At 48.0% G+C, this 57,671-nt stretch carries 46 protein-coding genes and 3 pseudogenes (2 of these 49 only partly in view); 40 read left to right on the top strand and 9 right to left on the bottom strand.

Annotated features, from left to right (window positions below; translation table 11 throughout):
* The 20 genes and pseudogenes from MKX76_RS18260 to MKX76_RS18170 all read left to right on the top strand — a co-directional run.
* Positions 1 to 638 carry the 3' portion of a copper amine oxidase N-terminal domain-containing protein gene (locus MKX76_RS18260; protein WP_283927145.1) on the top strand. The gene continues 469 nt to the left of window position 1, outside the view, so 638 of the gene's 1,107 nt are visible here — the last part of the coding sequence; its start codon lies off the left edge, out of view; it ends in the stop codon at positions 636 to 638.
* Between the two features lie 3 nt (positions 639 to 641).
* Positions 642 to 4,154: a DUF5704 domain-containing protein gene (locus MKX76_RS18255; RefSeq protein WP_341034379.1), complete on the top strand. Its 3,513-nt coding sequence runs from the start codon at positions 642 to 644 to the stop codon at positions 4,152 to 4,154.
* A 62-nt stretch (positions 4,155 to 4,216) separates the two neighbouring features.
* Positions 4,217 to 4,699, top strand: coding sequence for a hypothetical protein (locus MKX76_RS18250; protein ID WP_293654452.1), 483 nt, complete (start codon positions 4,217 to 4,219; stop codon positions 4,697 to 4,699).
* On the top strand, positions 4,696 to 4,884 hold the full coding sequence (locus MKX76_RS18245; protein ID WP_293654451.1) for a hypothetical protein: 189 nt from the start codon (positions 4,696 to 4,698) through the stop codon (positions 4,882 to 4,884). Before MKX76_RS18250 ends, MKX76_RS18245 begins: the two co-directional genes overlap by 4 nt.
* 89 nt (positions 4,885 to 4,973) lie before the next feature.
* On the top strand, positions 4,974 to 12,257 hold the full coding sequence (locus tag MKX76_RS18240; protein ID WP_341034378.1) for a DEAD/DEAH box helicase family protein: 7,284 nt from the start codon (positions 4,974 to 4,976) through the stop codon (positions 12,255 to 12,257).
* Positions 12,258 to 12,438: 181 nt separating this feature from the next.
* Positions 12,439 to 12,723 (top strand): hypothetical protein, encoded by a 285-nt coding sequence (locus tag MKX76_RS18235; protein ID WP_007130982.1) that lies wholly within the window; start codon positions 12,439 to 12,441, stop codon positions 12,721 to 12,723.
* A 49-nt stretch (positions 12,724 to 12,772) separates the two neighbouring features.
* Positions 12,773 to 13,723, top strand: coding sequence for a DUF3991 domain-containing protein (locus MKX76_RS18230; RefSeq protein WP_007130981.1), 951 nt, complete (start codon positions 12,773 to 12,775; stop codon positions 13,721 to 13,723).
* Positions 13,724 to 13,887: 164 nt separating this feature from the next.
* Positions 13,888 to 14,178 carry a type II toxin-antitoxin system Phd/YefM family antitoxin gene (locus tag MKX76_RS18225; protein WP_007130980.1) on the top strand — a complete coding sequence of 97 codons (291 nt, stop codon included), beginning with the start codon at positions 13,888 to 13,890 and terminating at the stop codon, positions 14,176 to 14,178.
* Complete coding sequence (locus tag MKX76_RS18220) at positions 14,156 to 14,473, top strand: type II toxin-antitoxin system RelE/ParE family toxin (RefSeq protein WP_007130979.1); 318 nt, start codon at positions 14,156 to 14,158, stop codon at positions 14,471 to 14,473. Before MKX76_RS18225 ends, MKX76_RS18220 begins: the two co-directional genes overlap by 23 nt.
* A gap of 268 nt (positions 14,474 to 14,741) precedes the next feature.
* Positions 14,742 to 15,098 (top strand): plasmid mobilization protein, encoded by a 357-nt coding sequence (locus MKX76_RS18215; RefSeq protein WP_040739004.1) that lies wholly within the window; start codon positions 14,742 to 14,744, stop codon positions 15,096 to 15,098.
* 14 nt (positions 15,099 to 15,112) lie between these two features.
* The gene (locus tag MKX76_RS18210) at positions 15,113 to 16,522 is read left to right on the top strand and encodes a relaxase/mobilization nuclease domain-containing protein (RefSeq protein ID WP_007130977.1); all 1,410 of its coding nucleotides are present in this window, start codon (positions 15,113 to 15,115) and stop codon (positions 16,520 to 16,522) included.
* Positions 16,431 to 17,306, top strand: coding sequence for a PcfB family protein (locus MKX76_RS18205; protein ID WP_040739002.1), 876 nt, complete (start codon positions 16,431 to 16,433; stop codon positions 17,304 to 17,306). Before MKX76_RS18210 ends, MKX76_RS18205 begins: the two co-directional genes overlap by 92 nt.
* On the top strand, positions 17,303 to 18,208 hold the full coding sequence (locus MKX76_RS18200; RefSeq protein ID WP_007130975.1) for a hypothetical protein: 906 nt from the start codon (positions 17,303 to 17,305) through the stop codon (positions 18,206 to 18,208). The genes MKX76_RS18205 and MKX76_RS18200 overlap by 4 nt, the downstream gene beginning before the upstream one ends.
* 21 nt (positions 18,209 to 18,229) lie before the next feature.
* The gene (locus tag MKX76_RS18195; protein ID WP_007130974.1) at positions 18,230 to 18,421 is read left to right on the top strand and encodes a hypothetical protein; all 192 of its coding nucleotides are present in this window, start codon (positions 18,230 to 18,232) and stop codon (positions 18,419 to 18,421) included.
* Between the two features lie 100 nt (positions 18,422 to 18,521).
* The gene (locus MKX76_RS18190) at positions 18,522 to 19,223 is read left to right on the top strand and encodes a type IV secretory system conjugative DNA transfer family protein (protein ID WP_244152735.1); all 702 of its coding nucleotides are present in this window, start codon (positions 18,522 to 18,524) and stop codon (positions 19,221 to 19,223) included.
* 98 nt (positions 19,224 to 19,321) lie between these two features.
* Entirely contained in the window at positions 19,322 to 20,089 is a 768-nt protein-coding gene (locus tag MKX76_RS18185) for an ABC transporter ATP-binding protein (protein WP_007130972.1), read from the top strand.
* A 158-nt stretch (positions 20,090 to 20,247) separates the two neighbouring features.
* Positions 20,248 to 23,268 (top strand): FtsX-like permease family protein, encoded by a 3,021-nt coding sequence (locus MKX76_RS18180; RefSeq protein ID WP_341034377.1) that lies wholly within the window; start codon positions 20,248 to 20,250, stop codon positions 23,266 to 23,268.
* Between the two features lie 314 nt (positions 23,269 to 23,582).
* Positions 23,583 to 23,871 (top strand): annotated as a pseudogene (locus tag MKX76_RS29775) (transposase); the annotation flags it as partial.
* 534 nt (positions 23,872 to 24,405) lie between these two features.
* Positions 24,406 to 25,344, top strand: a complete 939-nt coding sequence (locus MKX76_RS18175; protein ID WP_095397594.1) for a VanZ family protein — start codon at positions 24,406 to 24,408, stop codon at positions 25,342 to 25,344.
* 131 nt (positions 25,345 to 25,475) lie between these two features.
* Positions 25,476 to 25,958: a hypothetical protein gene (locus MKX76_RS18170; protein WP_341034376.1), complete on the top strand. Its 483-nt coding sequence runs from the start codon at positions 25,476 to 25,478 to the stop codon at positions 25,956 to 25,958.
* Between the two features lie 132 nt (positions 25,959 to 26,090).
* Here MKX76_RS18170 and MKX76_RS18165 read toward each other — a convergent pair whose 3' ends face one another.
* Positions 26,091 to 26,456 carry a helix-turn-helix domain-containing protein gene (locus MKX76_RS18165; protein ID WP_055109574.1) on the bottom strand — a complete coding sequence of 122 codons (366 nt, stop codon included), beginning with the start codon at positions 26,454 to 26,456 and terminating at the stop codon, positions 26,091 to 26,093.
* 77 nt (positions 26,457 to 26,533) lie between these two features.
* Here MKX76_RS18165 and MKX76_RS18160 point away from each other — a divergent pair, with 77 nt between their 5' ends.
* The 10 genes from MKX76_RS18160 (at position 26,534) to MKX76_RS18115 (ending at position 39,101) form a co-directional block, all read left to right on the top strand.
* Positions 26,534 to 26,986 (top strand): site-specific integrase, encoded by a 453-nt coding sequence (locus MKX76_RS18160; RefSeq protein WP_074048690.1) that lies wholly within the window; start codon positions 26,534 to 26,536, stop codon positions 26,984 to 26,986.
* Between the two features lie 120 nt (positions 26,987 to 27,106).
* The gene (locus MKX76_RS18155) at positions 27,107 to 28,222 is read left to right on the top strand and encodes an ABC transporter substrate-binding protein (RefSeq protein ID WP_341034374.1); all 1,116 of its coding nucleotides are present in this window, start codon (positions 27,107 to 27,109) and stop codon (positions 28,220 to 28,222) included.
* Positions 28,212 to 29,213, top strand: coding sequence for a FecCD family ABC transporter permease (locus MKX76_RS18150; RefSeq protein ID WP_341034373.1), 1,002 nt, complete (start codon positions 28,212 to 28,214; stop codon positions 29,211 to 29,213). The genes MKX76_RS18155 and MKX76_RS18150 overlap by 11 nt, the downstream gene beginning before the upstream one ends.
* Positions 29,210 to 30,037 (top strand): ABC transporter ATP-binding protein, encoded by an 828-nt coding sequence (locus MKX76_RS18145; RefSeq protein WP_055109566.1) that lies wholly within the window; start codon positions 29,210 to 29,212, stop codon positions 30,035 to 30,037. Before MKX76_RS18150 ends, MKX76_RS18145 begins: the two co-directional genes overlap by 4 nt.
* A 36-nt stretch (positions 30,038 to 30,073) precedes the next feature.
* Positions 30,074 to 31,012 (top strand): ATP-binding protein, encoded by a 939-nt coding sequence (locus tag MKX76_RS18140; RefSeq protein WP_055109564.1) that lies wholly within the window; start codon positions 30,074 to 30,076, stop codon positions 31,010 to 31,012.
* Positions 30,948 to 32,999, top strand: coding sequence for a VWA domain-containing protein (locus MKX76_RS18135; RefSeq protein ID WP_083832636.1), 2,052 nt, complete (start codon positions 30,948 to 30,950; stop codon positions 32,997 to 32,999). Before MKX76_RS18140 ends, MKX76_RS18135 begins: the two co-directional genes overlap by 65 nt.
* 39 nt (positions 33,000 to 33,038) lie before the next feature.
* Complete coding sequence (bchH, locus tag MKX76_RS18130; protein ID WP_007130963.1) at positions 33,039 to 36,737, top strand: magnesium chelatase subunit H; 3,699 nt, start codon at positions 33,039 to 33,041, stop codon at positions 36,735 to 36,737.
* A 59-nt stretch (positions 36,738 to 36,796) separates the two neighbouring features.
* Positions 36,797 to 37,690 (top strand): class I SAM-dependent methyltransferase, encoded by an 894-nt coding sequence (locus tag MKX76_RS18125; RefSeq protein ID WP_230192069.1) that lies wholly within the window; start codon positions 36,797 to 36,799, stop codon positions 37,688 to 37,690.
* 175 nt (positions 37,691 to 37,865) lie between these two features.
* Entirely contained in the window at positions 37,866 to 38,057 is a 192-nt protein-coding gene (locus MKX76_RS18120) for a metal ABC transporter permease (protein ID WP_306437000.1), read from the top strand.
* Positions 38,058 to 38,186: 129 nt separating this feature from the next.
* On the top strand, positions 38,187 to 39,101 hold the full coding sequence (locus MKX76_RS18115) for an NAD(P)/FAD-dependent oxidoreductase (RefSeq protein ID WP_283927164.1): 915 nt from the start codon (positions 38,187 to 38,189) through the stop codon (positions 39,099 to 39,101).
* A 106-nt stretch (positions 39,102 to 39,207) separates the two neighbouring features.
* Here MKX76_RS18115 and MKX76_RS18110 read toward each other — a convergent pair whose 3' ends face one another.
* Positions 39,208 to 39,420: a hypothetical protein gene (locus MKX76_RS18110; RefSeq protein WP_054819294.1), complete on the bottom strand. Its 213-nt coding sequence runs from the start codon at positions 39,418 to 39,420 to the stop codon at positions 39,208 to 39,210.
* Positions 39,421 to 39,451: 31 nt separating this feature from the next.
* On the bottom strand, positions 39,452 to 40,162 hold the full coding sequence (locus MKX76_RS18105) for a GAP family protein (protein ID WP_341034370.1): 711 nt from the start codon (positions 40,160 to 40,162) through the stop codon (positions 39,452 to 39,454).
* 88 nt (positions 40,163 to 40,250) lie between these two features.
* Here MKX76_RS18105 and MKX76_RS18100 point away from each other — a divergent pair, with 88 nt between their 5' ends.
* From MKX76_RS18100 to MKX76_RS29765, 7 genes and pseudogenes are all read left to right on the top strand, one after another.
* Positions 40,251 to 40,844: a TetR/AcrR family transcriptional regulator gene (locus tag MKX76_RS18100; protein ID WP_341034369.1), complete on the top strand. Its 594-nt coding sequence runs from the start codon at positions 40,251 to 40,253 to the stop codon at positions 40,842 to 40,844.
* Positions 40,845 to 41,241: 397 nt separating this feature from the next.
* Positions 41,242 to 41,373, top strand: a complete 132-nt coding sequence (locus tag MKX76_RS29770) for a GrpB family protein (protein ID WP_373872046.1) — start codon at positions 41,242 to 41,244, stop codon at positions 41,371 to 41,373.
* An 814-nt stretch (positions 41,374 to 42,187) separates the two neighbouring features.
* Positions 42,188 to 42,784: a TetR/AcrR family transcriptional regulator gene (locus MKX76_RS18090; RefSeq protein ID WP_283927166.1), complete on the top strand. Its 597-nt coding sequence runs from the start codon at positions 42,188 to 42,190 to the stop codon at positions 42,782 to 42,784.
* A gap of 192 nt (positions 42,785 to 42,976) precedes the next feature.
* On the top strand, positions 42,977 to 45,082 hold the full coding sequence (locus MKX76_RS18085) for an MMPL family transporter (RefSeq protein WP_341034367.1): 2,106 nt from the start codon (positions 42,977 to 42,979) through the stop codon (positions 45,080 to 45,082).
* A gap of 243 nt (positions 45,083 to 45,325) precedes the next feature.
* Positions 45,326 to 46,681 (top strand): annotated as a pseudogene (locus tag MKX76_RS18080) (ISNCY family transposase).
* Between the two features lie 220 nt (positions 46,682 to 46,901).
* A pseudogene (locus tag MKX76_RS18075) lies at positions 46,902 to 47,761 on the top strand (transposase); the annotation flags it as partial.
* The gene (locus MKX76_RS29765; protein WP_356710800.1) at positions 47,750 to 48,169 is read left to right on the top strand and encodes a VanZ family protein; all 420 of its coding nucleotides are present in this window, start codon (positions 47,750 to 47,752) and stop codon (positions 48,167 to 48,169) included. The pseudogene MKX76_RS18075 and the gene MKX76_RS29765, both read left to right, overlap by 12 nt.
* Before the next feature lie 351 nt (positions 48,170 to 48,520).
* Here the strand turns inward: MKX76_RS29765 and MKX76_RS18070 are convergent, their stop codons facing one another.
* From MKX76_RS18070 to MKX76_RS18045, 6 genes are all read right to left on the bottom strand, one after another.
* Complete coding sequence (locus MKX76_RS18070) at positions 48,521 to 48,769, bottom strand: hypothetical protein (protein ID WP_210095482.1); 249 nt, start codon at positions 48,767 to 48,769, stop codon at positions 48,521 to 48,523.
* A gap of 23 nt (positions 48,770 to 48,792) precedes the next feature.
* Complete coding sequence (locus MKX76_RS18065; protein WP_210095483.1) at positions 48,793 to 49,548, bottom strand: DUF6431 domain-containing protein; 756 nt, start codon at positions 49,546 to 49,548, stop codon at positions 48,793 to 48,795.
* Between the two features lie 1,089 nt (positions 49,549 to 50,637).
* Positions 50,638 to 50,856 (bottom strand): hypothetical protein, encoded by a 219-nt coding sequence (locus MKX76_RS18060; RefSeq protein WP_007130946.1) that lies wholly within the window; start codon positions 50,854 to 50,856, stop codon positions 50,638 to 50,640.
* Positions 50,857 to 50,863: 7 nt separating this feature from the next.
* The gene (locus MKX76_RS18055) at positions 50,864 to 51,955 is read right to left on the bottom strand and encodes a GerAB/ArcD/ProY family transporter (RefSeq protein WP_055109516.1); all 1,092 of its coding nucleotides are present in this window, start codon (positions 51,953 to 51,955) and stop codon (positions 50,864 to 50,866) included.
* On the bottom strand, positions 51,952 to 53,136 hold the full coding sequence (locus MKX76_RS18050; protein WP_341034365.1) for a Ger(x)C family spore germination protein: 1,185 nt from the start codon (positions 53,134 to 53,136) through the stop codon (positions 51,952 to 51,954). Before MKX76_RS18050 ends, MKX76_RS18055 begins: the two co-directional genes overlap by 4 nt.
* On the bottom strand, positions 53,133 to 54,617 hold the full coding sequence (locus MKX76_RS18045; RefSeq protein ID WP_341034364.1) for a spore germination protein: 1,485 nt from the start codon (positions 54,615 to 54,617) through the stop codon (positions 53,133 to 53,135). Before MKX76_RS18045 ends, MKX76_RS18050 begins: the two co-directional genes overlap by 4 nt.
* Positions 54,618 to 55,567: 950 nt before the next feature.
* Here MKX76_RS18045 and MKX76_RS18040 point away from each other — a divergent pair.
* The 3 genes in view from MKX76_RS18040 to MKX76_RS18030 are tightly spaced (at most 49 nt apart) and all read left to right on the top strand, a layout consistent with a single transcriptional unit that may run on beyond the window.
* The gene (locus MKX76_RS18040) at positions 55,568 to 56,179 is read left to right on the top strand and encodes a hypothetical protein (RefSeq protein WP_341034363.1); all 612 of its coding nucleotides are present in this window, start codon (positions 55,568 to 55,570) and stop codon (positions 56,177 to 56,179) included.
* A 49-nt stretch (positions 56,180 to 56,228) separates the two neighbouring features.
* The gene (locus MKX76_RS18035; protein ID WP_283927172.1) at positions 56,229 to 56,918 is read left to right on the top strand and encodes a response regulator transcription factor; all 690 of its coding nucleotides are present in this window, start codon (positions 56,229 to 56,231) and stop codon (positions 56,916 to 56,918) included.
* Positions 56,915 to 57,671, top strand: partial view of a sensor histidine kinase gene (locus MKX76_RS18030; RefSeq protein WP_283927173.1) — the 5' portion only. The gene runs 413 nt beyond the window's last position; the window shows 757 of its 1,170 coding nt (coding positions 1-757); the start codon lies at positions 56,915 to 56,917; the stop codon falls past the right edge of the window. Before MKX76_RS18035 ends, MKX76_RS18030 begins: the two co-directional genes overlap by 4 nt.

Here is a 57,671-nt window from a genome sequence, read left to right as displayed (position 1 = left end):
GGGGGCGCTTGCTCCGCACGACGGATCTTCCGAAAAATGCGGCGGACTATCCCTACATTTTGGCCGATGTTCCCAATGAGATGTACGAGATGGCGTACCCCCACTCCCGTCCTTCAGAAAGCAAAGTGTCTTCCGAACTGTACGCGTCCATCCCCGAATACAACAAGCAGAACGTGGACATCTGGATGGGACACTTAAAAACGTTTGGCGCTTTGTTGTTAAATGTAGATTACCGCACGATTGATGATACGTGGGCGCAGGCCATGTTTGCAACGAAGATGCAAAACTCCAATGCGGAATTGAGATACATTCGTGAATATGTGGATTGGGTGAAAGAAAATCAAATTCATATTATGGGCTACCTGGAACCGGAGCCATCCATGATTTTTTATGACGGGTTTGGAGCGGATTATATTCGCGTCAAGTTTCGGGTTCAATTCCTCTCGTTTAAACATCATGAACGGTTGATTTATGATAACTGGTTTCCGCAGGAAGCAGATTTTGAGAAGAATGTGTGGTATGAAGGGTACGCCGACATCAAAATGGTCACCAATGTCGGCGGCAATTGGGGAAGCACGTTGAAAGTCTCGCCAACGGCCAGCTTGTTTTTCAACCACACGATTTCAAAGGTGGAATGATCGGTGGACAATAGAAAACTTTATCAACGAGTACTGTGCATGCTGCTGGCATGCACTTTTTTTATGCCGTTTTTCGTCGTTCAACAAGCGGCGGCAGCTCTCCCGCAAGTGATTATCCGTGACGGCAAGATTCAATTCGAAATCACCAGCACGGCGGCGAGCACTTCGATTCGCTATCGGACGGTGGGCTGGGTGGTGACCCGGGAGCAAGTTTGCAGCACAACATCACCCAAACAATGCGCTGACCCACGCAGCAGGCCGCATGCGCTATTTATGAATCAGGAAGTACGACAAATCGGGCAGCATCCCGATCCTCCTATCCCGGGGCAACCGTTGACATCATACTACGAAATCCCCGAAGAAATCGTGACGCAGCGTCTCTGGCAAGCAGGGATGGAGGGCATTCAGAACAATGACGATCTTTACTTTTATGCTGTGATGGTATCGGTCAATGCGGACGGCTCGGTGCGGAAAGGTCCGTTTTATACGTTGTCCGGCATCAAGCAAGCGGAAGGCTGGAGATTTCCGGAAGATCTGGATGATTACTTTGGTTTGCATATTCCTTACCGCAGTGCGGAATTCCCGGTGGACGTTATCGCTAAGACAGTAGACGGACGGGTGATTGACCAACCGGATGTGACATTTGAAAAAGGAAAGTATGAGATCGGGGAGACGATCAATCATGAATTTCCGGCGGTGATCGAAGACAATGGAAAAACGTATACCATCGTTCGCTCCTATATATCACCGAAGCAAGACCCTTCGCGAAAATCTTGGGTGCAGGAAAACCCGGCAACGAACGAAAAAGTGCGCATTCGCAGCTTTACCGTCGCGCTGGGCGGAACGAATCTGATCGCCGAATACCATGAGGAAAATACGGTGAAGGCGATTTATATGACAGAAGGCGGCCAAGTCCTGAAAGAGGTGGATAAAGGCGAACATGCGACCGGAGATGAAGTGAATCACACGTTTGAAGCCACGCTCACCAAAGACGGGCAGACGTATGAAATCATCCGGTCTTATATCACGAACAACAACAAACCCGACGAGAAATTATTTATTCAGGAAAAAGGAGATAGCAAGTTGCTGGATCGGTCCATCTTTGTCGGTTCTGGAGGCTCCAATTTTATCGGGGTATACAAAGGGGGAAATGGCGATACGGATGACGAAACAGAGCCTGGAGCTGTCAAGGAAAACGAAGTGATGAATCCCGATGCTTCGGCTGTGATCCGGGCGGATACTCGCGGTGCGGAACGCTTCGACGTGCTTCAAGGCATCCCAACATCGGAGAGTCTCTATGTTCAAGCGAATGCCAAAGCATATCTGTACCGAAACAAATTTACGGAAATCAAAGGGACGAAGACGTACCCGATTACCGTTAGTCGAACGTACACGCTGCGCTGGACGGAATACGTTTCCGGTCCCCCGGACAGCGAAGGCAATCCGACCAGAGTGCCTGTTTCACGCTCGGATACGCAAACCGTAACGAAAAGCTATACCGTGGAGCGCAAGTACAGCTACTGGCTCATTGATCGTCTGGAGGTATACGGCTTACAAAAAGCAGAGGTTTCCAACTACGCGTTACCCAGCGGGCAAGTTACCTTGCAGCCGAACGGCTACGCGCAGCCGAGGGTCTCGGTTTCTCACGACACTTCCCGTGAGGCCCACATCACCGATCCTGTCTATCAAAATGTATCGTTGCCTGGGCAGACAATTCAAGGAGGTTTCAGTCGCCCGTCCGTTCCTAATGAGGATTGGACCAACGAAGCGGAACAGGCTGTCGGAAAAATCAAAGTGAAAAATGACTCACTGATCTTTAACGGGCAAACGATTATGGACAACCGGATCACGGAAGAAACCGCCCCGACCCCAAGGGAGATACCGACTCCGCCCGAGATCGGACAAAAAGTTCTGTATAGCAGCGGTTTGATGATCGATGCCAGCAAACCCAACAAGGCCGATCAACCAAGCTCCGGCACGATCTTCTTTACGCTCATCGAAGGAATTGGGGGCGGTCAGAACCAAAGCTATCCCATTGATGGCATTAATCCGGTGACGGTGCATACGCCGGTCGTCAATCAGGCTTCTGTATCTGACGATCAGGCGCATAATCAAAAAACGCAGCCGACCGCAGGGAGAGCCGCGCTTATTCTGGATCGTCCATTTACGGTCGCCATCCCAACCAGTGGAGCGCATCGGGATATAAAGGGTTACGGCAATCGCGACTATGGCAAGTATATGCGCGACAAGCAAGTATGGTTTCCGTTTGACGTGTACAAAGCGGATCGGAAAACGCTGATCCCGAAAGAAACATGGACGTCGATCCCGGTCGGTCAGGTGCAGACAACGTTTTATTTACCTGTTTGGGTGGACGAGGGCAATTACGATGTACTATTCCGAACCATTGCTGAAAACAGTCCTCCCTCCTTTACGTCACAAATGAACGCCAACTTAGACTTGACGCACCATGTGGCCACACAGGTTGTGCCGGTTGAAGTGATCGGCCGTGTCTATGATTTCCGCATCACAGACATTGCCGACTTTAATTGGGAGACCGTATTTCGCAGAGAACGAGGAAGTGCAACGCCGACTGGCAACGCTTATTGGGTGGGTACGAAGGGCATCGACGGCGCAGCACGGGGTAATCAGCCTCCTTACGTGTTGCCGATTCGACCGGGGAGCCATCCGGATGCCGGTAAGAAAAACGTGGCTGTCAAAACGGGCTACCATATTAAATTTGAATTGAAGAGTATGGGCAATATGTTTGGTTCGGGCGACGGGATCAAGATTACGCCAACCTTCTATTTTGTCGACAGCAAGGGCAAGAACCGGCAAGAGGTGGACTTGTACTATCATTCGGGGAATAAACGGTTTATTCGTATTGGCTCCAGTGCAGATGTGGAGCGACGTCATGTGACGCTGGACACCCGCTTGCGCAATATGTCCCAGCAGGAACTGACGAACACGGCATCTTCCCTTTGGTCGCTGAACGGTGCGTCTGGCAACCAGCAAACGTTTATTCAGCAGTTTTTGAAAGATGCACAACAGCCCGTTTACGTGGGCGGATATGATGTCATGTTGCTCCCACCACGGCTTCGGACATTTATCGGCAGTATGGAAGTTCCTTCCGGCATCGACGTTTCGCGTGCTCATGCGTCAGTGCAGCGCTGGGTCGGCGAATACAGTCTACCTGCCGCACCGTATGTCGTCCCCAAAGGATTCAACTTGGCCGAGTACGGACGCACCAATCGGCTGGACGATAAGTCGCCTATTTTTTTGCGGGACGGGTACATCATTGTCAATTTCAACATCGAAACGATTCGCAATCAGAATGTGAATCAACCGCATTTGCAGTATATCCACGCGCCGCTCAGCAATCAATGGCGACGGGAAGGGTTTCAGCATCGCTTTGTCGATCCGTATGGAGCCACGTTTAGATTACAGGACGGTGATGTGGTCTTTTATCATGCCAACCTGTCTTCTTATGATGACTTTGGAACAGGAGGTACCCATTAAATTCACCAGCCGGGAGGAAGAAAAAACGGAACAGCAACGTTAGCGGAAACGGAGGTTCGGGGATGTTTGGCGAACTTCAACCGATAGCACCGGAAGAGACAGCTTACTTCTATTATTCAGTAACCGCGACTCAAAGCAAGGAACTCAGCTATATCGGTCATTTGCGAGGAGATTTCGGCACTGATGACGATCAGTTTTGGATGTCATGGTCGGATCATGCCGGGGAACGGAGGACGCTTGCCTTTCGCCAGGAACTGGCGGCACTTGTGCAGCATTTGCAATGGCAAGGACTTTTGCTCAATTTGAATGAGATGCGAGCCTATTGCAGGCGGCACCCGGAAGCACGTATCCCCGGCGCATGGCATTCCGATGTTTGTGGTTTCTGTTTACAAACCACTCACTATCGCTATTATATTCGCTGCTTCCCCCATCTTGGCGATTACAACTTCTATATCTACTGCTATCGCAAGAATCACTTGCTTGGCCGATCTGTTCAGCAAAACCAGAACGGCGCGGTAAACCTTGTGAAGGAGGACGTACAATGAATGATCTAGCACGCTACAAGCTGATCGCGGGAGCAGCCGTCCCGCCAGCTGCAAAGCTGTTGTACGGCTATTGCTGGATAGGGCGGGCGACACAAGTCGGTCTACCTGTCCAGTACAAAAATGGCAATCGATGTAGGTTTTTCTCCTTCGACGGTATGTCGAAACTTGCACCGTTTGCAGAGTAAGGGCTTGATTCGGATCATGACCCGCTATTCGGAGGAGGGGATTCAACTGGCCAATCAGATTACGATCTTATGAAAGGAGAAAGGTACCGTTGACCTCGAAAATACAGCATATCGTTGATTTGTCCGTTCATGCCGCCCGCACGGTTGTGGAACATCCCGACCGTTGGGCGGATTTTTTATCGACAGCGGCGTGGAACTACAAGTATCCGTTTCAAGATCAGTTATTAATCTATGCACAGCGGCCCGATGCTACAGCTTGCGCATCCATCGACGTCTGGAACAAGCGGCTCAACCGTTGGGTCAAACGCGGGGCGAAAGGTATCGCACTTATCGAAGACCGGGGCAACCATTTTGGGTTACGGCATGTGTTTGATATCTCGGACACGCAAAGCCGAGATCCTCGACCGGTCTCGCTTTGGCGCATGGAGCCGGGCGATATAGCGGTCGTTACGGAAACGTTGAACAATGCGTTTGGCGAGCAGGAACCGGATGCGGCATGGCCGAATGCGCTGCTGAGCGCAGCCCGGAACGCGGTGGATGACAACAGTTCGGATTATGTGGATTTGCTTGTTCGAGAGCTTGAGGGCAGTCTGCTTGAAGAACTGGAACGCCAACCTGTGGAAGTGCTATTCCGTCAGATTGCGTATCATTCCGTTGCCTATATGGCACTAACCCGCTGTGGTATGAACGCCTCTCACTATATTGGACGGGAGGATCTTTCAGGCATCGGGAATTTCAATACACTGCCCGCTCTTTCGCAGCTTGGAGCAGCGATCAGCGATATCGCGGAGATGATGCTGCGGGAAATCGAATCGACGATACGGGTGCAGCGGCGTGTAGAACGTCAGACTTCACAGGCTAGAGACGTTCGCACCGTTGCAAGAGAAACGGCCTTGACACAAAATGAAGCTAAACGATTGCCAGAAAGGACGGATGAACATGGAAGTGACTTACACCCGTCATGGGGACTATCTGCTGCCCGACCTGACACTGACCGAGGATCATCAACTGATCGGCAAGTATGGGATGTTGCGCAAAAACTACCTGAAAACCGAGAAGAAAGGCACATACGCCAGCCTGCTGCTCTCGGGCGAACTGCACCAGCATCTGACGGAAATCGATCGGTCGGCGCGGACGCAGCTCGAACAGTCGATGAACGAACTGCTCCGTCTGCACCCGGCCCCGGACAAAGCGAGCGATCCGCTGGGCTGGACGGGTTACATGAACAGCCTGAAGCAACAGGTGGAGGAGACCATTCTGACGGAACTGATTTACAACTAAAATGGTATGATCGAAAAACGGAAGATCGGAGTCTTCCGTTTTATCATGACCATCATGCCATCAACGATCTACTGCGCACCGCTCCTTTACTGAAAAGCAAGTCGGAAATCGAGGCTTTCTTCGCCGCACATGAAAATGAAGGGGAGCGGGCGTTGTATGTGCGTAGCCTGTTTGCGCCGGGTCAGTCCGAGCTTACGCTGGACGAAGACCTTCTCATCGGGTATGAACCGTATCGCAATGTGCTCCATCTTTGGACGGGTCCGGCAACCGAACCAACCGCACAAAGTTTTTATGATTGGGAAGTGATCGTCGGCCATATCAACAGTATGATAGTACTTAACGAATTTGACCCGGCACGAAAGACGGAGCCATCGGTTCAGCAGCAAACCTTATTTATGGAACAGGCGGAGGCGGATACAGCCTCCGCTTTTGTCTGGCCGCAGGCGGTGATCGATGCGATTCTCCAACAAGGAAGCGGCTTTGCCAACAGTAAATATCGCATTGCTCTCCATTTTCAGCAATCGTTATCGGAGAAAGAAAACGCCGAATTTTTGAAACGGGAATATGGCACGGGCTGGCGCGCCCCTGTACTGATCGGCACGGATATTTATGAGCACCATGATAGCAAAGGCATCACGTTGACCCGACGTTCAATGACGGATCAAGAGCAAAAGCTAGTGTTGCCTTGGATGAAGGTACAGAAGCGGATCGGCGAGTTGCTGGCGGCGGGACGTTATCTGAATCGTTTGGAAACGGAACGACTTCCTGCATTTGCCGAGCAACAGGAGGAGCGCCGCAGGCAGATGGCCGAAGAAGCGTCTGCTCGCGAACGGTTGGAACAAGAACAGCCGTCCTCCTCACAGCAGTCGGAGACGATGGAGCGGAAGCAGGCGCGTTATGCCTATTCGCCCGGCGATACGGTCTTTTTTGGCGCGGACGAATATGAGATTTTGCTGGTGGAAAACGGTATCGTGATGTTGCGGGATGTTCATTTTCCGCTTTTTACCAAGGAACTGGAACGCCGAGATTTTGAACGCATCCTGCGTGAAAATCCGCTTAATGATCATCTGCTAACTGATGAACAAGGAGTGGAAACCGAAGCGGAGGAACATGCCGGAAAAGAAATAGAGCCGGAGCTTTCGGATGGAGATGAGCCGAAGTCTGCCTCGGCATCCCTTCAGTTAACCGAACAAGTATCGGATGAGACGCATAATGAGGAAGCACCCTCTGCTCCTTCCGCTGTCGAGGATGTACGGTCTGTTGCACCGCAAACGACTGCGGTGAATTACCGTATCACCGATGACCAGTTAGGGCATGGCGGAGCCAAGGTTAAGTATGGTTTTAATGTAGCCGCGATTCGCTTGCTCAAACAATTGGAGCTAGAAGGCCGCCAGGCAACTGCGGATGAACAGGTCGTTCTCGCCCGCTATGTCGGATGGGGCGGAATCCCACAAGTATTTGACGAAGCGAACGCGCAATGGACGGCCGAATATGCCGAACTGCAATCGTTGCTGGAACCGGATGAGTATGCGTCCGCTCGCGCATCAACGCTGAACGCTCACTATACGTCTCCAGTTGTCATTAAAGCAATCTATGGTTGTCTGGAAAGGATGGGCTTTCGCAACGGCAATATTTTAGAGCCTTCCTGCGGGATCGGCAATTTCTTCGGGTTAGTTCCGGAGTCGTTTCAAGACTCGCAGCTATTTGGTGTAGAACTGGACAGCATCACAGGTCGCATCGCCAAGCAGATTTACCCGCAGGCGACGATTGCGATCAGCGGGTATGAGGAAACCGCTTTGCCGGACAGTTTTTTTGATTTGGCCATAGGGAATGTTCCTTTCGGAGGGTATGGTGTGGCGGATACACGCTATGACAAGCACAAGTTTCTCATTCACGATTATTTCTTTGCGAAAACATTGGACAAAGTGCGTCCGGGCGGCATTATTGCCTTTATTACGTCCAAAGGAACGATGGATAAACAGAACCCGGCTGTCCGCAAGTATATTGCGGAACGGGCAGAATTGCTGGGCGCGGTTCGTTTGCCGAACAACGCTTTTCAGTCCAACGCCGGAACGGAAGTGACGGCGGATATTTTGTTTCTGCAGAAGCGCGACCGAATGGTGACTGTCACCGAACAAAGTGTGGAATGGATTGGCTTGGCAGAGACAGCCGAAGGCGTGCCGATCAATGCGTACTTTGCTGCGCATCCTGACATGGTGCTTGGGACGATGGCGTTTGATGACCGGATGTATGGCAATAGACAGGAGACGACTTGCAACCCGTACCCGGATGCTAATTTAAGCGAACTGCTGGGAGAAGCACTGACCAATATCCATGCCGATTGGGTGGAGTTTGAGAGGGAAGTAATGCCGGATGAAGAAGACACGTCCCTCCCGGCCGATCCGACCGTGCGCAATTTCAGTTATACCCTTGTGGACGGCCAACTGTATTACCGCGAAAACAGCCGGATGCACCGAGTGGACACGTCGGCCACGGCCGCCGGGCGAATCAAAGGTATGATCCGATTGCGGGATACGGTGCGCGAACTGATCGAATACCAGACGGAAGATTATAGCGACGAAGAGATCCGGGAACAGCAGCGGAAATTGAATGCGCAGTATGATCGTTTTACCGCCCAATACGGTCTGATCAACAGCCGCGCCAACAGCCTGGCATTCGCCGACGATAGCGCCTATTTTTTACTTTGTTCATTGGAAGTGCTCGACGAGGAAGGGAAGCTGCTACGCAAAGCCGATATGTTCACGAAGCGTACGATTCGGCAGCGCACGACCGTTCGGCATGTGGAAACGGCAGAGGAAGCGCTGGGCGTCTCCATTGGAGAAAAAGCACGTGTCGATCTCCCCTATATGCAAGAATTGACCGGCATGACAACGGAACAGCTTGTTCAGGAGTTGCGCGGCGTGATCTTCCCCAACCCGGAAAGACTGGATGAGAAAGGACAGCCGGTTTTTGAAACGGCGGACGCTTATTTGTCTGGCAACGTTCGTGACAAACTTCTGATTGCACGGCGTGCCGCCGAAATGGATGCAGAGCGGTACGGCGAAAATGTCAAAGCATTAGAAGCGGTGCAGCCGAAAGATTTGGATGCTTCCGAGATTGATGTGCGGTTAGGAGCGACGTGGCTTCCTCCGGAAGTGATCCGGGAGTTTATATTCGAACTGGTGGACACGCCATACATGTTCCGGCAGTCTATCGACGTCTTGTATTCCGAATATACAGCTGCCTGGAATGTCCGAGGGAAAAGCAATGACCGCAGCAACAACATTAAAGCCAACGTGACCTTCGGAACGAATCGTGTGAATGCGTATAAGATTTTGGAAGATACCTTAAATTTGCGAGATGTGCGCATTTTCGATACCGTGCTGGAGAATGGCGTGGAAAAGCGCGTTTTGAACAAGCAAGAGACCGCAATTGCCCAACAAAAGCAGGAGATGCTGAAAGAAGCGTTCCGCGATTGGATTTGGAAAGACCCGCAGAGGCGGGAACGATTAACGCGTTTGTATAATGATCGTTTCAATGCGATCCGCCCGCGCGAGTACGATGGCAGTCATATTCGGTTTACGGGAATGAATCCGGAAATCCGGCTGCGCCAACATCAAGTCAATGCGGTTGCCCGGGCGCTGTATGGAGGCAATTCCCTTTTTGCTCATTGTGTAGGCGCAGGCAAAACGTTTGCCATGACCGCTGCGGCCATGGAAAGCAAGCATCTTGGCTTATGCAGCAAAAGCATGTTCGTTGTTCCTAATCATTTGACGGAGCAGTGGGCAGCGGAGTTTTTGCAGCTATATCCATCGGCGAATATTCTGGTGGCGACCAAGAAGGACTTTGAAACGAAAAACCGCAAAACGTTTTGCGCGCGGATTGCCACCGGCGACTATGACGCGATCATCATCGGACATTCGCAGTTTGAGAAAATTCCCATATCGATGGAGCGCCAACGTCAACAACTGGAGGAACAAATTTACGAGATCACAAGCGGCATTCGCGAGCTGAAGGAGGCCAAGGGCGAACGGTACGCGATCAAGCAACTGGAGAAGACGAGGAAGACGCTGCAAGCCAAGCTGGCAAAGCTGAACGATACCAGCCGCAAGGATGATGTGGTCACCTTCGAGGAGCTGGGCGTAGATCGGCTATTCGTGGACGAGGCCGATTCGTACAAAAACCTGTTTCTTTACACGAAAATGCGCAATGTGGCCGGACTGTCGCAAACCGAAGCGCAGAAGTCGTCGGACATGTTTGCCAAATGCCGCTATCTGGACGAACTGACCGGAGGCCGGGGTATCATCTTTGCGACGGGTACGCCGATCTCCAATTCCATTACGGAAATGTATACGATGCAGCGCTACTTGCAATATGAGCGGCTGCGAAAGCAAGGATTGCAACATTTTGATTCCTGGGCTTCGACGTTTGGCGAGACGGTCACGGCGATTGAACTGGCACCGGAAGGAACGGGCTATCGGGCGAAAACCCGGTTTGCCCGTTTTTACAATTTGCCGGAACTGATGAATATGTTCAAGGAAGTGGCTGACATCCAGACGGCGGACATGCTCCAGCTTCCCGTACCGAAATCCCATTTCCACAATGTTGCCGTGCCGCCAAGCGACTTCCAGCGGGAAATGGTCGCGGATCTCGCCCACCGTGCTGAGCGGGTGCGAGCCAAGGAAGTAGAGCCGCACGAAGACAATATGCTCAAGATTACGAATGATGGGCGTAAGCTGGCACTGGATCAACGGCTGGCCAATCCGATGTTGCCCGATGACGAAGGCAGTAAAGTGAGCGTTTGTGCGGACAATGTGTTTCGGCTATGGAAGGAACACGAGGAAAAGCGGCTAGCCCAACTGGTGTTTTGCGATCTATCCATCCCAAAGCAAGACGGAACGTTCAATGTGTATGACGAACTGCGACGCAAGCTGACAGAGAAAGGGGTGCCTACCGAGGAGATTGCGTACATTCACGATGCCAACACCGAGGTGAAGAAAAAGGAACTGTTCGCCAAGGTGCGGACTGGCCAGATTCGTATACTGCTCGGATCGACATTTAAAATGGGGGCGGGCACCAATGTGCAAACGAAGCTGATTGCGCTTCATGATCTCGATTGCCCTTGGCGCCCGCGCGACCTGGAGCAGCGAAGCGGACGCATTATCCGGCAAGGCAATGAGAATAGCGAGGTACACATTTTTCGGTATGTGACGGAGAACACGTTCGACGCTTATTTGTATCAGACGCTGGAGAATAAACAGCGCTTTATCTCGCAAATCATGACCAGTAAATCGCCGGTACGTTCTGCCGAGGATATCGATGAAGCAGCCCTTTCTTATGCCGAAGTCAAGGCGCTGGCAACCGGTAATCCGTATATCAAAGAGAAGATGGACCTGGATATCCAGGTTTCCAAGCTTAAGCTGCTCAAGGCTAATCACTTGAGCCAACGCTACGCATTGGAGGATCGGTTGCTGAAAGTATTGCCGCAACAAGTCAAATCTACAGAAGATCGAATTGCCGGATATGAACAGGATGTCGCTCTATATCTGCGTTCCAAATCGGCTGTGCCGGAGGGAACGGATGAATCCAAGTTCCCAGGTATGGTCATTAAGGATTTTACCTACACGGAGAGAGCGGCAGCAGGCGCGGCCTTGCTGGAGGCGTGCAAGGGAATGACTTCATCCGAGCCGCAGGAGGCGGGCAGTTATCTCGGTTTTTCCCTATGGTTATCCTTTGACAGCTTCCATAAAGAATACAAGGCGACCCTGCGCGGCGCATTGGACCATACCATCTCGCTAGGGATGGATGCAGGCGGCAACATCACCCGGTTGAACAATATGTTGGCGGATTTGCCAGCCAAACTGGAACATAGCCGCCAGCAACTCTCCACGCTGCTCCAGCAGATGGAAACAGCGAAGGAACAAGTCGAAGCTCCTTTCGAGAAAGAACAGGAGCTGCTAACGAAATCGGCGCGACTCGCGGAACTGAATGCCCTGCTTAATATGGATAAGCGGGAGAATGAAGCCGTGGACAGCGTTCCGGACGAAGAACCGGAAGCGCCCGAACGGCGAGTGGTGGGCCGTGGGCGATAACGGCCTGACACCGTCGTTCCTCCCCCTGAAAGGGAACTTCATGCTGACCATTACGGAGAAGAACATGGTATCGGTGCGAGCATTTCACAGGTCGAAGATCGCTCACTTGTTAAAATTATCAATTTCATGACGAATGGGACTCCGGTTTTGGGGTCCTTTTCTCGTTTCCGGAGGAATGAACATGTTGTATGCCAGCCCAAGCGGCGGATGCTTTTGTCCGATTTTGCCGCCTTTTGGTTACGGAACCAGCTTGATCAAGGAGGGAGAAACCGTGCCATCGTTGGAGTTGATATCCAAAGAGAAAAACGGATTTGGCGACACGTATTATTACATCCGCGACTCAAACGGGGTGACCAGTCAAGTTCATGAAGGCGATTTAGACGCATTCATGAACAAGAAAGGCGTTACGAAGTTGAAGGAAGGCAGAGCTTATACGTACCCCAAAAAGAGGGGTAAGGCACGATGAACCATAACCCCATCGGACGCTGCCTGGATTTCCAAAAGGAGCTGCGGCAATGAGCTATGTAAACAAGGAACAGATCGAACGTGCCAAAAGACTGGACCTGCTCACATATTTGCAAATGTACGAGCCGGCAGAACTGGTCCGATGCTCCCGCAATGTCTACACCACCCGGACACACGACAGCTTGAAAATTTCCAACGGTAAATGGTACTGGTGGTCAAGGGGGATCGGCGGGCGCTCGGCGCTGGACTATTTGATCAAAGTGCGGGGCATGTCTTTTCCCGATGCGGTGCTGCAAATGGAAGGCGTTCATCCAGGCAGCGCACCTGCATTTTCGCAATCTTTGCAACAACGCTCATCTCCAGCGCGGTTTGAACTTCCTGAACCGAATCGTACATCGCATCGCGTCATGGCCTATCTCAGCAAACGTGGTATCCATCGCACGTTGATCGACTACTGTCTCGAAACGGGGCGTTTGTATGAAAGCCGCCGCTATCACAACGCGGTATTCGTCGGTTTCGACCAGCAAGGAACGCCGCGCTATGCGGCGATACGCGGTACGACAAGCACTCGTTATATGGGGGAAGCCGCTGGCAGCGACAAGCGGTATTCGTTTTCCATTCCGGCCTCGGGAAACTGTACGGAACTGCATCTGTTTGAGAGCGCTATTGATCTCTTATCCTACTGTACGCTGGAACATCTCGCTGGCCGGGATTGGCGGCAGGCGCATAAGCTGTCGCTGGCCGGAATATACAGGCCCAGGACAAATGGGGAGGACTCTACTCCCCCGTCTGCCCTAACGCATTACTTGCAGTGCTTTCCCCAGGTGAATCGACTTGTCCTGCACCTGGACAATGATGAGCCGGGGCGATTGGCGGCAGCCACGATACAGAGGCTCCTCTCCCCCGCCCTTCTCATATCCGATGAGCCGCCTAAGTTCGGAAAGGATGTAAACAACGATTTGATGGAATTCCGAAGAAGACGCGGTGAACCATCCCGATAGCGGTAGACGCTGAACGGTTGGCGTCTTTTCTTTCTGGGCTACGGAAAATTTTCACATCATGTGGATAAGATGTGAATATATGGGGATAAGTGCAGCCGCATTGATTGTATAGCATGTAATAGGTATAATAAAATCAATATACAGCTATGCAAGGAGTGACCAAGATGATTATCAAACCTTCCGCCAGTATCCGGCAAAACTATAATGAAATCGCCGATCTATGCAAAACATCCGGGGAACCGGTTTATCTGACCAAGAACGGTGAAGGCGATCTTGTCGTAATGGACATTGATACGTTTTCCCGTCGCGAGAAGATGTTAAAGCTGCGTGAAGAACTGCTCGCTGTGCAAGAAGATCGTTTGGCGGGCCGTGTTGGCGTGACGCCGGATGAACTGGACGCTTACCTGGAGGGCATTATTGACGAGGTGCAGCATGGAAAAGATGCCCCGTTATAAGATCATCGTCTCCGATCGCGCCCGCCAAATGCTGGCGACTCATGTGCGATTTCTTGCGGAGAAAAGTCCGGATGCCGCGCGAAAAACGAAAAACGAATTACTGCAAGCGATACGTTCCTTGGCGCGAATGCCGGAGCGCTATCCTTTTCTGGAAGCGGAATTTATCCCGTCAAACAAGTATCACAAGATGTTCGTGGAAAAATGGTATCTGGTGTTATATCAAATTCAGGATGAAATCGTGTATGTCGATTACATTGTAGACTGCCGTCAGGATTATCGCTGGTTGGTGAGATAACAAAAAAGTTCGAAGGAAGGCGCTGAGCGGATCGGCGTCTTTTTTGTGTTTTTTGGGTCCCTCTCTTTTTCCCGGCAGGTGCCTTGAAGGCAACGCGAGACGACTGTCTCGTGTTGTAGCAAGCACTGAATTTGGATATCCAAATTCGCTTGTTAGGGGCATAGCCCCTAAGACCCCGTTCGCACGATGCTATTGCCTCGATGCTCGAATTGTCCCGCGGCGATGAGATTTTCTGTCGGTAGCTCATTTTCGGAAAGGGGTGATGCTAATGAGGAAACGACCAATCTCTTTTCTGGTTCGCTTAAATGAAAGCGAGCATGCTCGCCTTATGAGAGAAGTGAAAAAAACGGGACTTTCTCGGGAAGCGTACATTCGGGCACTGATCAATGGGTATACTCCCAAACCGCTACCGCCCCTGGATTATTTCGCGATGATGCGTGAACTAAACGCTATTGGGAATAACCTGAATCAACTCACTGTGAAGGCCCATACGACTGGACATCTAGAACGGGCTGCATTTCAGGTGGAAGCCGACCGCTTGCGCCGCGCAGTCCAGCAGATTCAACAGTCTGTAACCGAACCGGAACGAAGACCACCAGTGAATCCAAATGTGCATCCGCCGTAAGGGGGGAATTTCGCGTGGCAACGACCGCAATCTGGGGTGTGACCGACAGGCTTAAGCGGGTGCTGGATTACGCCGCAAATCCTGACAAGACAGCAGAACGTAGCGAAGGCGGAGGTTTGGAGCAGGTACTCGTATATACACAGGCGGATGCCAAGACGGAGAAGCAACTATATGTCAGCGGTGTCAACTGCGATCCGTCAACGGCTTATGAGCAGATGCAGCGGACGAAGCGGCAGTTTTTTAAGACGGACGGCATATTGGCCTTTCACGCCTATCAAGCGTTTGCGCCGGGTGAGACAACGCCGCAAATCGCCCATACCATCGGTGTTAAACTGGCACAGGAGTTGTGGGGGGAGCGCTTTGAAGTCGTCATATCGACCCATTTGGATAAACAGCATGTGCACAATCACTTTGTGTTAAACTCGGTTTCCTTTGTGGATGGGAAACGGTATTACGACAACAAAGCTTCCTATGCCCTGCTGAGACAGACATCCGACCGGCTTTGCCAGGAACATCACTTGTCGGTGATCGAGCATCCCGAATCGGGCAAAGCCAAGCATTATGGAGAATGGAAAGCGGAACGTGAGCGAAAGCCAACATGGAGAGGGCTAATCCGGCAGGACATCGATCAGGCTATTGCATCTTCCATGACGATGACACAGTTTTTTGCCCATTTACAAAAGCAAGGTTATGAGCTAAAAACGGCGGTTAAACATATGGCGATACGGCCGCCTGGAAAGACACGCTTTGTCCGTTTGCGCAGTCTAGGCGATGGCTATACCGAGGAAGCGATCAAGCAGCGAATATTGCGAAACCGAATACCTGAACGGGAAAGGCCATCCCATGTCCGCAGACGACGTGCCATGTGTAAGAGCCATGTTCGGTCTGGTCGCAAATTGCGCGGCTTGCAAGCTTTATATATCCGCTACTTGTTTGAAATGGGTGTGCTTCCTAGAAAACGAAAGCCTGTCAAAAAGCCATCCTTTAGACTTCGGGAGGATTTGAGACACTTGTCGGTATTGATGGAGCAAACCAAGCTGCTATGCAAGTATCGCCTCACCCATCAAGAGGAGCTTCTCGCTTTCCGTGACAGGTTGGAGGAACAGATCCAATCCCTGCACCTGAAGCGCAAGTCGTTGTACAACCGAATTCGCCGCTGCAAGGATGCTGGCCAGCGAGAACAATACAAAACGCAAATTGCTGTTTGTTCTAAACGGCTTGCCTCGCTTCGAAAGGAGGTGAAGCTGGTTCAAGGCATTTTGGAGCGATCAGGAGAATTACGAGAGACGTTAAACAGAAGTGGCGCACAGGATCGAAAGGAGGAAATTTTCGATGAGTACCGAAACGGAAGCCGCCAATCAGGTTGTCAACATGAGCTTGAAAAGCATCGAAGTCATGGCCAAGATTTCCGGCGAAGGCGCTAAGCATTTGGCGGTATATTTGTTTGCGGCCTTGCAAGGACAAAAACGAACAAAGGGCAGCATCCGGTTGGAGAGTTTGCTGCGCAGTGGGAAAGAATTAAAGGTATTTGCGGTCAAGAACGAAGACCTGGCAACCTTCTGCAAGGAAGCCAAGCGGTATGGCGTGTTGTACTGTGCTTTGCGCGACAAAAAGAACGTGGACGGGATGTGCGATGTGATGGTCCGGGCGGAGGATGCGTCCAAAATCAATCGGATCGTGGAGCGTTTCCACTTGGCCACTGTGGATACCGCCAAAATTAAGAGTGAAATTGAAAAATCCAATGGAATGTCCGAAGCTCCTGCTGTGGAACAAGGACATGAACCAGGTCACGAGCAAGTTCAGGAACAAGAGCTGTCGAAGGAAATCGCAGAAGAAAGGAATACGGACGACTTGTTGGATGAATTGATGGGAAAGTCCGAACTGCCGGAGCCGACTCCATCGGAGGACGACCATTCAACAGCGGAGAAGGAACCGGCGGAAACGTCCCATCCGTCCGAGAATACCTTCGAGCGCAACGAGGTTACCGCAAGGGATACTGATCCACCTTCTCGTCAAGAGCCGGAGCGAGTGTCCGTCCGTCAATTATTGCGGGAAATACGCGAAGAGAACCGGCAGCAAAGGATATGGGAGAAAGACAGACAGCCGCGGGAACAAGCGGAACCGTTGCCGTCTCGAAAGGAGCGGATAGCCGCCGATAAACAACAAGCCAACAAAGCAAAAGGACGAAAGCGAGGGAAAGCCAAATGAGCGAACTGGATGATTTATTCCGACAGGATGCTGCGGCTTCCTCTTCTTTCCGTACAACCGAACCATCCTTCGATAAAGAAGCATGGGTGCAAAAGAAACAGGAGCTGCGGCAATGGACATATGATACGATTGATGCCACCACCTTGTCGGTGATGCAGAACGGTGAGGCGTTCCAGCAATATTTGGATGTCCAGAGCCGCTTTGACCGCTATAGCGTGGCCAATGCGTTGCTGATTCTGGCGCAGCGGCCAAACGCGACTCGCATTGCCGATTTTGACACATGGAAGGAACAAGGGGTATTCATTCGTCGAAAGGAAACAGGGTTTTACATTCTGGAACCGGGCGAAACCTATCAAAAGCAGGATGGCAGCACCGGTATCAGCTACAATCCGAAAAAGATGTTTGATATTGCGCAAACGACCGCCGCGTTGAAACGGGAAGAACCGGCATTCCCGGATGATCGCGCCCGTATTAAAGCGTTAATTGACCTCGCCCCTGTTCCGATTGGCATTGGTGATGCGTTGCCATCGGTAAAGCACGCGTTCTATCAGCCAGATACAAAAAACATTACCATTCGTCGCGGGCTTGAGGCCGGCGATATTTTTCGAGCGCTTGCCCAAGAACTGACACATGCTGAACTGGATCGTGGCGATGGACGGTACAACCGCTCAGATAACGAGTTTGTTGCCTACTCCGCTTCTTATATGTTGTGCAGGCAATTTGGTGTTGCAACCGACACCTTCCGCTTTGATCGAGCGCCGGAGAAGTGGAACGGGTTGGAACCGCAGCAAGTTCGTGCCGAGTTGACGCTCATGAAGGAAGCTTTTCAACAAACATCCCAGAGAATGAACCGGAACCTGTCACAACAGCGCCAGCCTAAACGATACGATCCGGTTCGCTAAGTTTTGTCTGGAGGGAGTGCTATGAAAAAACAGGAACGAATCTTGTCTTTGAATCATTATGAGCACGGGATAGTCGTCCATGCGCTGAATGCGTTACGAAATGACTTAATCGGTGAGAAACGACCGACGGATGCCGTGGATGATTTATTGTTAAAAATGATTGATGCCCCACTTCTAAATAAAAAGCGCTGGAGGCATTATGAAACGCGATGAAGCCGCAAGGAGTAATTTGATACTCTTTGCGGCTTTTTTTATTCCCGTCATCTGGTTGGCACTGTTGGTTGCTCCCGCATGGTCAGAAGGATTGCCGAGTATGTTGGTCCATCTCAGCACGGCGATGCGCCAGCCGCTTAACATAGAGTGGGTGGACGATACGCCCCGCTGCTTGTTGATTTTTGCGCTGATCTATGGGCTTTGCGCTGGGGTTTATTTGGCGACACCACGGAATTATCGTCGGCGGGAAGAGCACGGCAGCGCCCGCTGGGGCCGAGCGAAAACCGTCAATGCCAAGTATCGAGACAGACGGACGGAACAAAACAAAATTTTGACGCAGCGGGTCAAAATCGGTCTGGATGGCCGCAAGCATCGCCGGAACCTGAACGTGTTGGTTGTCGGCGGCTCCGGCGCGGGCAAAACACGGTTCTATGCTAAGCCGAATGTGATGCAAGCCTCGACCTCTTATGTCGTTCTGGACCCAAAGGGGGAAATATTGCGGGACACCGGTCATCTGCTTAAAGCCAAAGGCTATGACATCAAAGTGCTGGACCTGATTCACCCGCATCGTTCGCATGGCTATAACCCGTTTGTCTATTTGCAGGACGACAAGGATGTCTTGAAATTGGTCACGGATTCGTATCCCCACTTCCCGACGGTCTCGCCGATTAACCCCCGAATAGTCGGGTCGTCTTCTACGATCATTATCTTCATCTTCATTCCATACGCCTCCATATCCTTAATCCTATTATATCTTAATTCGGCTAACACTACTGCAACTAGTACCGTGACAAAAATGTAAGCTCGCCAGTAGAAAAACGTAAGTTCAGCGTAAGGATAACTAGTCACCGGCATGGTACGATGGAAATTGAAAAAGGGAAAGCAGGGAGGAAAGATACAGTGGAAACGGTTATTGAAATAAAAGCGTTAACGAAAAGTTATGGGAATAAAGGGAACGTCGTGCCGGTGCTTCACGGGATCGATATGTGCATAGGCGAAGGAGAATTTGTCGGCATTATGGGGCCATCGGGCTCCGGGAAGACAACACTGCTTCATATGGCCGCCACCATCGATGAACCGACCTCCGGCAGCATCGTGATCGACGGGGAAAACGTTCTTCAAATGAACGAGGCGCAGTTATCGGCTTTTCGGCGATCCAAGCTAGGATTCATTTTTCAAGACTATAATTTGCTGGATACGTTGACGGTCAAGGAAAACATTCTGCTCCCCCTCGCGTTGTCCGGTATATCGGTCGACGAATTGGAGAACAGAGTGTCTGCCATTGCGGAACGATTTAACATCAAGCATATTCTAGAAAAATACCCTTACCAAATCTCCGGAGGTCAGAAACAGCGAACTGCTGCCTGCCGTGCCATTGTGACGCGTCCGCGACTGATTCTGGCCGACGAACCGACGGGAGCGCTGGATTCTAAAGCTGCGGCCAGCCTGCTAGAGGCGCTAAATGAACTGAACGAACAAGAGCATGCGACCATTCTGATGGTGACTCATGATGCATTAGCGGCAAGCTACTGCAGTCGAGTTCTCTTTCTAAAAGACGGTGTCATTTTTGCCGAGATCGTCAAAGGAACGACACCGCGACAAGCATTCTTTAAAAAGATACTGGATGTGTTGACGGTGCTTGGAGGGCGTACGGATGACGTTATTTGAGTTGGCCAAGAAAAATAAAAGGTAATCTTCGCAACTATTTCATATATTTATTTTCCATGTTCGCAAGCGTCGCCATATTTTATGTCTTTGCTTCACTACAATATAGTACGCAGGTAGTCGAGGCTGTCGAATCTTCAGATAGCATGCAATCTGTGTTCATGGTTGGATCAATCATCCTGGTATTGTTTGTATCCGTCTTTATGATGTACTCTGGCCAATTTTTTACCCACAAACGAAAAAAAGAAGTCGGGCTATATGCTTTATTAGGTTTTCCAAAAAAAACAATCGGCCGGATGCTGTTCTATGAAAATATGACAATTGGAGCCGGCGTCCTGGTTCTCGGCATTGTGGCCGGTACGCTATTGTCGAAGCTGTTTGCCATGATTTTAATGCGCTTATTGGGAGTAGCTGTCGATGTCGGAATCACGTTCTCCCTTCCTGCGGTGCTTACCACTGTGGTTATATTTCTTATACTAATTACAATAACTTCTATACAAGCTTATCGATTGGTCTATCGATTCAAGCTTATCGAATTGTTCCGCGCAGAGCAGGAAGGGGAGCAGGAACCGAGGGCGTCGATCGTTCCCGCTGCCGCCGCGGTCGCGTTGCTCATCGTCGGCTACGGATTTGGACTTCGGAATTTTGAAAATAATGAACAGATCTTTACGAACCTGGGCGTCATGACCGTCGGCATCATCGCAGGAACTTTCTTGCTTTTTTCATCGCTCGTTATTTACCTGCTGAAATACGCCAAGAGGCGGAAGTCCCATTATTACAAGGGCATGAACCTAATCATGATTTCCAACCTGGTGTACCGAATGAAAGGGAATGCACGTACACTAAGCGTCATTTCCATCTTGTCCGCTATCGCATTATGCGCCTTCAGTTTCGGTTTCAGCACTTACTACGCTTACGAGCACACGGCACGTGTAACGGCACCTTTCAGTTACATGCATATAGCGCAGGATGACGAAGTCGATCAAAAGATCGAGGAGATCATACGTGGCGACAATGCACATCCCGTGAAAGCCAAGATGTCGATTCCGGTCATCCATCTGAGCGGCGAAGCGTCAAGTGACGAAATCTTGTCTGATCGTGAGCGCAAGGCAGCCGAGCATCCGGTGAAAGTGATATCGGCCAGCGAATATAATCGCGTAGCGGAGGCACTGAGTCTTGACCGGTTAACGCTGAACGAATCAGATCAAGTGATCGCGATTCGCCCCATGTATACCGATTACGAATGGGCGGATTATGCAGGAGAAACCATCACCCTGGATTTGCCTAATGGGAACGTTAATTTAGCATTTGCAGGCATGACGATTGAACGTGTTCTCAATTGGCATTATCCGGATATTATGGTCGTCGTTGCGGACGATACATTTCGCATGCTGGAAGCGCAAGTTCCTACCGAGCAATATGTTGGTTACATCGTTCAGGACCAGAAGAATACGAAGGCGACCGCTGATGCGCTTGCAGCTATACAGACATCAGAAATGAAGCTGTCGACCTATTATTCCGTGTATCGCCTCGGCATCGAGAATGCAGCTTTCAATGTTTTCATTCTAGGGTTTTTGGGTGTGATGTTCCTTCTCGCAACGGGCAGTATCCTATACTTTAAACAGTTGACGGAGGCGACGAACGATCGTTCTCGCTATGAGATATTGAAAAAAATCGGCGTGAGCCACAAGGAAATCGCCGCTACGATCCTGAAACAGAACGCACTGATCTTCTTGTTGCCGCTGTTGGTCGGCCTCGGTCATTATTTGATTATCTTTAACTGGCTGCGGAAGCTCTTCGGAGGAATGGGTGGTATAAATCTCCTGCTTCCAATATTGGTTTGCGTTGGATTGTTTATGGTGATCTATATGACATATTACATGATCACAGTAAATTCTATCATAAAGTTTATCAACGGGGAGTCTGCTCGTAAGGTTAGGTTCGCCATGTTCGCCTCAGCAGCCGTAATGGTTGCGGCCGTTAGCCTGTTCATCTTGGCGGAACCGCCAGTACAATACGACGAACCGCATACCGGTGAACGGATTCACATCACGTTACCTGAGCCGACTGGCGAGATGCCAGTGGGCGTGACGGAGCTCCACTTGACAGATATCGACCGAGCCGATCCTTGGGTAAAGGATCGAAAGCGGGAGCTTATGATCAGTATCTGGTACCCGGCCACCCGGGAGGTTGGCCAGAAAGCCAAATATATACCGCCAAACGCAGCTGCATTTTACGACGAAACCGTCATGCCGACAATCGGAGTAGAGCCCGGCCGAATCGATCTATCCAACATCGGCGTTCATGCTTCGCTGAACGCACCCGCAGAGCACGGAGAGAAGGGCTGGCCTGTCATCATATATTCTCCGGGCGGATCTGTTCCGAGAAGTCTAGGTACGATTAACGTTCAGGAATTGGCCAGTAATGGCTATGTCGTTGTGACCATTGACCACACATATGAGACAACGGTCGTCGAGTTTCCCGAAGGGAGAATAGAGACCGAGCAATTGCCTGATTTCGGGGCGGATACGGTACTGAAAATGATGAGCGTCAGGGTTGATGATGTCCGGTTTGTACTGGATCGACTGGAGGCGCTCAAGGAAGGGAACAATCCGGATCATGCGAAACGTGAGCTGCCTGAAGGGTTGGACCTTGCACTGGACTTATCTAGAATCGGCATTTTTGGTCATTCTGCTGGCGGCGCAACGGCTGCCCAGGCGATGTATGAAGATGAGCGAATCGGCGCCGGTATCGATATGGATGGCTCGATGGGCTATTTACCCAACCACCTGCTTCCGGTTGCTCAGCATGGACTTGACCGCCCGTTTTTACTAATGAATGCTGGTTTTACCGACGAGGGAGAGGTGGATTCCCATCTCACGGCGGAGGATAGGGCATCGTTCTGGAACGAGTCGAGCGGGTGGAAACTAGATGTAGCGATACCGAACGGGGCGCATTATACGTTCACCGATCAACAATATCTGCTGCCGCAAATAAGCAGTAAGCTGAGCCTTTCTCCTCAAGTCGTCCAGGGGAGTGTTGGAATCGTCGAGCCGGAACAGGCGCTTGCGGCACAACGCGATTACATTACCGCGTTTTTCGACATGCATCTGAAAGGGGTGTCGCAGCCCCTGTTAGAGTCATCAAAATCTCCTTATGCGAATGTGGAGGTGTTGGAATAACGGTCATAACTGAACCATCTAGAGGAAAAGTTGTAAAATCAAGCACTACGGGTTACTACTCTAATTTTAAGGGGCTGTCTCAAAGTCATAAATGACTAGGGACAGATCCCTCTTTTATAATCTTGCAGTTGTCGGGAGGGGGAACGAGTTCTGGTCGCTCTTGAACGTCGTGTTCTTGGAAAAGGTTAGAAGAGTACAACACGACGTTCAAAGGGCGGACGTAAACTCCTTCACCCATACCCACTCCCTCGCCCTTTTGTAACCTGAATGAGCCGCCTGCAGTCATTAAGCCCATGCGCGCTTCACTTCTGCGCGAGAGCATACAAAAAAATGAAAGCGTGTATGAAGTACAAATGCGTTACTACCGATGTGCAGACTTGAAGGTTGCCCACTTAAGGAGCGTTGCAGCAAAGCGCAAGGGAATCGCGAGATTAAAGTGAGAAATGACTTATCTTGGCTAAAAGGCAAAAGCACGTGAAGAACTTCAGAGCGAGGAAGGTCGTGAACTTTCCGTCCGGCGCATGATCGAGGTGGAAAGTGTAATTCGGTGAAATGAAGAACAACCGGGGATTCCGGCGTTTCTTGCTTCAAAATTTGCGGAAGTAAGCCAAGAGGTCGGATCAGACTTACCAAGAATACTAGAAGTTAATGGCCGCCCTGCTGGATGAAGCAAAAGCGAATAACACAATAAATCTGGAACATGATTTGCGAAGACCGACCGATCACATTCATGACTCGCCAAATACTTCAGAAACTAATCGCTGGGTGAAGATATTGCCTTGAATTCTACATGCCTTGCGATGCTTAGCTCTTGTGTGTAATGCGGACGTCTATAAGTCGGATCACCGGTTCAAACCCTGCATCAAGTAAGCATGAGCGGCGTGTATCATGCAGGGGAGCGGAAGTTTCCATTGTTCCGACCGATTGTTCCAATGATTTTGTTGTGATAAACGTATGAGACATATCATGTTCTCCTCTGCGTGGAGTGGTTGGTCAGAGAGTCAAGGGTGTCTCTTTTTACATTTCATAGAACTGAATTTGGGCAAGTAAAGTTAATCAAGCTAAGGGGTGGGGGTTTCATGAAACAGGCAAGTAGGTTATAGTGACAAGTGGAAAAATAGAGTGGAGGAGTTAAGCATGGTCAAACAACGCAAAATTTTACTAACCGCAACTATTGTCTATACCATTATTGTACTTTATTTTATGTTCTTCGCTTTCGGCAGAGGAGAGGCTTCGGAGCAAATTTCCAGCTACACCTTTATTTTCATGCCGGAGAACTTTATTAGTTTGCCGTCTCCAGCTGATCTCCTGCATCCCAACCTAATGAGTATGGTGGCTTTCGGGAACACTATTGCGTTTATTCCTTTCGGTATATTGATTCCATGGCTATACCGGGTCAGCTTTGTCCGGTTCATCATCTTATTCTTCATCGCGATTCTTGTGCTGGAAACGATCCAGGCCCTTACATTCCTGGGCAGCTTCGATATCAACGACGCTCTTCAGAATTCGATTGGAGCAGCCCTCGGTTTTGGGGCGTACAAGCTTGGTTTCCGTTACCGGAGCCTCGGGCGCAATCTGGTGGCAACGGCTATATCGGGTATGGTTCTTTTTATAGCTTTATGGGGATTAGGGGCGGCGGTAGACAAAATAACAACTAAAGTAGAGGGTCCGTTTGTGGCGATCACTGAATGGACGGACAACTCGGGCAATTCATCCACCGGAGACAAACCGGACAGTATTCAAATCAACGGACAGAAGATACCGCTCCGCTATAACCTATATGGCGCTGAAGGCGGAGATTCCAGAACGTTCACGTACAAGTCTGAGGGACAGACGATTTTCTCCTTCGATTACGGATGCCCCGAACCAACGGATTATTCCGGTAGTATCAGTGTTACTCGGGATGACAGGGAGATCATGAGCAATTCTGGAGAACTTCAGCGTACTCATCCTGATCTGTTCCCTTCGCTATTCAAGATTCCGCTTGAGCCGGGGGATGAGCTGAAGATCACGATTAAGGGCGACATGAAAGCATGGGATGTCGGGTATACGCGGATGCAGTATTTCTGGAACTAAGTGCTTAAAGGGATTTCGCCGCCATTTTATCATGAATAACACCTAGCGTTTGGGTTTTCAAGCGCTTTTTTTACTTTTGAGATCGGGATTTTCAGAAACCTGGTTATAACCTAGGCTGGTTGGTTGTCCAATTGGGTATTTTAAAGGAGCTGAAGGTCTGGAGAACGATCGGCTCCTCCGCTTACCGAGTATATCGCTATGAAGGGAAGCTCAATCTCTTGGAAAATGCCGCCCTGCTCCTATGTTGGAAAGAGGGAGATGGCTTTGAATCTAAGCTGATGAAGGCCTTTCTGAGCACGGATATTTCACTGAGCAATGAAGAGATTCTATGCTATTACAGCAAACGTTGGGACATTGAAACGTATTTTCGAACTGCGAAAGTACAACCGGCCATGGATCGTTACCAGGTTCGATCTACTCAGGCGATTGATCGTTACTTGACCCTGCTCATGTTTTCTACGTTATATTACCAGTATGACAGCCAAGGAAGTTTAAACGATGGGTTACATCACTACCGTATCCAGAAAAAGCACGACATGATTGAATATATTTACAACCAAGCCAAAAGTGAGGCAACATTAGACCAAATTAAAACAAGGCTAAGCGTTGCATAGGGATACTGTCAGCTCTTAAAACTTACAAATTATTGAAGCGATTATTGGCAGGTACAGTTAAAGAAAATACAAGAGCGAAATCCCGTGTAAAAAAGAAAACGCTCTTTTTGTGTTAATGGCGATAAAAAATGGCTATTCAGACCTCGCTGCGGCATCTATTGATTTGAAAATCTCCGTTGTTACCTTATGGATCATCTTTACATCTTCGCTCTTCTTCCCTAATAGAAATTGATAGTGGACCTCAAGGACAGTTCTGGTCTCAAATTCCTGAGAATCTGGATCGATTTCTCGAAAATCTAAAAGATTTCCTGGCTTTATGTTAAGAGCGTCCATGATTTTTTCCAATGAATCAATGGATAGATTTCTTTTTCCAAGTTCAACTTCGGTTAAATATGAGGTTTGTTGCCCTGTTATTTGGCTTAATTGAAGTAAGGTCAGATTTTTTTTATTACGTATGCTACGAATTTTTTCACCGATCAGTTTTTTTAAATCAGACATCGATTTACAACCTCCCTGCTTATCCTAAGGGTAAGTGTTTCAATCGAAAAAATACATAACATTATAAGTTAAATATATTGACTCAATTGGGACTGCGTATTAGTGAGTTGATCACTATTTATAGCGCCTCAATCAAGCAAGTAGGCGGCGATACGATGCTAATTTATTCAACTGGAAAGTTGAGTCCCGAACCAGTAGAGGTTTCAAAGCCAGCGAATCAACTAGTAGTATACGCATTGGATAAAATCAAAGAATATGCAGTGCCGTTACAAAAGGAATCAGGGCTTCCATATTTGTTCCTGTCAAGAAATAGAAGCAAAAAAGGCTACCCGGTTGGATTGGCTTCGCATTCAAATTGGAATAAGAATCATTTGCGACCATGGATTAAACAGCATAATATCCGAGATAAGAACAACGAATTAATTGATTTTACTAGCCATACATTCCGTCATGTATTTGCAAGCTACGCATTAAAGGGTGGGGCATCGATAGAGGTGGCGTTACAGCATATTTGCCATCCTCCCACCTAAACCTTGTGGAACCTTTGTAACCGTCAAGTCCTTTTGATTTTCAAAAAATTAATAGTAAACATTACGAAGTGGTTGACATATAAAAGTAGTCGCTGTTACAATATGCATGAGTTAATCGTAATGATTACGATTAACATCATTTTGAGTGAAGTGTTGTATGAATCAAAAGACAGGAGGTTCAAAGTGATGCATGCATACAAGCGGCAAAATTTACTTCGCCAATGGAGCGGAGGACTGCTAGCAGGAGTTATGTTCGTATCCGGTTGTGCAGCGCCGTCCAATCCTGCGAGCGACAATAATCGTGATGCATTGGAGTTATCGCCGTCAGCGGAGTCTAGACCTGTATCTGTTCATGATGCGGAGGAAAGGGAGTCGTTTCTCACGTTCGAAGACGACACTGGAAGGGAGATTCGGCTGCCTGAGCAACCACAGCGCATCATCGTCCTATCGCCGCAGCTATTGGATTTGCTTTATTCGGTTGACGGTCACGCCATTGCCCACGCCACATCACCGGGTGGAACGGTGCCGGATGAGGCGGAGCGAATCGAAGAAGTCGGGGGAATGACGACCGTCAATACGGAGAAGCTACTTGCTTTAAAGCCTGATCTCGTGATCGGCTCTGTGGTGTTTCACCGTGAGTTAACGGCGATTTTGGATGCGAGTAACGTGCCGTTCGCCCTGTTCAATCTGAGTACATATGCAGATTTGCAACAAAAAGCGGTGTTGTTCGGTCAGCTCTCTGGGACGGAAAACAAAGCTAGGGAAGCACTTGCCGATTTGGATCAGGAAATTCGTGAATGGACTGCCCGGGTACCGGCCAGTGATGCACCAACTTTCATCATGCTGAACGTGACCCCTAACAGCCTTTCTGTGCAGCGGCAAGATACCGTCGGAATCGAGGTCGCAACTATGCTGCATATGAACAATTTGGCGGAAACATGGGAAGCAGCAAGCGACAGTCCGTCGACTGCACCATTTAGTCTGGAAAAAATCGTCGAGCTAAATCCGGATTATGTTTTTATTCTGATCCACGGGGCGCGAGAAGATGGGGAGAAGAAAATTCAATCCGATCTGGCCAGCCAACCTGCATGGACATCGCTGCGTGCTGTGAAGGAAAACCGTATGGTCATCTTGCCGTCTGATCGGTTTCTCTCAAACCCGGGATTTCGATTAAGTGAATCAGTCGAATATTTGGCTAAGCTTGTTTATCCGGATACATATGAGAATGGTCATTAATGCTTTCCGTATTCCGATGTCCAAAGGCATTCTTGTCATTGTCGCTTTGACGGCTGCGGCAATCCTCGCTACTGGATTCAGCATCGGTACCGGAGCAGTCCGCATTTCGTTGTCAGAGATTTGGTTATATGTCTTTCACGGTTATGACGGTCCAATGAAGGAAATTGTGTGGAACATTCGGCTGCCTCGAACGTTAGTGGGCATGCTCGTTGGAGCTAATCTGGCACTGTCCGGTGCGCTCTTGCAAGGCGTGATGCGGAACTCGCTGGCAGATCCGCACATCATCGGCGTGTCATCTGGAGCAGGATTATTCGGCATCATCGTTCTCATTTTATTTCCTCATCTATGGTCGATGCTGACACCAATCGCTTTTCTTGGCGCTTCCGGAGCTGCTGCCATCATTTATTTGCTTGCCTGGAAGGACGGTGTACAGCCGGTGCGCCTCATACTTGCAGGCGTGGCCGTGTCCGCCTTTCTCGGCTCCGGCATCTCCGCATTGTTAATTTTCTTCAGCGATCGGGTGAACGGTGCCCTCGTGTTTATGGTTGGCGGCTTGTCCGCCAAAAGCTGGCCAGAGCTTGAAATCATTCTGCCTTATTCGCTCATTGGCATGAGCCTGGCGTTCATTGGCAGTTCACATTTGAATATACTTGCCCTTGGTGATTCCAATGCACGCGGCCTCGGCTTGTCGGTGGAAGCAGCTCGCTTCTTCCTGACGGCGCTCGCTACCTTGCTTGCCGCAAGCGCGGTCAGCGTCGTCGGCCTGCTCGGCTTCGTCGGTCTGATCGTTCCGCATTCAGCCCGCTTGCTGATCGGCAGTGATTATCGGTTCTTACTTCCTGCATCCGTGCTGCTTGGAGCGGCCGTTGTGACATTTTGCGATACACTCGCCCGCTTGATGTTTGCTCCTTTGGAGCTGCCGGTCGGCATTATGATGGGAGCTTTGGGGGCGCCGTTCTTTCTATATTTGCTAAGGAGGGAAGCGCGATGACGTTGTTACGCTTGGAAGACGTGTCCGTGAGGCTTCACAACCGTACGGTGCTGGATTCGCTGAATTGGCAGGTGGAGGTCGGAAAAATTTACAGCATTATCGGTCCGAATGGCAGCGGCAAAAGCACCTTGCTCAAAACTTGCGCCGGTCAATTAAAGCCTGCGCAAGGAAAGGTGCTCTTGCAAGGCAGACTGCTCGACAGCTATCCCCGTCGGCAGTTGGCACGGCATATGGCAATGCTTCAGCAAAGTCAGGCATCTCTGCCGGACGTGTCCGTGCGTTCGCTGGTCAGTTACGGACGTTTTCCTCATCAGCCTGTATGGGGCGCAAAGCGCAAGGAAGACGAGAAGATTGTCGAATGGGCCATGGCTCAGACCGGAACGCTACCCTTCGCGGAGCGAAAGCTGTCTAACTTATCCGGCGGAGAACGGCAACGCGTATGGATTGCCATGACCTTGGCACAGCAATCGGGGCTCATCTTATTAGATGAACCGACGACCTATCTCGATGTCAATCACCAGTGGGAGGTTATGGAGCTAGTCCATAACTTAAATCGCAAATATGGCATCACGATCGTCATGGTCCTGCATGACCTCAACCATGCTGCAGCTTGCTCCGATGAATTGTTGGTGATGCGTGCAGGCGGAATGTATGCCAGCGGGTCGCCGGAGCAAGTCATCACCGATCGCATGTTGCGCGATGTATTTGGTGTAAGAGCGAGCGTGGGAAGGGATGATCGAAGCGGTCGCATGCATTGCCATATCGAAGGGCTGCTTGAAGCGGTGGATTTCTCAGCTCAACCCGCAATCGCGGCAGTCAAATAACGAATGTCTAATACATTTACAAAGGAGAGGATCAACATGGAGGGGAAAGCAGACGTATATCCATTCGCGGCAATCGTCGGACAGAACTTGATGCGCAAAGGGCTGCTGCTTAATCTTGTCAATCGGAAGCTCGGCGGCATCTTGATCCGCGGGGAGAAAGGCACAGCCAAATCGACGGCCGTACGCGCAATCGCGGACTTAATGCCGGAGCTGAGCGTCGTGAATTTGCCCGTACATGCTACGGAGGATCGCGTCGTCGGCACATTGGATATCGAGCATGCGATTCGAGAAGGAGAGAAAAAGTTCGAGCCGGGACTGTTAGCGAAGGCGCATGGACATATTTTGTACGTGGATGAAATCAATCTACTCGATGATGCGATCGTCGATGCGCTGCTCGACGCAGCAGCCATGGGGGTGAACACCGTTGAGCGAGAAGGCGTCTCCTACTCGCATCCGAGCCGCTTTATCTTGATCGGTACGATGAACCCGGAGGAAGGGGAGCTGCGGCCGCAGCTGCTGGATCGCTTCGCGCTTTCAGTAGAGGTGAATGGGGAACGAGATGTGGAGAGCCGAATGGAGGTCATTCGCCGGCGCCTAGCATTCGAAGCAGATCCAGACGAATTCCGAAGACGTTATGAGCCGCAACAACTAGAGCTTCGGGAACGGATAGAACGAGCGCGTCAGCTGCTCGAGCAGATCAAACCGTCCGAGGAGTTACTGAAATGGACCGCCGCAGTCGGCATTCGGCTGAAGGTAGACGGACATCGTGCGGATATCATGTTAATGAAAACCGCCATGGCGATGGCTGCATTCCAGGGAAGAACGCAGATCGTGGCAGACGATATGGTAGAAGCGGCGATGATGGTGATGCCGCATCGCATGCGCAAGCGGCCGTTCGAAGAGGGAGCATATGACCACGAGACGATACGCGAGCTGCTCGGCGACCTTCTGTCCGAGGTCACCCATGCAAGTTAAGCCTCACTTGTATCCGTTCTGTGCTGTAGTCGGTCAAGAACGTGCGCAAAAGGCGCTGCTGCTTCATGCTGTAAATCCGGGATTAAAGGGGGTGCTGCTGGCAGGCCCACCAGGAACGGCGAAGTCCACGCTCATCCATGGTGTTACAGAGCTTCTGCCGGAACTTAACGTCATTAACATTCCTTTGAACGTGGATGAGGAACGGCTTTGGGGCGACTGGGATATGGCAGCTGCTGTCCGCAGCGGCAAACGAACGTTTGTACCCGGCTTGCTTGCAGCTGCGGATGGGCACATCGTCACGGTAGACAATGCACATATCATGCCCGAAAGGTTAATGAAAGCGGTCCTGACTGCTGGCGACAATGTGGCGGGCGAGCCCGCGCATGGGCATGTCCGCAAGAGCTCTGAGCGAAGAAGTGGCCTTGACAGTGCAGCATTCTGCTTGTTCGCAGCTATGAGTCCGGACGATAGGAAGCCGCTGCCGGCGATGTTTGATCGCTGCGGGCTATATGTGCGACTGGAAACCTCGGCGGACCTTGCGGAGCGAACGGAAATCGCAAGCCGCTTGCTCGCCTTCGAACAAGATCCTGAGTCGTTTCGCCTAGCTTATGAATCGGAAACGAAGGAATTGAGAGCACGTATCGCAGCGGCTAGGACTCGGCTGCCTGCTGTACATATTGATGGAGAGCTGCTACGTTTGGCTGCCGAAATCGCTGAGGAAGCTGGCTGTCTGGGACACCGCGCGGACATCCTGCTGATCGAAGCGGTCCGTACGATCACAGCTTGGGAGGGTCTTAGCGAGACGACACAGGAACATCTGCAAGAAGCGGCGGGCTTTGTGCTGCCGCACCGGATGCGTGCAGCATCTCAACCGGAAGTGTCGCGAGGGAAGTCGCCTGGAGACTTGCCGGATCAAGAGCAAACGAAGCATGATTCGAATGGCGATCATCCATCACCAGGATCGCATCGCGATAAGGAAAGCCAAAGAGAAAGCCAAGCGGAAGGAGAGAATAATGCGACAAACGGCGAGCAAGTTGACCGGTCACAATTCGCTTCGCCTGCACAACTTGGGGGCGACCACAACGGCGAAGCCGATAGTAGACAATCTCTTTCCTCAGAGGCGCGGGCTGTAGTGGAAGCCGTTGGACGGGAAATCGCTGTGCAGCCATTCGTCTTTACCTCGCCGCATCCAATGAAACAAGCGCAAACTGGGAAACGAAATCAAGCGTCAGTAGGAACGGTAAACGGTCGATATGTGCGGGCTGCGATGCCACGCGGCCCTCTAAGAGACATTGCGTTTGATGCCACGCTTCGTATGGCGGCTCCCTTTCAGCGGATACGTAAGCAACAATCAAGTTCATATAACACGAACTTAAAGCTATGGATTGAGCCGAGTGATGTGCGTGTGAAGGTTAGGGAAAACAAGACAGGAACTGCTTTGCTATTCGTCGTCGATGCCAGCGGTTCGATGAATGCAAATAAGAGAATGAAGGCTGTCAAAGGTGCGGTATTGTCTTTACTTCGTGATGCGTACCGGCAGCGTGACCATGTGGGCTTGATTGCCTTTCGCGATCAACAAGCTGAATTGCTGCTCGGGTTGACACGCAGTGTAGAGCTCGCGGAACGCAAATTGAGGACGCTGCCAGCTGGCGGGAAAACTCCGCTAGGTATTGGACTGGAAAAGGGACTTATGGCGATCCGCCCTTTGTTAAATAGAAGAAGTGGACTCATCCCCGCGATGATCGTCATGACCGATGGAAAGGCGAACGTCAGCGCAGAAGCGGCAGGTGATCCATGGCAGGAAAGCCTGCAAGCTGCACAACGCATCGCAGCGGCTGGCATACGCACACTTGTGATCGATACGGAGGATGGTGTAGTACGATTCGGCTATGCCCGCAAGCTGGCGGAAGCGATGCAAGCGCGGTATTACCGGTTAGAACAATTGGAGGCTGGGAGTATCGAACGAGCTGTACGGACGTTGATCTAAAAATAATGATTTATGGATTACGGAAAGGAGGATGGCGCGTTGAAGCTATCCATACTCACAAACGGGGAAACGACGTTGTCGCATTTGTCTGAAGCATATCAATTGCTTGATCAAAATCAGAAAAATCAGCTGCATCTGACCATCATCGATTTAGGGAATCGGAAGATCGACGAGCTTGAGGACGTGGAAGCCACGCTTGTTGGAGCTGACCTTGTCATCTTCGATGCACATGGCGTCCGCCAGGACGTTGTCGAATGGTTGAGTAGCCTGCTAAGCAAAGGGACGGCTCATATCGTTCCGCTTGGCGGCAACTCCGCTGAGATCGCTTCGCTGCTCAGGCTAGGCAGTCTGACCTTTGCAAATTTGCCTAGACAAGAAGGGCATACACATGCGGCAACGTCCTTGCCGCTAGAAGGAATGGATGAGGGTAAGGCGGATTATGAACACTACGTTCGATTTACCGAATATTGGCGGGGCGGAGGTACTGACAATTTGCTCGGTCTGCTTTGTCTGGCAGGCCGTGAATACGGCGGCTGCCATCTGTTGCCGGAGCCTAAGGAGCCGGTATATGTTCGGGAGTTAACGATTATGGAGCCGAGCAGTCGCACGGTTTACTCGTCTGCAGCCAGCTACCGGCAAAGCAATCGCTACGACGAAGGTCGGCCGAATGTCGCGATTTTATATCTTGGGAATAGCAATCCGCTCGATACCGCAGAATGTATTGCGCAGCTTAAGGAACAATTGGAGGCTTTCGTGAACGTCATGCCGATCGCGTTTCCTTCAGTGATGAACATTCCGCTCGACCGTCTGCGCGAGTTGCTACTTGGCGACGGTCACCAAGTCGACCTTATCGTGAACCTGCTGCCTTTCCGACTTGGGATTGGTCCCGGCGGAGGAAATCAGGACGGGGCTGTGCAGATGCTGGAACAGCTCGATGTGCCGATGCTGCATCCGCTATTGTTGAACAGTAGAACGGAACAAGAATGGAGACAGTCTGCGAGTGGACTTGAGCCTTCGTTGCTACTCGTTCAGGTCATGCTTCCGGAGCTTGACGGGAGCGTGGAGATGTTTCCGATAGCGGCACTGCAGGAAGAAGGAGAAGACGCCGAGCTAAACGTTCCGCTAAAGCGACTTGCACTTATCCCTGAACGGACAAAACGCTTGACAGATCGCATCCGCCGCTGGCTTGCCCTGCGGAGCAAGCCCAATGCAGAGAAGAAGCTGGCGCTCATTGGCTACAATTATCCGCCAGGCGAAGGAACGGTGTTCGGCGGTTCCTTCTTGGATACATTCGAATCGATAGCACGTTTATTGAGCTGGCTGAAGCAGCAAGGATATCATACCGAGGAACTGTCAGCGGCGGAGCTGCGTGCCAGATTTATAGAGGGCGGTCTAGTCAATTCCGCAAAATGGTCTGATCCTCAAGCTTCGAGTCAGTTGATCCGTTATGCGGATCCCCATTTCACACAGAAGCTATCCGGTCGTTCATGGGGAGAAGAAGCGATAAGCCGCTGGGGTCAGCCGCCTGGTGACATCATGACGGACAACGGCTCCTTTCTCATACCCGGTCTAATGATCGGCCAAGTGTTTATCGGCCTGCAACCTTCACGCGGTATCCATGAGGATCCAGAGAAGTCACTGCACGATCGTTCGTTACTACCTACGCATCAATATACTGCGTTTTATCAATGGATTCGTGAACAGTTTCAAGCGGATGCCATCGTCCATATCGGGACACACGGCACCTTAGAGTTTCAGCGGGGGAAAGAGGCCGCTCTGTCTGGGGACTGTGTACCGGATGACTTACTCGGGGATTTGCCAAATTTGTACTACTATTACGTAGGGAATCCGTCCGAAGCGATGATCGCCAAGCGGCGCAGCCATGCCGTATTGATCGGCTATCAGGCGCCGGCTTTTACTGAAGCTGAGCTGTATGGCGAATGGCGTGAGCTTGAAGCCTTGCTGCACGAATATCGTGAAGCGAAGCAGCTCGCGCCGGAACGATGTGAGGCGATTCTACAAGAGCTGCAGGCGGTAGCGAAGTCGCTTGACTTCTCCGCGGAGACCGTAGAACACATGGAGGAGGAGCTCTATCGCATGCAGCGTTCGCTCATCCCTAGTGGACTGCATGTGCTTGGCGACAGCTATTCTCCTGAAGTCGCTTTGAACCATATGCAATTCGTGCTTCGCCACGAGCGGGGAAATATTCGCTCAATTCGCGGACTGCTCGCTGAACGTCAAGGCGTTCGGGCGGATGCGCTAACTTCGGGCAAGCATGTGAGCTTGCTGCGCCAGCTCGATGAGGAAGCGAATGCGTTAGTGACCGCTTATGTGTCAAACAAGGCAATCCCGGACATGTATAAGAGTGAACATCCAGATTGGCTTAAGCAGTTGGAAGCTTCGCTCGAGTACGGTTACGAAGCTTACCTAAGATCATTGCAAAATGAGGAAGCAGAAGGGCTGATGCGGGCGTTGGAAGGCCGGTACGTTCCAGCTAAGCTCGCTGGTGACGTGCTGCGAACACCTGAAATATTGCCGACCGGACGCAATCTGTACCAATTCGATCCCCGCTTAGTGCCCAGCCGTACAGCTGCTGAACGGGGGGCGATTGTCGCCGAAAACTCCATACAGCAATATCGCGAGCAGCACGGGGACTACCCGCACACGACGGCGGTCATCCTCTGGGGGATTGAGACGTCGCGCACACAAGGGGAAACCATCGGGCAAATCCTGCATTATATGGGGGTTCGCATTGGCGGGGGAGTCGGAACGTTCCGTACAGAATATGAAGTGATCCCGCTTGCGGAATTAGGCCGACCGCGCTTGAACGTCATGGTGCATATTACTGGGGTTTTTCGCGATTTGTTTCCGAATTTGCTGGAAGAATTACATGACCTATTCCGCAAGGTTTCGGAGCTGGATGAACCTGATGAGCTCAATTGGTTCAAGGCTCATACACGAAGCATGGAGGAGGAGCTGCTTGCTGCTGGATATGAGGCAAGTCAAGCGCATGACTTAGCTTGCGCCCGCATCTTCGGCCCGGCAGAAGGAGAGTATGGCACGACGGTGACGCGGATGATCGAGACGAAGCTATGGAACGAGGAGTCTGAGCTCGGAGCGGCATACACGGACAGCCAGCAGCATGTATACAGCGCACTAGCGCGAGGACAGGCGGAGCCGGAATTGTACCGGTCACATATGCTGGAGGTGGATATTGTGTCGCAAATTCGCAGCAGTCATGAATGGGAAGTAACGGATTCTGACCACTATTATGAGTATTTTGGCGGCTTGGCAAAGTCTGTGGAAGTAATGAAAGGTCGTAAAGCAGACATTCATATTACGGATACGACAGGGGAGCAAATCAAGACAGAATCTGCCGAACATGCGATTGCACGCGGAGTACGGACTCGCTTAACAAACCCGAAATGGATCAACGATCTCTTGAAGCATCCTTATCATGGCGCAAAGGAAATGGCCAGCCGATTCGAGTATGTACTGGGACTTGCAGCCACGACTGGAAAAGTAGAACCTTGGGTATTCGATCGTCTGCATGACGTCTATATGGCTGATGAAGCACTTAGCCGGAAGCTGCAGGACAACAACCGTTGGGCTTACCATGCGATGATCGAAACATTGCTGGAAAGCGAGCAGCGAGGATACTGGACACCGGATGAACAAGTTCTGCATCAGCTGCGGCAGAAATACCTAGAGCTTGAAGGAGAGTTGGAAGGGGAATGAGAACAGCTTGAGGCATAAGCTGAAATCCATTTAAATTAAGAAATGAGGTGTTTACCTAGATGATCGAAATCTTACGCAACGAAGCTGCTTGGGAACAAGCTTGGAAGGACGACCAAACGACAGGTGTAAACTTGATGAAATCAGCAGGGATCGAGCCGAGATTCACTTTTGGCGCCATCGCGGCCCAAAACTACAATGAGCAATCGTTCAACGATGAAGGAAGAAGACGGTCAGCACGTATTATCGGCTGGTTGGAAAATCAAGGCGTAAATTTTAATGGCGCCTCTGTCCTCGACATCGGAGCGGCCTCTGGAATATTTTCTATTCCCTTTGCGCAAAGAGGAGCAGATGTGACCGCCGTTGAGCCGTCGCTTCCGTTCACAGAACTATTGGAGCACAACAATCAAAAATGGGCCGACGGTAAGGTAAAGATCGTGCGCGCAGCCTTTGAAGATATGGATACGAAGACATTAGGCTGGAACCAAGCTTTTGATTTTGTCTTTGTGTCAATGTGCCCGGCGATCACAGACTGGGAGATGGTGGAGAAAGTGATCAGCTGCGCTCGAAAATTTTGTTATATCAGCCTAGCGGCAGGTCCTAAAGAACACAGCCTCACCCTTGAAATATTGCCGCTGTTAAACCATTCATACAACAAGCATCAAAACTCCGAGATGATGTATTTGCTACAGCTGCTTTATCTAAAAGGGTACGCCTTTCATTCACTCGTCACACGAGAAATGAAAGTCAGGGTTGTGTCTCGTGCGGAAGCCATTCAAGAGGTTTTACATTGGCTTAACTTTTACAATTATCCAGTAGATGAGAATACGCAGGCCATCATTGAAGATTATCTGGATCAAACTTATCCTGGAAAAACGATCCCAATCAAACAAGGAGGGCGCTTCGGCAAAGTGCTCATTCAGTTAGAAGAGCAAAGCATGTTTACTTATTCATGAGGATGAATCAACCAAAGCGCCTACATCAGATGAGTTCCCGCATAAGGGACGCGTTGTACGAAACAATGGCGGTTCCGGAAGTGCGGGAATTTTTGATCCAGATGGGCATGATATTCAGGCGGATGAAGAAAGAGGCGTGTACTTTGATTGTATTTGCCTTTGAAAAACAACACTTATCATATTAAATGGAATGGTCATTGCGCTTGTTGGCATGTTAAGTGGTTTAGTCGCTTCTTATGAATTGGGTACACCACCCGGCGCTTCCATCACATTAATTTTAATGTTGATTTTTTCAGTCATAACACTTGCAAAGTACATGTTAGATTACTTGAAATTGGATAGACTATTTAATAAAAGTCAAGTCTAGAATGAAATATGCAGAAAATGACAAATCGAGTTTACGCCGTAGATTTGCCATTTTGAAAATAAGCCCATGCATTATACTGAGTAATCACATCTCGTATGGAAAGTTAAACGAAGTGGGAGGGAGTTAATCATGAAGGAAGTTGATGTTGTTATTATTGGAGGAGGTCCTGCAGGTTTAAGTGCTGGACTTGTACTAGGACGTGCTAGAAAGAAGACATTGATTATTGATGAGGGCCAACCGCGTAATGCAGTGACTAGAGAGGCTCATGGCTTTTTAACACGTGATGGCGTTAGCCCACATGACTTTCGAAAAATTGCGAAAGAACAGCTTCGCACTTATCCATCGGTTTCACATCTGGAAGATATCGTCAGGTTGATAGAAGGGGAAGATGGACAATTTTTGTTGGAAACTGTTTCGGGGGTGAAGATAGCCGCTAGTAAACTGCTGTTTGCTATCGGAATGAAGGATCGTGATCTTGGCATACCAGGGTTGGCAGAGGTCTATGGTAAGAGTGCGTTTGTATGCCCGTATTGTGATGGCTGGGAACTAAGGGATCAGCAATTAGTTGTCATAAACAGAGGAGCGACATTAATGCATTTTGTCCCATTGCTTTCTGGATGGTCGAAGCAGTTAGTAGTTTGTACAAATGGTCCCGATGAATTGAGTGAAGCAGAACGTGAAGAATTGCGCGCACATAATATCCCGGTATTTAATGCACCAATACATTCAATCCAATCAAATCAAGGCATGGTAAGCCATATCAAGCTTGAGGATGGGACGGAAATTTCGTGCACAGGGATTTTCTTCAAGCCGGAATTGGAACTTGGATCGGATTTGCCAGTTGCCCTTGGTTGCCGGATGTTGGATACTGGAATCATTGAAGTCGATGAGTTTGGAAAAACTAGTGTACCTGGTGTTTATGCAGCAGGGGATGCAACTACACACTTACACCAATCTATTGTTGCTGCTGCTTCAGGTGCTGTATCCGCAGCTGCAATAAACGGGGAATTAAATCAAGAAGAATGGCGGAAGAGCAACGTTTGATTGAATAACCATGAACACTTTACGAGCCTTCCTCACCCAAGTATCATGCTCATAGAATAAACTTCAAGGGTGAGGAATAACTATGAGATCTTCAAGACATAATAGGTTAGTCAACTTTATCCTTTATTTTAAGAGAACCCACACCAATAATTGCTCCCAATATCACTAAAATTATACTGGCTATTATTTCATATCCTTGCAATGCATCGATGTAATTGACGAGAAACCAACTTGGTCCCCCGCCTGCCAATCGATTTATGATACCTCCAACTCCCTGAAGCAATAGAAGTAAACTTGCACCGCTTGCAATCTCTTTCATAACGCTACATCTCCTTTTTACATAACGAATATCAAGATAGAACTCCCCTGATGCCAATATTGAATAAAATCGCCCCAATAACTGCCACTCCGACTAATACAGAAGACAACGGAGCTTTTACTAATTTTGATCGCAGTTGTTCAAGCTGATTCATTATCCAGTTTTTACATAGTATAAACACGATCAATAGTAAGATTGAAGGAAGTACCATAATCGCGTTATAGCCAAGTAAAATGCCAATGGACAAACCCGTATGAAACGCTAAACCATCCATTAGTAATATCGAGTAAAAATACGGTAAAGCTGTGGTAAACTCAATCGCAAAGACAATAATACCGAGTATGATCATTCCTCTTATAGACACTTGCGTAGGTAACCATTCCAAAAATCGGGATTCCATCCCTTTTTTAGGCTTATAAAAACTAATGAGTACAAAGGCGACTCCAAGTATCGTATAAAACCAACTTGAAATTTGATTGTTCGCCATGCTTTCTATAATACCAAGAATCGGCCCAACTCCGAGATAAACCAAGATACCCATTATAAAATAGCAAAATTGTGTCGAAAATAAAAAAACGATCAATCGCGATGCTGTTTTTTCTTTTTGTATGAGAAGGATATAAGCTGTAATCGCCAATACCCCGGGGCTTAAAATATCAATGACAGCACAGAGCACAATAATGAGGAGTGCTGTTGTGAAATCTATGTTGGCAGGAATTAATGATTCAATGATTTCAATCACCTAAACATCCTCCTTATTTATTTATTTCGCGCACTGTGATAAAATAATAATAACACAGTGTGTTAAATAAAACAAGAGGTGATTTGAAGTGCCGAAAATTGTTGATCATGATCACAAAAGAAAGCTCATCGCTGAAACGGCCTGGAAAATTATTGAAACCGAAGGTATTGAAAAAGCATCTATCCGCAGAATCGCATCTGAGGCTGGAATGTCTGCCGGAGCATTGAGACATTATTTCTCAAACCAGGATGAGTTACTATTATTTATCATGGATTATTTTCTTGCTCGCGGGAAAGAACGGTCGAAGAATAAATCATGGTCACAAGACCCTTTCATTGCGGTACAGGAAACGTTGTTAGAATTGGTTCCTGTCGATCGGGATAAACAAGCTGAAGCTGGCGTATGGCTGGTTTTCGTCATTCGTTCACTTACAAGTGCAGCTTTGAACACGAAAAAAGCTGAACTCATCGAAGGAGAATACATTTTAATGGAGGCACTGCTTGAAATCTTGATAAAGGCAGGCTATGTAAAAAAAGACATAGATATTGAAATCGAAAAATTAAGGCTTTCTGCAGTCATTGAAGGTTTATCCATACATGCTCTATTAAGACCGGATATATTCACCATTGAAAAAACGGAACAAATTATTACTCACCACTTAAAAGAACTTTGCAACCAATAAATATTAAGTTAACATTTGATTCGAAATAAACCTTGTTGAAGAAATCGACAATGAAAAGAAGCAGGTCCCACTATAAAAGCCGAAGGAGTCAAAAAGTTTTTTGTCTTTTTCTAAAAGTCTTCCAACGAGTATCGAGTTAAGCGAACCAATAGCTGCTGACGCCGTTTAAAGGGTCGAGGGCAAGGTATATGCTTTGGCTTACATATACGCTTGTGGTATATTAGAGAGTTCTGCGATTCCATATCTTATCTGAAAGAAAGCGGTGTGGAATATTTGACACCGTATCGTGACCATTCGACAATGGCATCTGCCAGTGAGGAAAGGCTTCAGAAACGTTTCGAGCAAGAGGCCGAACGAATTCGTTCAATACTTGGCAACAAGGTTCTGCAATTAGAGCATGTTGGATATACTTCGGTGCCGGGCCAAGCCAATCATCGATATGTTGCTGGTAGTAGAGAATTCAGCTGACGAAACGGCCTACGTTTCCGACTTTGAGGAAGAAGGGTACACCCGTCAAAAACAAATGTAGCCTACTTTTTCAAATGGCCGATGACGTGACGGAGTCCCTCTAACAGCACTTCGTTTGTTGATTTGAATCCCTTCTCTGTGGAAGAATGGATCCGAGAGAAGAGGTTGACGGGTTGCTTCTGCGGGGCGTCAAACCGACTATTTCCGTGACCGAATAACCCTTTTCAATCTTGTAATCTTTACTCGAGCTGTCTCTGACCTGCCCCAACGCTTCGAATGCTCGACCATACGGTTTGATCACATCGGAGTCGTCCTCCAGAATTAACGCGTCCTCATCAAGTGCATTCACCATTTATTTCGCATAGCGGGTGGTGAGCGACGGAGACGGTCGTTGCAGATTCTGACTTAATCGATCACTTGTATTCTTTACCTGAATGAATTCATTCAAGGCGACTGCGATATTTCTAAGAATCACACTTTTGGACTTCAACAGACAGTAAATGGTTTGGGTAATAAATTTGGATTCGACTTGACCAGATTCGGATACCAGGTCTTTTGCAAAATGTATCGTTTCCCGTTTTGTTACATACACATCTGTGGTGGAATGGAACATGTTAAAAACCCCTAATAATTTACATTTTTGTTTAGATTAATTTTGGCGGTACTTAAATTATACCAATCAAAGGGAGGTTTTTTGCTGTTTTCAGGTAATATTTCTCACTTTTCATCTCTGTTTTGGGGGATTTTCTTAAGATACACACCTCCGTAATTACATGCCATCCATTTTTGCGGAAACTCAATTAATTAAATTGGTTTACAAGTAGATTTATGCATGATAAAATATATATTATTTAAAAATGAACGGAGGTTCACGAATGCAATATTTAAAAGAGGAAATTAAAAAACGAATCTTAATAGCTGCATTGGATGAATTTAAAGAGAAGGGTTATTTAAGTGCATCCGTTAGAAATATAGCCAGTAACGCAGATACTGCATTAGGTACAGTGTATAAATATTTTAGGAATAAGGAGGATTTGTTTAATTCTGTAGTAGAATCGGTTTATAGCGATTTGTTTGCTACGATCAATAAAATTATTGTTGCTGATGTTAACCCTAATGAAAAATTGATTGAAATTAAAAATAGGATTTTGGACATTTTTAAAGGAAACAGTAAAGAAGTCTTAATTCTTTTCGGTAAGAGTAAGGGATCTAAATATGAGAACTTTAAAAACGAGGTCGTGGATGTTCTTCATAATATTATTCAAAAAGAAGTATTCTCTCGTTTTGAAGATAAAAGCATTGTGAAAGAACCATTTATTTTCTATGTCCTATCAACAAACTTTGTAGAAGGATTATATACCATTTTAAAGACTCAAGAAGATGGGGAAAAAATTAGCATCCTCATTGACCAGTTGATGTTTTTCTCATTTCACGGTACTGAAAGCCGATTTAAAGAAATGTCTCACATTTAAATAATGTGGATATTTTTTTGAAACAAAAATGAACAATCGTTCATGGTGTTTATTTTATCAATTTTGGTTGTTTTAGCACATATACAGACAGGAAATACAGGAGGAGATTACATTGGCAAAGTATCTTTATAAATTAGGAAATTGGTCAGCAACACATAAAAAACGGTACTTTTTGGCACTGTAGGAATTTTGATGATATTAGCAGTATTAGTACTGAGTTTAAAACCATCTTTTCATGGAGAACTAACTATTCCCAATACACCTGCGGAAAAAGCAGCCAATTTGATTAAAGAAGAATTTGCAGGTACTTCCGAACAATCAACTGTAAACATCGTATTTAAAGCACCAGATAATAGAACGTTGGAATCAGAGGATGTCCAAAGCAAAATTACGGAAGTACTTAATGAAATAAGTAAAGATTCGAAAGTAGCAAGTGTTCAATCACCGATAGAACTGAACAACTTAAATGAAGATAAAACAATTGGTTACGCACAAGTTACGTTTGCGTTAGAAGCTGACAAAGTGTCAGAAAAATCGAAAGAATACATTTTGGATAGTATTGAAATAACAAGAGATGCAGGTATTCAGACAGAAATAATGGGAGGAGATATTACCTTCTCTAGCATACAGTTTGAAGGAATTTATGAAGTAATTGGAGTAGTGGTTGCATTTATTGTATTAGCAATTACTTTTGGTTCATTTATTGCAGCAGGCTTACCAATTCTTATAGCGGTATTAGGTTTAGGAATTAGCTTATTAGGTATTATGATTGGTGCCTACTTTATTGATTTGAATTCTATTTCTATAATTCTAGCAGCTATGTTGGGTTTAGCGGTAGGTATTGACTACTCACTATTTATTATTACACGATTCAGACAAGAATTGGCAAAGGGACATGCCATCAACAATTCAATTTCAATAGCCATAGGAACATCTGGAAGTGCTGTAGTATTTGCAGGTTTGACTGTTATTATTGGACTATTGGGTTTATCTGTAGCTCAAATTCCATTCTTAACCCTTATGGGTGTTTCAGCCGCTATTAGTATACTGGCAGCCGTGCTTATTTCGATTATTACTTTACCAGCAATTTTAGGTATGATAGGCCACCGATTGTCGCCTGCAAAGGAAAGTAGATTTTGGCAAAAAATCAATGGTCAGAATAGAACAGACGAAGAAAAAGCTAATAGATGGGGGAGATTGGTTACTAAACATCCTATCATTATATCGCTAGTATCCATTGCATTCCTTGCAATTCTTACAATTCCTTTCTTCCATATGAATTTGGGGCTACCATCTGATGGAACAGCTAAATCAACGGAAATGACGGAAAGAAGAGCATATGATTTACTAACGGAAGGGTATGGAGAAGGCTTTAATGCACAATTAGTTGTTGCTGCAAAAGTTAGTAAAGTAACAGAGGAAACACCTCAAGTTATTGGAGAAATAGTGAAAGAAATTAGTGATTTAAAAGATATTAAATCTGTATCACCACTTATACCTGGACCTTCCGGAGAAATTTTTATGATTCAAATTACACCAGAATCCGGACCGGATGATATAGAAACAAAGGATTTGGTAAATCTTATTAGAGACAAATCTAAAGAAACAGAAAAAGAACATGATATTGCATTAATGGTAACAGGTAGCACGGCTATGAACATTGACATATCACAGCAATTGAATGATGCTTTACCATTATTTGCATCCTTAATAATTGGTCTTGCTTATATACTCTTAGTAATGGTCTTTAGATCACTATTAGTACCGTTGAAAGCAGTAGTTGGATTCTTACTTTCATTAGGAGCAACATTAGGATTTATGGTATTTGTTGTTCAAGATGGGCATTTCATTAATTTCTTTGGATTTCCATCGGAATCTCCAATATTAGCCTTTTTACCTGTTATTACAATAGGGATATTGTTTGGACTAGCTATGGACTATGAAATATTCTTAGTTAGTAAAATGAGAGAGAGTTATATGCATACTGGAGATAGTCGTAAAGCTATTTTATATGGAATGAGAGACAGCGGTAGAGTAGTAACTGCTGCAGCTCTTATTATGATGGCAGTATTTTTCGGATTTATGATGAATCCTGATGCGATGATTAAATCAATTGGAATGGCACTAGCCTTTGGAGTATTCTTCGATGCGTTTATTGTCAGAATGACAATAGTACCTGCTGTAATGACTCTAATGGGAAAATCAGCTTGGTATATTCCGAAGTGGTTAGATAAAATTCTTCCTAATATAGATGTAGAAGGAGAGTCTATTACGCATAAAGAAAGAAATGAAGAATAAATCAAGAAAGTAGCATTCTGCAGCTTTCCAGAATGAAGACAAACTCCCGATGCGATGCATGTTGAATGTTGCTCACTGTTAATTAGTTACCCCTGAAAAAATCAGGGTTTTGATCAAAAATAAAAGGAATTCACTGCCTCAAAATGGAATTAGTTATTGTCCAGATAACCATCCAAAGGGGGGCCGAATTCCTATGCTTATGAATTCTTCATTGCCCCTCAAAATCCTTTTGAGGTGAGAAAAATGTTGAAACTTCGTGAAGAACAAATCACATTGTGGGATTCCATCATCTCTGAGAGCGTATGGTCGTTGCCTGAAGAACTGGCTAAAATAGATGCCTTGCTGGATGATGAACGTTTCATGCAGCCTTTTCTAGAGAAGCATCACACCCGAAGGGGCCGTCCGACCAAAGCGATTGAAACCTTCCTGCGTCTCATGTATCTGAAGCGCCGCTACAATTTCGGTTACGAATCCCTCGTGCAGGAAGTAGGCGACAGTCTGACGTGGCGGCGATTTTGCCGCATACCCATTGACGAAAAGATGCCTGATCCGACGACCTTGATCAAAGCGCGCCAGCGCTATGGCGAAGAATGGGTCGAACAACTCAATGAGCTTTTGCTTCAAAAACTGGATGAAGCGAAGGTGCTCAAACACCGGAAGCTGCGGACGGATACCACCGTAGTCGAATCGGATGTACATCATCCGACCGATGCGACCTTGCTGCAGGATGGCGTAAAGGTCATCACTCGCCTGGTAGGCAAGATCCGGAAAGTGGCGTCCGAAGCGACCCGGAACTTCGAGGATAAAAACAGTGAAGTGAAGCAACACATCCTTTCGATCGCCAAGTTGCTGCGCCGGCGCACGCAACAGTCATGGGACGAGCTCAATGCCATAACGGAGCAAGTCGTTGCGATGACGGAAGACGTATGTCAGAAATCAACAGCTGTTATGAATCTTACAAAGGATAAAGGTAAGGCGTCCGTCAAGGCGATGAAAGAGAAGTTAGGTGAAGCTATTACCTTGACCCAAAAGCTCGTCGATCAGGCCAAGCAAGTGGTATCCGGAAACCGCATTATTCCAGATCGGATCGTCAGCTTCTTTGATCCTGAAGCACGCCCGATCAAAAAAGGGAAGCTATCCAAGAGCGCGGAATTCGGATACAAAGCGCGAATCGATGAAACCGAAAATGGGTTTGTAACCGGCTATGAGTTATACAAAGGTAACCCCTCGGACGACGAAATGCTCGTTCCCGCCGTGGTACAACATAAAGAACGATTTGGCTCGGTGCCCCGTGCTGTGGCAACCGACCGCGGCTTCGGCAGCAAGAAAAATGAATCGACCCTTGCAGAACTGGGTGTAACACGAATCAGCACCCCATTCTGAGGGAAGAAGAGCAAGAAACGTGCGGAACTTGAGAAACAGTTATGGTATAAAGATTTGCAACGCTTCCGCGCTGCAGGTGAAGCCAAAATCATTTTACTGAAACGCAGGTACGGTTTAAACCGCAGCCGGTACAGGGGCTTTGTTGGCTCAAAAACCTGGATCGGCTTGGGAATTTGGGTTCATAACCTCAGAAAAGCCGCTCAGATGATCAAATAAGGCAAAGAAATGGAATACAAAGGAAATATGTCCACCTGAAAATTTCAAGGAGAGTAGAGCGAACTCTAAATTCGAATTTTTCAGGGGTAACTAATTAGAAACGAAAAGTAATCCTGAATTTCGAACGTACAGCTCCGTGGAAACGTGAAAAGGGATCCAAATCTTTGGTAGAATGGTGTTTGACTGAAACACATCACCCAAAGAGAGGAGCACCTTTTAGGTGAAGTCTACCACACCCGTCAGCAAGATCAAGACTGAATTTTCCTTGGAGAATGCCACCAGCTTCGGAGGCATCAAAATCTTTCTGGAATACCTTGAGAAAATAAAGCTCTCCGAAGCGTTACGTGACATCTCTTGCGGCAAAGGACGAAATTCTCTCTTTCCGATTTACCGCATTCTGCTTTATCTCATCGTGGGTTGGATGCTCGGCTGCGAGCGGCTCTTTCATTTTCGCAAACTATAGCGCGACTAGCTTCTGAAGCGATTTCTTGGCGGGCGATGCCCACACCATACCTTGCTGTACAAAGAACTGATTCGATTGAGAACATCTTGTCCTAACTTGCGGTTCGAACTGCGAACGCTCAATCAGACCGTCATTCGGCCCTGCCTGCCGTCTAAACTTGTCCTTGATCTGGATTCGACGGCGGAAACCGTATACGGCGATCAAGTCGGCGCAGAGAAAGGAAAGAACCCGCACAAGCCCGGCCGCAAAAGCTACCACCCGCTACTGACATTTGAGGGGCAGTCTCGCCTGTGCCTGAATGACTTCCTCCGATCTGGGAACACGCATGCCTCTACGGATGCTGCTTCATTCTTAGACAACACGTTCGAGCTCCTTGGCGGACGTTCGGTGAAATATGCCCGATTCGACAAGGGCTTCGGCGGCGAGGAGTTCTATAGCCTGTGGGAAGGCAAGAACATCGGCTACGTCGGCAAGCTGAAAAGGACGCAGCGCCTTGCGGCGCAGGTGCAGCCTGCCGGTACTGGAAACGATTTGTCGATGAAGACTGGATTATCGAAGGGATAACGCTCATTTACAAAGCGACATCCTGGAAAAAGCCCCGCCGCGTGGCGATCATTGTAGTAAAACCTATTGGTTTTATTGATAGAATACAATCCATACTTGAAAATAGGAGTATCGGGATCTGGAACTACAATGTAGATCCTTTTCGAAGTATCTCAAGTTATTTCCGTTTTAAAACGACTCCATTTGCCTTCATAAATATTTTGGGTAATATTGTTACGTTCTGTCCATTAGGATTCTTAATCCCTACTATTTTTACAAAGTACAGGAAACTTTCTAAGACTTTGTTGATTTGTTTAATCAGTATAATTGGGATCGAGAGTTTCCAATTTGTCACAATGTTAGGTTATTTTGATGTTGATGATATCATTTTGAATATGACAGGTTGTTTAATTGGATATTTTGTTTATAGTGGGTTTAGAATATTAGCCAGGAAAATAGCTAAACCTGAATTTCGAAAGTAACAACTCTATGAATACGTGAAAAGGGCTCAAAATCTTAGATAATGGTGCTGGATGCTGAACACATCACATAGAGTGCGATTACTTGACTTTCATAGAAAAAGGGGTTAAATAACTCAACTGGATATAAGGACCTGCAATCAGGTATTAAACTTTTATAGCCGTCAGCAAGTCTGACCGCTAATCCGCGTAGATTTTTGCCCTGGAAACTTTGCTTCCACCGGGTTAGCATCTAGGTAAAAGAAACAGTACGCGAGCTAGAGAACTGATCTTAGTACGCATTATTTCATGAATAAAAATTGTAAATAGACTGTTGTACGGTCTTTTTTCGTTTATAGCGATTTGAATTCAGATTTAGAAGTCTGTTTTCCTATTACAAGCGTTTATTATACGCACATGGAGTTTACTCAATAAAGAAAATAAGAAATGCTGATGATCTTGCAGCATAAGGTTATCGGCATTTCCCGACGGTGTTTCATACTCGTGGCTTACAATTTCGCGCATGAGTGCCATTTGCTCTCCGGGATCCAATTTGCGGCTAACCAGGGGCGCAATCAAGCCGTAACGGAAGTTAGCCTCTTGCTGCCTTGCTTGCTCATCCATGCAAAATCTCCTCTCCCTGTGGTCTATGAGAGTATCCCATAGACGCTAGAAACCAGGGAGGGCGCATATTTTGTGGGATCGGGAGGGCAACTTGCCGTCCAGGCGATTTTTAAAGCGATTTTGGAGGCGACTTTCGCTTGCCGTGCTCCTTGGCGGCGGATGCTGAAGGAATTTATAAGCGTGATGCTGCATGCAGGTAACCCTGCATTTAGAAAAGTCCAATAGCCCCGTCTAGATGCGCCAGCGGGGATGAATCGGGATAACAGTTTGTTCAGCCAATCCAGTGTGTCCATTGGCGTTGGATTCATCATGGTGGGGTAAAGGCGGAGCATATCTTCGTCTACTCCCCCGGCAATGAATTGCCCGGCAACCCAAAGTGCCGCATTTGCTGCGCGGTGCAAATGCCTTGCCCACCAGCGTTTCAACGTACGGAAGCTGTAACGTACGCTAGATGTTGTCGTGCTTTCTGCGATCTGCCGCCAAGAGAATCCCTTGCGCTTGCGCTTCAATGCCGCTTCTCGCACCCAAGTCGCATACCGGGCCCATGGAATCAGAAATTCCGGAAGAAGGGAAATCGTCTTATTACAAGCAGGACAGTACCAGCGGTAGATGGGGATCAGGATGACTTCGTGTTTCGTCACAACGCCTCGCCAATAACGACCGTGTTTATGGAGAAGCCGGCCGCAATCGTCACAGCAGATTTGGACGTCAGGAGATTGATTCTCGAAAGTGCGTAAATAAGCCTTGCAAGAAAGGCCGAAATAAAGTACTTTTGACATGATGAAGTGAATGCTCCCGGGGATCCTCTCCAAAGGTTCGGGAGCATTTTCCTATTTAATCGACAATAGCCTAATCCCCCGTCAATGTACAGAAGGGATTAGGCTATTGTCGGCTGTTTATTCGGTTTGGCTCCGCCAAACCGAATGGCGAATCCATGGTTTTTTTCCGCCAAATAATCAGGCGGCGAACAGCATATCATGATTTCAAACGTTTTTAATAATAGACAAACATGATATTGCTTTAGCAACTTTTCTGAAAGCTATGAAATAAAAAGAGGGAGGGAAGGGGGGCGAAATAACAAGAAAAAATGCCCGATGAAAAGAAGTTTTGAGCTGTGTTATTAAGGGAAGAAGAAAATTGAAAGGAGTATATCCGGGTTTGTTAAAGGACCTAAACCTAAGGTAAAGTATCCGGAATCACCAGTAAAATGAAAGAGCATAAGCTTACGCGTCCTTTTTGTCTCAAGAAGCATGCAAAATTGCAGTCTCTAGTTAGGTATCCTATCATGCCGCATATCTACTACGAGACCAGTTTGCCGCATAACCCTTGAACCAAGTAAAAAGGCCGTCGTTTCCGACGACCTCCCCCTGATATTTGATCATTGCTTGGTCTCCGATAAATTTAACCTATGATAATCTTCTGATGCCCAAGTTTACCACATATATTTATTTTTTATAAACATATTATACGAGGAGATACTGATATAAAAAAAACGGTAATTGGTATTCTAATAGTCTGTTTTGTTTATTTTTCAATGCACCAAGATTTTGAAAATAGTTTAATGCTTGGTTATTTAATTATGATTATAGTGACTTCACTTCTTGCTTTCCTCCGACAGAAGTATTATTTGATAGGGAAATCTATGAAATGGTTATTCCGCACGAGATCAACCCGTTCAAAATCAGTACCCTAGAATCTGGCTACAAGGCTGGTATGAAGGAACGGTTTATTATAAGCATTAATTTTGCCGCTAGTAATCATTCGTTTTCAGTCATCCTTCATATCTCCTGTTAAGGTTCTGTCACAAGGATTGGCGGATCATAGTGGTACTAAACTGGGAAGAACCCGCAAAACAATTCATTCTACGTTTATATCATCGTCGTTGAAATGGATTTTAACATTTCAATCATTCTTTCAATAAAAATCGTAATGATAAAAGGACGATGATTCACGATACAAATCCATAATCCGTATCCAATAACAGATACAGCCCCAAAAACTGCTGCATCCCGATAAAGTCTCTTTCGAAGCAATCCCAACATCGGTAAACCTATCAAAGGCGCCAGCAGGATGTGAAGCATCAACATGTTCAATTCATCCTCCTTTTCGCTTCTCGAACGTGCGTTTGACCCATGTTGTCACTAGCAACAAAAAGGGGATCAGTAGAACAAAGAAACTGTCATATATGAATGTATATTTTTCATCCCATTCCTCGTTTTGGATCGGGTTTTCATAGATGGACAAGGCGGTCGCCGACAACAAAATCGTCAAACCCAGAAAATGAGGCCACCGGGTTTTTGGACGAAATACTTGACGCAGCGTTTCGGAAGCTCCGTAAACGAGTACCAACAGCTTGATAAAAATCAGAATCAGTAAAATAACGGAGATAATGGAATGGATGTTGACGATCACCTCTCCGATGGAAATTTCCTGCACGGTCGTATACACTGGAAAGGTAAGTTGTGACGCCCTCTCCACTCCTAATAAACCGATAATCATAAACAAGGTCATGCTAAGAGAAAGGGAAGCGGTCATCAACCCAAGCAAAAAGGGGCGTGTTGCCCCCTGTTTGACCAGCGGAAAAAGCATCGTGAGCGCTATGGCTTCCATATAGGGAAAGCCCAAAAAGGAATGGTATTGCAAAATGGCACCCAGGCCGGAATGGAAAGCTGGCTGAAGTCTTCCCCAATCCCAGTTCACCATTGCCAGCAACAGAACAAACCAGAACGGGAAGAACAAAAACGGAGTGATGATTTGATTTAATCGTCCGATGGCTTCCGTCCCCTGAGCGACCGTGTAAAAGGCGACAAGCAAAAACATGACGTGAAAAACGGTTTTCGGCGTCTCCGGCATGATGGTTCCATTTAAAAAATCGCTTAAATTTCGAAGAGCCCATCCAGCCAAAATACAGAAATAAAGAAAATACAAGACGGAGACAAGCGTTCCCAGAGAACGTCCCCAAGCTTCCAGCGGGATTTGCACCAGACTTTTGCCCGGGTAGTATCGGAAAAGAAAAGTCCAGAACAGACCGACGAGTATGCCAAAACTTCCTGCCCACAAGGGCATGAGCCAGGCATCCTGTCCCGCCTGTACGACCAGCCGCCCGATCAGCACGAAAAGGGTGGTTCCGAGGATATAATTGATTGTCAGCAGATAAAACTGGAATCGGGAAATCATTGGCTTCATCCTGTTCCTCCATAAGGTTGACTCATGCTTCCCGTTCGGAGCAGCCGGGTATTTGCACGAATCTCAATTTGTACATTTTTCGCCGCTTGGTCGATATCCGGATGATTTGGCGTTTGTTTGCGCAACAAGTCGTTGATGCTTAACAGATCCCAGCCACGCTCCCTTATCATTTGATAGAAAGCAAGCGACTCGTCTGCTATGATCTGATTCAGTCTGTTTTCAAGTCTCTCCACCTCGTTCCGAGACTTCGGGACGGACTCGATTGTATAGGCAGTGGAAAGTTCGAGGTCCATGCGGATCCGAACGACAGGTTGGTCGGATTTCCAGAAGACCTCACGTTTTATGCGAACCAGTCTCAATTCCACGGATACCTGTTTTCCTTCCACCTGAAACTGTCGCACGTGGCGACCTCGATCGCCATTTAGCAAATGGTACCAGACCAGTTGCGTATCATTCAGTTTGCCCGCCATGCGATAATCACGGAAAACCGCCCCGCCTCGGATGATAAAGTTGTTTTGATTGGCGTCGATATCCGCCGACCTTTCCCCGCTGTTGGAAGAAGGTGCCTCTGTCATTCCGGTGATCAACGGTAATACGATCGTATCTGACTTTTCCATCCGTTCAATGACATCACTGACCTTGATCTGTTTTCCCACTAGGAGCGAATTCCGGATCAGCAGGTCGAGCCTGGAATCGATCGTGTCAGACGGCACCCGCTCCAGGGGAGTTAATGTTCTCATGACCTGAGATATCGATCCGTCGACAATCAGCATCGGGACCGACGAACGGCCATTAGGTTGCATTTCGATAAAGTTGACAATATCGCGTATGTTTTGTTTGGCCACCCGTCGAGAAACGAGCAGCACCTTGCAGTGGGCCATAAATAACTTGCGCGGCAACATTTTGTAAATCGTAGATTTGATTTCTCCAAAAGAGGATCCACTGATTTCGTAAGTGTATACAGGGGCTTGTTCGCCTCCCGACGTACCTTTGGCGGAAGTGCCGCTGAGCGGGTTGATGATCTGGTAATATACGGTTATTTTGTCGCTCTCAGGATCTCTGTCCACCCCCATCATACTGACCAGCGCCAGTTCGTTCATTTCCGTTCTGTCCCAGCAAGCCGTAAGCAGGGCGGTAAACATCATCAGGATGAACAGACCCGCTGCATACCGGTTGGTCATGTTTGATCCTCCAGATTACTTTTTCTCTTCATATTCCGAATATATCCGGGCAGACCGTTCGGATTCAGCCAGGGCCGGGGCAGCCGCACCAACACATCTTTCCAATCGGTTCCTATGGACGGGGAAGCGGGAGTGAAGTAAGGAACGCCAAAGGACTTAAGCGACACCAGATGGGCAACCAGAAACAGGGCACCGCATAAAATGCCGAAAAGGCCCATAAAGCCGGCCAACAGCACGAACGAAAAACGAAGCAGGCGTTGTGACATGCCAAAGCTGTAAACCGGAACGACAAAATTGGTGATGCCGGTTATGGCTACAACAATGACAATCGCGGCGGAAATGAGACCGGCTTCCACCGCCGCCTGCCCCAGTACAATCGCCCCCACGATCGAAAGCGCCTGTCCGACCGCTCGCGGCATACGCAGCCCCGCTTCCCGGATAATTTCAAACACGACTTCCATTAACAACACTTCGAAGATGGCGGGGAAGGGAACCCCTTCCCGCTGGGCGGACAAACTGATCAGGAGTTGGGTCGGGATCAGTTCCTGGTGGAACGTCGTGGCCGCGACATACAAGGAAGGGACGAACACGGCCGTAAAAAAGGAAATCAACCGAATCCAGCGAATAAACGTGGCGATGTCCGCCCGCTGATAATAATCTTCAGGAGAACTGAAAAACTCGAAAAACGTCATGGGGGCAAGCAGGACGTTGGGCGTTCCGTCCACCATTACGGCCACTTTACCATCCAGCAACTGGGCAGCTACCATATCTGGGCGCTCGGTGTTGGTAAGCGTCGGAAAAGGAGACCAAATCCGGTCCTGGATGAATTCCTCCACATAAGCGCTTTCCAGCACACTGTCCGTCCGGATGGCTGACAATCTGCCGCGCACTTCCCGGACCAGCGATTCCGGGGCGAGGTTCTCCATGTACACCATAAGCAAAGTCGTCCCGGTTTGATTGCCGATGTTCATTTTATCAAACCGGAGGAATGGGTTGCGGATTCTTTTGCGGACAAGCCCCACATTGGTCAGAATGCTTTCCGTAAAGCCTTCGTGCGGCCCGCGAATGGTCGATTCCGACTTCGGTTCTTCAATGGAGCGTTGTTTGGATTCGGTCACATTGATAAGACAAACGCGCTCCCTTGCAAAATCGGTTAGTGCGCAATGGCCTGTAAGGAGAGCTTTTACGGCATGTTCCCGCAACTGTTCATATGGATCGGAAAAGGAAAATTCGCGCAAAAAACCGCTTTCGGCGGAACGAGGCGCTTCCCCTTCGGAAAACGTATTTTCCGTGAACGATTTCAAAATGTATTCGTCAATCGTTTTTTTATCGACCATCGATTCCAGATACAGGCACTGCATGGTTTGTTCCCCTTGGGCAAACAAGGATCGGCAGACCAAGTCTGGAGGGAACCCGAGGGCTGATTGAATGTCTCCGAAAAAATCATTCTTGATCGATTGATTTTGCTTTTTTCTTGCCATCGACGAACCTCCAGATTCTCACATCTCATCATTATCATTATTTCCTATTGGGTGGATTCTTATTCCATTGGCAGTTATGCTGTTGCAAATTATCGTGTGGTGAAATCAAGATTCGGTTACGACATTACTAAGTTATTCGATCAATGAGGATATCTAGTACATGACCGCAACTGCTGCAGTATTCTTGAACATACTTCCCGTACTTGCTGGCATGAAGGAAGAAGCAGGCTATTATAGATTCGCTCGCAGCATTCGCCAAAGTTGGATGATCTAACGTAAATACGACTCTCTTATTCATGATTTATAGATTATCGATTAGAAAAAAAGAGGGTCGCCCGTTGACCTCATATTTGTGCACCGTCTGCAAAAACAGGCAGAACAATTCGGCTTTGCGGATCGCGTGACTATTCTGTTTGTAAACGAACTCCCCTAGTCCGTCGAGAACGAAAATGGGGTCGTGGTACGGGGCCGATTTGAAGACAGGAAGGTGTGCGCATGGACAACCCGAGGCGGCTGTTTCCGTCGGTCTAACGCCCGCGGGCGCTCCGGCGTTAACAATCGGATCGGCAAGGCGAATTTGATCGTATCCCTCAACATGGGCGCACACTCGCGCGAATTTTATTTGGGCCTTGCGATCATGTACTGACTCTTCTCTATCTGCTTCCCCGCCATCTACGGCGGTGACTCTGTCAGATCGTCGTGGATTTAACGGAACGACTGCCGATTGTCATCGGAAAAGCTACCGGTTTTACTGGCAGGTTTGGGTGGACAGTATCATGTTTGATGGGGCTCGTGACTGCCTCGATAACCGTAAGCATCGTTCTCGCCCCTGAAGTTCCTCAGCTGACTTCCTCTTTTTCTGAAATACAGCTGTCTTAACAAAAATTTAACAACAGATCAAATACACTGTGGTTAAGTAGTCGGGGAAAAGAAAAAATGAGGTGAAAAAAATGAGAATGAAACGTTTTTTAATTACGGCTGTTTTGTTGATAACCGTGTTGCCCATGACCGCATTTGCCTTGGCAAATGATGCGCTGCCAGTAACGATTCAAACGAGTGATGTTGTTTCGAAGTCAGAGGATATTTCGGGTCAGTCTTCCGGAGCGGTTACAGTAATTCAACGGGCAACTCCTCAAGTGAATGACGCTAACCCAACTTCGAGCGATGTCACTGTGGACGGGCAGCCGGTACACAAAATTCAACTATCAGAGGAAAACATCATTGAATTGAATCTTGGGGATTCTGACGATGTTGGTGTACAGGCTACCTATCCGGTTAACTTCAACTTGCCGGGATCATCACTTGCCACAATAAGTGATGGGTCTGGAAACCCGTGGTATTTGACTCGGAACGAAGAGGTTACCATATCGTTGACATGGCTGCCTCGGGACGCTACACTTCGAGTTGGTTTAATCGACTCGGACAATACATTTTTTTATGTGAACTTTACAGGCGGTGCCGATAGTCGAACTTTTGTTGTGAATGTCGCTGACAACTATCGAGTGGGGATTTACAATACGGATACCCATCAAGTGACAGTCACTGGAAATATCACGATCTAAACATAAACCATTCCCCGACTACGACGTTTTATTGAGAGGTGAGCTAAAGATGCGGATGTTGGTGATCGAAGATGAACAAGATTTGGCGAGTGCGATCAAAAAAGGATTGGAAATGGAAGGATTTGCGGTAGACATTGCATTAGATGGAGAAGAAGGCTGTCACCTGGCGGAAATCCATGCCTACGATATCATCATCTTGGATTTAAACTTGCCAGATAGGGATGGGCTAGATGTGCTGCAACACATACGACATCTTTCCAAACAAATCAGAGTGCTGATTCTAACAGCGCTTTCTGATACATCTTCTCGTGTGAAAGGATTGAATTTGGGAGCTGACGATTATCTTGGTAAACCATTTGATTTTGAAGAACTGAAAGCAAGAATACGCGCCTTATTGAGACGTGATCTTTTACGAGAAAGCCCGCTGCTCACCTATGGCCCTATCGAGTTGAATCCGATCACGATGACAGCAACTTGTGCTGGGCAACAGCTGACCCTTACTCGTAAGGAGTTTGCCTTATTACAGTATTTTTTATCTCATCCTGATCGAGTTGTCTCGTCCGAAGAATTGGTTGAACATGTGTGGGATCAGCATGCGGACCCTTTTTCCAATTCCGTCAGGGTACATATTACGACTTTGCGTAGTAAGATAAGATCCGTTATCCATGCAAACTTTTTGAATACGGTGCCAGGGTACGGCTATCGACTGAACAAACAAATTGAGAGGTTATCAAAATGATGAAAAGCAAGCGGCTCACATTGGCGGGAAGAATCGTGTTGTGGAACCTGGGTTTAATCATATTAACAGGCGTGTTTCTGTTGGTTTCGCTCAATGTTTTTGTTCAAATTATGCTTCCTGCTGTTCATGTGAAGCCCAATGATATGCTACTTCAACAAGATCATGAAGTGATCGTACCCACCATTGAAGTGAATCAGGTAAACGAAGAGGGGATGCTCAGATCGGATGTAAGCTTTTCATCTGAATTGATTGCATTTAAAGGACAAGTTCTCCTTTTTTCGCTGATCTGCCTGCTCATCATGATTATATTAGGTGGGGTCGGGGCGTTTTATCTCTCCAAAAGAAGTCTGTGGCCGGTGCGTTTATTGAGTGAACGACTTATGAAAATCAATGCCAATGATTTGTCCGTGCAGCTTCCTGTTAAGGAACTGCCCAATGATGAATTGAAAGAATTAACGGAATCGTTCAATACCATGCTGAAAAAATTAGAACATGCCTTCCAGCAGCAAGAACGTTTTATGGCCAATGCCGCTCATGAATTTAGAACTCCCTTGACGATTTTGAAGACGAATCTGGAAGTCTTGAGGAGTGATCCATCCGCAACTTTGGCAGATTATCGGCAGCTCTCGGACATTTTTGAAAAGACGTTAAAACGAATGAATCATATGGTCAATGAACTGCTCGTTCTGGCTAAAAATCAAGACCCGGATAAGGATGTGATTGAAGTGGGTTCACTGATCCGTAAAGTCGTGA

It is taken from the genome of Paenibacillus sp. FSL R5-0810 (assembly GCF_038002285.1).
Taxonomy (GTDB): Bacteria; Bacillota; Bacilli; order Paenibacillales; family Paenibacillaceae; genus Paenibacillus_AQ; species Paenibacillus_AQ lactis.
This window is presented reverse-complemented; position numbering and strand designations above follow the sequence as displayed.

Coding starts and splice junctions, on each gene's coding strand:
- MKX76_RS18250 (WP_293654452.1), top strand. CDS start 4,217: ATGTTTGGCGAACTTCAACCGATAGCACCGGAAGAGACAGCTTACTTC.
- MKX76_RS18245 (WP_293654451.1), top strand. CDS start 4,696: ATGAATGATCTAGCACGCTACAAGCTGATCGCGGGAGCAGCCGTCCCG.
- MKX76_RS18235 (WP_007130982.1), top strand. CDS start 12,439: ATGTTGTATGCCAGCCCAAGCGGCGGATGCTTTTGTCCGATTTTGCCG.
- MKX76_RS18230 (WP_007130981.1), top strand. CDS start 12,773: ATGAGCTATGTAAACAAGGAACAGATCGAACGTGCCAAAAGACTGGAC.
- MKX76_RS18225 (WP_007130980.1), top strand. CDS start 13,888: ATGATTATCAAACCTTCCGCCAGTATCCGGCAAAACTATAATGAAATC.
- MKX76_RS18220 (WP_007130979.1), top strand. CDS start 14,156: ATGGAAAAGATGCCCCGTTATAAGATCATCGTCTCCGATCGCGCCCGC.
- MKX76_RS18215 (WP_040739004.1), top strand. CDS start 14,742: ATGAGGAAACGACCAATCTCTTTTCTGGTTCGCTTAAATGAAAGCGAG.
- MKX76_RS18205 (WP_040739002.1), top strand. CDS start 16,431: ATGAGTACCGAAACGGAAGCCGCCAATCAGGTTGTCAACATGAGCTTG.
- MKX76_RS18200 (WP_007130975.1), top strand. CDS start 17,303: ATGAGCGAACTGGATGATTTATTCCGACAGGATGCTGCGGCTTCCTCT.
- MKX76_RS18195 (WP_007130974.1), top strand. CDS start 18,230: ATGAAAAAACAGGAACGAATCTTGTCTTTGAATCATTATGAGCACGGG.
- MKX76_RS18190 (WP_244152735.1), top strand. CDS start 18,522: ATGTTGGTCCATCTCAGCACGGCGATGCGCCAGCCGCTTAACATAGAG.
- MKX76_RS18180 (WP_341034377.1), top strand. CDS start 20,248: ATGGTTGGATCAATCATCCTGGTATTGTTTGTATCCGTCTTTATGATG.
- MKX76_RS18175 (WP_095397594.1), top strand. CDS start 24,406: ATGGTCAAACAACGCAAAATTTTACTAACCGCAACTATTGTCTATACC.
- MKX76_RS18165 (WP_055109574.1), bottom strand. CDS start 26,456: ATGTCTGATTTAAAAAAACTGATCGGTGAAAAAATTCGTAGCATACGT.
- MKX76_RS18155 (WP_341034374.1), top strand. CDS start 27,107: ATGATTACGATTAACATCATTTTGAGTGAAGTGTTGTATGAATCAAAA.
- MKX76_RS18150 (WP_341034373.1), top strand. CDS start 28,212: ATGGTCATTAATGCTTTCCGTATTCCGATGTCCAAAGGCATTCTTGTC.
- MKX76_RS18145 (WP_055109566.1), top strand. CDS start 29,210: ATGACGTTGTTACGCTTGGAAGACGTGTCCGTGAGGCTTCACAACCGT.
- MKX76_RS18140 (WP_055109564.1), top strand. CDS start 30,074: ATGGAGGGGAAAGCAGACGTATATCCATTCGCGGCAATCGTCGGACAG.
- MKX76_RS18135 (WP_083832636.1), top strand. CDS start 30,948: ATGACCACGAGACGATACGCGAGCTGCTCGGCGACCTTCTGTCCGAGG.
- MKX76_RS18125 (WP_230192069.1), top strand. CDS start 36,797: ATGATCGAAATCTTACGCAACGAAGCTGCTTGGGAACAAGCTTGGAAG.
- MKX76_RS18115 (WP_283927164.1), top strand. CDS start 38,187: ATGAAGGAAGTTGATGTTGTTATTATTGGAGGAGGTCCTGCAGGTTTA.
- MKX76_RS18110 (WP_054819294.1), bottom strand. CDS start 39,420: ATGAAAGAGATTGCAAGCGGTGCAAGTTTACTTCTATTGCTTCAGGGA.
- MKX76_RS29770 (WP_373872046.1), top strand. CDS start 41,242: ATGTTGGATATACTTCGGTGCCGGGCCAAGCCAATCATCGATATGTTG.
- MKX76_RS18090 (WP_283927166.1), top strand. CDS start 42,188: ATGCAATATTTAAAAGAGGAAATTAAAAAACGAATCTTAATAGCTGCA.
- MKX76_RS18085 (WP_341034367.1), top strand. CDS start 42,977: ATGATATTAGCAGTATTAGTACTGAGTTTAAAACCATCTTTTCATGGA.
- MKX76_RS18070 (WP_210095482.1), bottom strand. CDS start 48,769: ATGGATGAGCAAGCAAGGCAGCAAGAGGCTAACTTCCGTTACGGCTTG.
- MKX76_RS18065 (WP_210095483.1), bottom strand. CDS start 49,548: ATGTCAAAAGTACTTTATTTCGGCCTTTCTTGCAAGGCTTATTTACGC.
- MKX76_RS18060 (WP_007130946.1), bottom strand. CDS start 50,856: ATGTTGATGCTTCACATCCTGCTGGCGCCTTTGATAGGTTTACCGATG.
- MKX76_RS18055 (WP_055109516.1), bottom strand. CDS start 51,955: ATGAAGCCAATGATTTCCCGATTCCAGTTTTATCTGCTGACAATCAAT.
- MKX76_RS18050 (WP_341034365.1), bottom strand. CDS start 53,136: ATGACCAACCGGTATGCAGCGGGTCTGTTCATCCTGATGATGTTTACC.
- MKX76_RS18045 (WP_341034364.1), bottom strand. CDS start 54,617: ATGGCAAGAAAAAAGCAAAATCAATCGATCAAGAATGATTTTTTCGGA.
- MKX76_RS18040 (WP_341034363.1), top strand. CDS start 55,568: ATGAGAATGAAACGTTTTTTAATTACGGCTGTTTTGTTGATAACCGTG.
- MKX76_RS18035 (WP_283927172.1), top strand. CDS start 56,229: ATGCGGATGTTGGTGATCGAAGATGAACAAGATTTGGCGAGTGCGATC.